The 55,539-nt window shown below is 61.4% G+C and carries 54 protein-coding genes (1 of these 54 only partly in view); 24 read left to right on the top strand and 30 right to left on the bottom strand.

Features of this window, described 5'->3' with window-relative positions:
• Both ACPYOP_RS04210 and ACPYOP_RS04205 read left to right on the top strand, forming a co-directional pair.
• Positions 1-651, top strand: the 3' portion of a protein-coding gene (locus tag ACPYOP_RS04210; RefSeq protein WP_481409142.1) for an SDR family oxidoreductase. It extends 60 nt beyond the left edge of the window; only the last 651 of its 711 coding nucleotides appear in the window; its start codon lies off the left edge, out of view; its stop codon occupies positions 649-651.
• A 14-nt stretch (positions 652-665) separates the two neighbouring features.
• Positions 666-1,703, top strand: a complete 1,038-nt coding sequence (locus ACPYOP_RS04205; protein ID WP_481409141.1) for a 4-hydroxyproline epimerase — start codon at positions 666-668, stop codon at positions 1,701-1,703.
• A gap of 237 nt (positions 1,704-1,940) precedes the next feature.
• On the opposite strand, the gene ACPYOP_RS04200 is transcribed toward ACPYOP_RS04205, so the two are convergent.
• Together ACPYOP_RS04200 and ACPYOP_RS04195 are read right to left on the bottom strand one after the other, a co-directional pair.
• Positions 1,941-2,375: an RbsD/FucU family protein gene (locus ACPYOP_RS04200; RefSeq protein ID WP_481409140.1), complete on the bottom strand. Its 435-nt coding sequence runs from the start codon at positions 2,373-2,375 to the stop codon at positions 1,941-1,943.
• Positions 2,359-3,606, bottom strand: a complete 1,248-nt coding sequence (locus ACPYOP_RS04195; protein ID WP_481409139.1) for an ROK family transcriptional regulator — start codon at positions 3,604-3,606, stop codon at positions 2,359-2,361. The genes ACPYOP_RS04200 and ACPYOP_RS04195 overlap by 17 nt, the downstream gene beginning before the upstream one ends.
• A gap of 246 nt (positions 3,607-3,852) precedes the next feature.
• Here ACPYOP_RS04195 and ACPYOP_RS04190 point away from each other — a divergent pair, with 246 nt between their 5' ends.
• The 6 genes from ACPYOP_RS04190 (at position 3,853) to ACPYOP_RS04165 (ending at position 10,068) form a co-directional block, all read left to right on the top strand.
• Positions 3,853-4,878 (top strand): substrate-binding domain-containing protein, encoded by a 1,026-nt coding sequence (locus ACPYOP_RS04190; RefSeq protein WP_481409138.1) that lies wholly within the window; start codon positions 3,853-3,855, stop codon positions 4,876-4,878.
• Positions 4,879-5,054: 176 nt separating this feature from the next.
• Positions 5,055-6,119, top strand: coding sequence for an ABC transporter permease (locus ACPYOP_RS04185; protein WP_481409137.1), 1,065 nt, complete (start codon positions 5,055-5,057; stop codon positions 6,117-6,119).
• Positions 6,095-6,904, top strand: coding sequence for an ATP-binding cassette domain-containing protein (locus ACPYOP_RS04180; protein WP_481409136.1), 810 nt, complete (start codon positions 6,095-6,097; stop codon positions 6,902-6,904). Before ACPYOP_RS04185 ends, ACPYOP_RS04180 begins: the two co-directional genes overlap by 25 nt.
• The gene (locus ACPYOP_RS04175; RefSeq protein WP_481409135.1) at positions 6,901-7,533 is read left to right on the top strand and encodes a nucleoside triphosphate hydrolase; all 633 of its coding nucleotides are present in this window, start codon (positions 6,901-6,903) and stop codon (positions 7,531-7,533) included. Before ACPYOP_RS04180 ends, ACPYOP_RS04175 begins: the two co-directional genes overlap by 4 nt.
• Before the next feature lie 143 nt (positions 7,534-7,676).
• Entirely contained in the window at positions 7,677-8,717 is a 1,041-nt protein-coding gene (pyrC, locus tag ACPYOP_RS04170; RefSeq protein ID WP_481409134.1) for a dihydroorotase, read from the top strand.
• A gap of 199 nt (positions 8,718-8,916) precedes the next feature.
• The gene (locus ACPYOP_RS04165; RefSeq protein WP_481409314.1) at positions 8,917-10,068 is read left to right on the top strand and encodes a GGDEF domain-containing protein; all 1,152 of its coding nucleotides are present in this window, start codon (positions 8,917-8,919) and stop codon (positions 10,066-10,068) included.
• A gap of 79 nt (positions 10,069-10,147) precedes the next feature.
• Here ACPYOP_RS04165 and ACPYOP_RS04160 read toward each other — a convergent pair whose 3' ends face one another.
• Together ACPYOP_RS04160 and ACPYOP_RS04155 are read right to left on the bottom strand one after the other, a co-directional pair.
• Positions 10,148-10,627 (bottom strand): anthrone oxygenase family protein, encoded by a 480-nt coding sequence (locus ACPYOP_RS04160; protein ID WP_481409133.1) that lies wholly within the window; start codon positions 10,625-10,627, stop codon positions 10,148-10,150.
• Positions 10,624-11,454, bottom strand: coding sequence for an SDR family oxidoreductase (locus ACPYOP_RS04155; protein WP_481409132.1), 831 nt, complete (start codon positions 11,452-11,454; stop codon positions 10,624-10,626). Before ACPYOP_RS04155 ends, ACPYOP_RS04160 begins: the two co-directional genes overlap by 4 nt.
• Before the next feature lie 99 nt (positions 11,455-11,553).
• Between ACPYOP_RS04155 and ACPYOP_RS04150 the strand changes: the two genes are divergently transcribed.
• From ACPYOP_RS04150 to ACPYOP_RS04140, 3 genes are all read left to right on the top strand, one after another.
• Positions 11,554-12,204, top strand: coding sequence for a TetR/AcrR family transcriptional regulator (locus ACPYOP_RS04150; protein ID WP_481409131.1), 651 nt, complete (start codon positions 11,554-11,556; stop codon positions 12,202-12,204).
• Positions 12,205-12,328: 124 nt separating this feature from the next.
• Positions 12,329-13,027 carry an orotate phosphoribosyltransferase gene (locus ACPYOP_RS04145; protein ID WP_481409130.1) on the top strand — a complete coding sequence of 233 codons (699 nt, stop codon included), beginning with the start codon at positions 12,329-12,331 and terminating at the stop codon, positions 13,025-13,027.
• Between the two features lie 77 nt (positions 13,028-13,104).
• A complete protein-coding gene (locus ACPYOP_RS04140; protein WP_481409129.1) occupies positions 13,105-14,031 on the top strand; it encodes a carbohydrate kinase family protein in 927 nt (308 codons plus the stop codon).
• A 390-nt stretch (positions 14,032-14,421) separates the two neighbouring features.
• Here ACPYOP_RS04140 and ACPYOP_RS04135 read toward each other — a convergent pair whose 3' ends face one another.
• Both ACPYOP_RS04135 and ACPYOP_RS04130 read right to left on the bottom strand, forming a co-directional pair.
• On the bottom strand, positions 14,422-15,198 hold the full coding sequence (locus ACPYOP_RS04135) for a VOC family protein (RefSeq protein WP_481409128.1): 777 nt from the start codon (positions 15,196-15,198) through the stop codon (positions 14,422-14,424).
• 210 nt (positions 15,199-15,408) lie between these two features.
• Positions 15,409-16,134 (bottom strand): DUF899 domain-containing protein, encoded by a 726-nt coding sequence (locus ACPYOP_RS04130; protein WP_481409127.1) that lies wholly within the window; start codon positions 16,132-16,134, stop codon positions 15,409-15,411.
• Positions 16,135-16,205: 71 nt separating this feature from the next.
• Between ACPYOP_RS04130 and ACPYOP_RS04125 the strand changes: the two genes are divergently transcribed.
• The gene (locus ACPYOP_RS04125; protein ID WP_481409126.1) at positions 16,206-16,652 is read left to right on the top strand and encodes a MarR family winged helix-turn-helix transcriptional regulator; all 447 of its coding nucleotides are present in this window, start codon (positions 16,206-16,208) and stop codon (positions 16,650-16,652) included.
• On the opposite strand, the gene ACPYOP_RS04120 is transcribed toward ACPYOP_RS04125, so the two are convergent.
• From ACPYOP_RS04120 to ACPYOP_RS04110, 3 genes are all read right to left on the bottom strand, one after another.
• Positions 16,639-17,409 carry an RES family NAD+ phosphorylase gene (locus ACPYOP_RS04120; protein WP_481409125.1) on the bottom strand — a complete coding sequence of 257 codons (771 nt, stop codon included), beginning with the start codon at positions 17,407-17,409 and terminating at the stop codon, positions 16,639-16,641. The two genes, ACPYOP_RS04125 and ACPYOP_RS04120, sit on opposite strands and share 14 nt — an antisense overlap.
• A complete protein-coding gene (locus ACPYOP_RS04115; protein ID WP_481409124.1) occupies positions 17,369-17,752 on the bottom strand; it encodes an antitoxin Xre-like helix-turn-helix domain-containing protein in 384 nt (127 codons plus the stop codon). Before ACPYOP_RS04115 ends, ACPYOP_RS04120 begins: the two co-directional genes overlap by 41 nt.
• A gap of 125 nt (positions 17,753-17,877) precedes the next feature.
• Positions 17,878-18,300 carry an organic hydroperoxide resistance protein gene (locus ACPYOP_RS04110; protein WP_481409123.1) on the bottom strand — a complete coding sequence of 141 codons (423 nt, stop codon included), beginning with the start codon at positions 18,298-18,300 and terminating at the stop codon, positions 17,878-17,880.
• Between the two features lie 136 nt (positions 18,301-18,436).
• On the opposite strand from ACPYOP_RS04110, the gene ACPYOP_RS04105 reads away from it, so the two are divergent.
• A complete protein-coding gene (locus tag ACPYOP_RS04105) occupies positions 18,437-18,901 on the top strand; it encodes a MarR family winged helix-turn-helix transcriptional regulator (RefSeq protein WP_481409122.1) in 465 nt (154 codons plus the stop codon).
• An 85-nt stretch (positions 18,902-18,986) separates the two neighbouring features.
• On the opposite strand, the gene ACPYOP_RS04100 is transcribed toward ACPYOP_RS04105, so the two are convergent.
• Both ACPYOP_RS04100 and ACPYOP_RS04095 read right to left on the bottom strand, forming a co-directional pair.
• Positions 18,987-19,718 carry a L,D-transpeptidase family protein gene (locus tag ACPYOP_RS04100; RefSeq protein ID WP_481409121.1) on the bottom strand — a complete coding sequence of 244 codons (732 nt, stop codon included), beginning with the start codon at positions 19,716-19,718 and terminating at the stop codon, positions 18,987-18,989.
• Positions 19,719-19,880: 162 nt separating this feature from the next.
• The gene (locus ACPYOP_RS04095; protein WP_481409120.1) at positions 19,881-20,687 is read right to left on the bottom strand and encodes a L,D-transpeptidase; all 807 of its coding nucleotides are present in this window, start codon (positions 20,685-20,687) and stop codon (positions 19,881-19,883) included.
• A gap of 152 nt (positions 20,688-20,839) precedes the next feature.
• Here ACPYOP_RS04095 and ACPYOP_RS04090 point away from each other — a divergent pair, with 152 nt between their 5' ends.
• Positions 20,840-22,186 (top strand): methylmalonyl-CoA mutase family protein, encoded by a 1,347-nt coding sequence (locus ACPYOP_RS04090; protein ID WP_481409119.1) that lies wholly within the window; start codon positions 20,840-20,842, stop codon positions 22,184-22,186.
• A gap of 253 nt (positions 22,187-22,439) precedes the next feature.
• Positions 22,440-24,572 (top strand): methylmalonyl-CoA mutase, encoded by a 2,133-nt coding sequence (scpA, locus tag ACPYOP_RS04085; protein ID WP_481409118.1) that lies wholly within the window; start codon positions 22,440-22,442, stop codon positions 24,570-24,572.
• Between the two features lie 8 nt (positions 24,573-24,580).
• On the opposite strand, the gene ACPYOP_RS04080 is transcribed toward scpA, so the two are convergent.
• The 3 genes from ACPYOP_RS04080 to ACPYOP_RS04070 all read right to left on the bottom strand — a co-directional run bounded on the left by ACPYOP_RS04080 (position 24,581) and on the right by ACPYOP_RS04070 (position 28,303).
• The gene (locus ACPYOP_RS04080) at positions 24,581-25,567 is read right to left on the bottom strand and encodes an alpha/beta hydrolase family protein (protein WP_481409117.1); all 987 of its coding nucleotides are present in this window, start codon (positions 25,565-25,567) and stop codon (positions 24,581-24,583) included.
• A gap of 88 nt (positions 25,568-25,655) precedes the next feature.
• Positions 25,656-27,293 (bottom strand): cisplatin damage response ATP-dependent DNA ligase, encoded by a 1,638-nt coding sequence (locus ACPYOP_RS04075; RefSeq protein WP_481409116.1) that lies wholly within the window; start codon positions 27,291-27,293, stop codon positions 25,656-25,658.
• A complete protein-coding gene (locus tag ACPYOP_RS04070) occupies positions 27,293-28,303 on the bottom strand; it encodes a ligase-associated DNA damage response exonuclease (protein WP_481409115.1) in 1,011 nt (336 codons plus the stop codon). Before ACPYOP_RS04070 ends, ACPYOP_RS04075 begins: the two co-directional genes overlap by 1 nt.
• 258 nt (positions 28,304-28,561) lie before the next feature.
• Here ACPYOP_RS04070 and ACPYOP_RS04065 point away from each other — a divergent pair, with 258 nt between their 5' ends.
• On the top strand, positions 28,562-29,932 hold the full coding sequence (locus ACPYOP_RS04065; protein WP_481409114.1) for a TIGR03808 family TAT-translocated repetitive protein: 1,371 nt from the start codon (positions 28,562-28,564) through the stop codon (positions 29,930-29,932).
• Positions 29,933-29,979: 47 nt separating this feature from the next.
• Here ACPYOP_RS04065 and ACPYOP_RS04060 read toward each other — a convergent pair whose 3' ends face one another.
• From ACPYOP_RS04060 to ACPYOP_RS04030, 7 genes are all read right to left on the bottom strand, one after another.
• Positions 29,980-30,768: a crotonase/enoyl-CoA hydratase family protein gene (locus ACPYOP_RS04060; RefSeq protein WP_481409113.1), complete on the bottom strand. Its 789-nt coding sequence runs from the start codon at positions 30,766-30,768 to the stop codon at positions 29,980-29,982.
• Positions 30,765-31,634, bottom strand: a complete 870-nt coding sequence (locus ACPYOP_RS04055) for a hydroxymethylglutaryl-CoA lyase (protein ID WP_481409112.1) — start codon at positions 31,632-31,634, stop codon at positions 30,765-30,767. The genes ACPYOP_RS04060 and ACPYOP_RS04055 overlap by 4 nt, the downstream gene beginning before the upstream one ends.
• A complete protein-coding gene (locus tag ACPYOP_RS04050) occupies positions 31,631-33,619 on the bottom strand; it encodes an acetyl/propionyl/methylcrotonyl-CoA carboxylase subunit alpha (RefSeq protein ID WP_481409111.1) in 1,989 nt (662 codons plus the stop codon). Before ACPYOP_RS04050 ends, ACPYOP_RS04055 begins: the two co-directional genes overlap by 4 nt.
• A gap of 9 nt (positions 33,620-33,628) precedes the next feature.
• Complete coding sequence (locus ACPYOP_RS04045) at positions 33,629-34,012, bottom strand: RidA family protein (RefSeq protein ID WP_481409110.1); 384 nt, start codon at positions 34,010-34,012, stop codon at positions 33,629-33,631.
• A 10-nt stretch (positions 34,013-34,022) separates the two neighbouring features.
• Positions 34,023-35,630 carry a carboxyl transferase domain-containing protein gene (locus ACPYOP_RS04040; RefSeq protein ID WP_481409109.1) on the bottom strand — a complete coding sequence of 536 codons (1,608 nt, stop codon included), beginning with the start codon at positions 35,628-35,630 and terminating at the stop codon, positions 34,023-34,025.
• 35 nt (positions 35,631-35,665) lie between these two features.
• Complete coding sequence (locus ACPYOP_RS04035; RefSeq protein WP_481409108.1) at positions 35,666-36,829, bottom strand: isovaleryl-CoA dehydrogenase; 1,164 nt, start codon at positions 36,827-36,829, stop codon at positions 35,666-35,668.
• Between the two features lie 86 nt (positions 36,830-36,915).
• Entirely contained in the window at positions 36,916-40,428 is a 3,513-nt protein-coding gene (locus ACPYOP_RS04030; protein ID WP_481409313.1) for an indolepyruvate ferredoxin oxidoreductase family protein, read from the bottom strand.
• Between the two features lie 429 nt (positions 40,429-40,857).
• Here ACPYOP_RS04030 and ACPYOP_RS04025 point away from each other — a divergent pair, with 429 nt between their 5' ends.
• Positions 40,858-41,517 carry a glutathione S-transferase family protein gene (locus ACPYOP_RS04025; RefSeq protein ID WP_481409107.1) on the top strand — a complete coding sequence of 220 codons (660 nt, stop codon included), beginning with the start codon at positions 40,858-40,860 and terminating at the stop codon, positions 41,515-41,517.
• Between the two features lie 6 nt (positions 41,518-41,523).
• Here ACPYOP_RS04025 and ACPYOP_RS04020 read toward each other — a convergent pair whose 3' ends face one another.
• The gene (locus ACPYOP_RS04020; RefSeq protein WP_481409106.1) at positions 41,524-42,420 is read right to left on the bottom strand and encodes a LysR substrate-binding domain-containing protein; all 897 of its coding nucleotides are present in this window, start codon (positions 42,418-42,420) and stop codon (positions 41,524-41,526) included.
• A 150-nt stretch (positions 42,421-42,570) separates the two neighbouring features.
• Here ACPYOP_RS04020 and ACPYOP_RS04015 point away from each other — a divergent pair, with 150 nt between their 5' ends.
• Entirely contained in the window at positions 42,571-42,756 is a 186-nt protein-coding gene (locus ACPYOP_RS04015; RefSeq protein WP_481409105.1) for a hypothetical protein, read from the top strand.
• Positions 42,757-42,781: 25 nt separating this feature from the next.
• Positions 42,782-43,138, top strand: coding sequence for an MmcQ/YjbR family DNA-binding protein (locus ACPYOP_RS04010; RefSeq protein ID WP_481409104.1), 357 nt, complete (start codon positions 42,782-42,784; stop codon positions 43,136-43,138).
• Positions 43,139-43,143: 5 nt separating this feature from the next.
• Here ACPYOP_RS04010 and ACPYOP_RS04005 read toward each other — a convergent pair whose 3' ends face one another.
• Together ACPYOP_RS04005 and ACPYOP_RS04000 are read right to left on the bottom strand one after the other, a co-directional pair.
• Positions 43,144-43,764: a glutathione S-transferase family protein gene (locus ACPYOP_RS04005; protein ID WP_481409103.1), complete on the bottom strand. Its 621-nt coding sequence runs from the start codon at positions 43,762-43,764 to the stop codon at positions 43,144-43,146.
• A gap of 150 nt (positions 43,765-43,914) precedes the next feature.
• Entirely contained in the window at positions 43,915-44,271 is a 357-nt protein-coding gene (locus ACPYOP_RS04000) for an ADP-ribose pyrophosphatase (RefSeq protein ID WP_015339137.1), read from the bottom strand.
• 126 nt (positions 44,272-44,397) lie between these two features.
• Here ACPYOP_RS04000 and ACPYOP_RS03995 point away from each other — a divergent pair, with 126 nt between their 5' ends.
• Positions 44,398-45,150, top strand: a complete 753-nt coding sequence (locus tag ACPYOP_RS03995; protein ID WP_481409102.1) for a DeoR/GlpR family DNA-binding transcription regulator — start codon at positions 44,398-44,400, stop codon at positions 45,148-45,150.
• 161 nt (positions 45,151-45,311) lie between these two features.
• The gene (locus tag ACPYOP_RS03990; protein ID WP_481409101.1) at positions 45,312-45,800 is read left to right on the top strand and encodes a DUF2127 domain-containing protein; all 489 of its coding nucleotides are present in this window, start codon (positions 45,312-45,314) and stop codon (positions 45,798-45,800) included.
• A gap of 5 nt (positions 45,801-45,805) precedes the next feature.
• Here the strand turns inward: ACPYOP_RS03990 and ACPYOP_RS03985 are convergent, their stop codons facing one another.
• Together ACPYOP_RS03985 and ACPYOP_RS03980 are read right to left on the bottom strand one after the other, a co-directional pair.
• On the bottom strand, positions 45,806-46,813 hold the full coding sequence (locus ACPYOP_RS03985; protein ID WP_481409100.1) for an asparaginase: 1,008 nt from the start codon (positions 46,811-46,813) through the stop codon (positions 45,806-45,808).
• Positions 46,814-46,913: 100 nt separating this feature from the next.
• Positions 46,914-47,540, bottom strand: a complete 627-nt coding sequence (locus ACPYOP_RS03980; RefSeq protein WP_481409099.1) for a helix-turn-helix transcriptional regulator — start codon at positions 47,538-47,540, stop codon at positions 46,914-46,916.
• Between the two features lie 101 nt (positions 47,541-47,641).
• Here ACPYOP_RS03980 and ACPYOP_RS03975 point away from each other — a divergent pair, with 101 nt between their 5' ends.
• A complete protein-coding gene (locus tag ACPYOP_RS03975) occupies positions 47,642-49,066 on the top strand; it encodes an MFS transporter (protein ID WP_481409098.1) in 1,425 nt (474 codons plus the stop codon).
• Here ACPYOP_RS03975 and ACPYOP_RS03970 read toward each other — a convergent pair.
• The 4 genes from ACPYOP_RS03970 to ACPYOP_RS03955 all read right to left on the bottom strand — a co-directional run bounded on the left by ACPYOP_RS03970 (position 49,047) and on the right by ACPYOP_RS03955 (position 53,269).
• On the bottom strand, positions 49,047-50,045 hold the full coding sequence (locus ACPYOP_RS03970) for an NAD(P)H-quinone oxidoreductase (RefSeq protein WP_481409097.1): 999 nt from the start codon (positions 50,043-50,045) through the stop codon (positions 49,047-49,049). The genes ACPYOP_RS03975 and ACPYOP_RS03970 overlap by 20 nt on opposite strands.
• Before the next feature lie 79 nt (positions 50,046-50,124).
• Positions 50,125-51,930 (bottom strand): GGDEF domain-containing protein, encoded by a 1,806-nt coding sequence (locus tag ACPYOP_RS03965; RefSeq protein ID WP_481409096.1) that lies wholly within the window; start codon positions 51,928-51,930, stop codon positions 50,125-50,127.
• A 309-nt stretch (positions 51,931-52,239) separates the two neighbouring features.
• Positions 52,240-52,491 (bottom strand): ribbon-helix-helix domain-containing protein, encoded by a 252-nt coding sequence (locus ACPYOP_RS03960; protein ID WP_112340273.1) that lies wholly within the window; start codon positions 52,489-52,491, stop codon positions 52,240-52,242.
• Positions 52,492-52,720: 229 nt separating this feature from the next.
• Positions 52,721-53,269: an HdeD family acid-resistance protein gene (locus ACPYOP_RS03955; RefSeq protein ID WP_481409095.1), complete on the bottom strand. Its 549-nt coding sequence runs from the start codon at positions 53,267-53,269 to the stop codon at positions 52,721-52,723.
• A gap of 152 nt (positions 53,270-53,421) precedes the next feature.
• Here ACPYOP_RS03955 and betI point away from each other — a divergent pair, with 152 nt between their 5' ends.
• Positions 53,422-54,036, top strand: coding sequence for a transcriptional regulator BetI (gene betI, locus ACPYOP_RS03950; protein WP_481409094.1), 615 nt, complete (start codon positions 53,422-53,424; stop codon positions 54,034-54,036).
• Positions 54,033-55,502 (top strand): betaine-aldehyde dehydrogenase, encoded by a 1,470-nt coding sequence (gene betB / locus ACPYOP_RS03945; RefSeq protein WP_481409093.1) that lies wholly within the window; start codon positions 54,033-54,035, stop codon positions 55,500-55,502. The genes betI and betB overlap by 4 nt, the downstream gene beginning before the upstream one ends.
• Positions 55,503-55,539 lie beyond the last annotated feature (37 nt).

The following is a 55,539-nucleotide window of genomic DNA, read 5'->3' as shown; positions in this document are numbered from 1 at the left end:
GCGATCGCCCGCGAGCTTGCCGCCAATGGCTATCGCCTGGCGCTGATGTCGCCATCGGAGAGCTGTGAGACGCTGGCGGCCGAACTCGGCGGCGTCGCCTCGCGCGGTGTGGCGGAAAAGGCCGAGGATATCCAGGCGATCTTCGATTTGACGATGAAGAGCTATGGCCGTATCGACGCCGTGGTCAACCATACCGGCCATCCGCCGAAGGGCGATCTGCTCGATATCTCGGACGAAAGCTGGACACTCGGTTCCGATATGATGATCCTGTCGCTCGTGCGCATGGCAAGGCTGGTGACGCCGGTCATGCTGAAGCAGGGCAAGGGCACTTTCGTCAACATCACCACCTTTGCCGCCTACGAGCCGTCGCTGGTCTTCCCGGTTTCCTGCACCTATCGCGCCGCGGCCGGCGCCTTCACCAAGCTCTATTCCGATCGTTACGCGGCCGACAATATCCGCATGAACTGCATCCTGCCCGGCTATATCGACAGCCTGAATCACAAGCCGGACACCGCCGACAAGGTGCCGATGAAGCGCATCGGCCTGATGAGTGAGATCGCCAAGACGGCAGCCTTCCTGCTGTCGGATGGCGCCGGCTACATCACCGGCCAGAATATCCGCGTCGACGGCGGCATTACACGACACGTCTGATTGGAGCCCATGAGATGAGATGGAAGCGCACGATCCAGCTGCTGGATGTTCATTGCGAGGGGGAAATCGGCAGGGTCGCCATCGGCGGCGTGCCGAAGATCCCGGGCAACAGCATTGCCGAGCAGCTGCATTGGCTGAATACCGATCCCAAGGGCCAGGAGCTGCGCCGCTTCCTCGTGCTGGAGCCGCGCGGCGCGCCGATCGGCTCCGTCAACCTGCTGCTACCGGCGAAGCATCCCGATGCCGATGCCGGCTTCATCATCCTGCAGCCGGATCAGGCGCATGCGAGCTCGGGTTCGAACTCCATCTGCGTGACCACGGCCCTGCTCGAATCCGGCATCGTCGAGATGAAAGAGCCGGAAACGGTCGTTACGCTCGATACGGCGGCCGGCCTCGTCCGTGCCACGGCGACCTGCCGCGACGGCCGCTGCGAGAAAGTGCGGCTGACCATGGTGCCGTCCTTCGTGCATGAGCTGGATGTCGAACTCGACACGCCGCAATGGGGCAAGATCAAGCTCGATCTCTGTTATGGCGGCATCTTCTATGGACTCGTCGATGTCGGCCAGATTGGTCTGAGGATCGAAAAGGCGAATGCCGCCGCCCTCGTCCAGGCCGGCATGATCATCAAGGATGCGATCAATCGGGCGATGACCGTCGTTCATCCGGAAATTCCGGCGATCTCGGGCGTCGCCTATGTGATGTTCCGCGACATCGACGACGATGGCGCTATCCGCACCTGCACGACCATGTGGCCCGGCCGCGCCGACCGTTCGCCCTGCGGCACCGGCAATTCCGCCAATCTGGCGACCCTGCATGCCCGCGGCAAGGCCAAGGTCGGCGATGTCTTCAAATCCCGCTCGATCATCGGTTCGGAGTTCGAAGTCGGCCTGCAGGCGGAGACAGAAGTTGCTGGCAAGCCGGCCATCATCCCGACAATCACCGGCCGCGGATTTACCTTCGGTCTCAGCCAGGTGGCGCTCGATCCCTTCGACCCCATGGCGGAAGGTTTTGCCATGACGGATGTCTGGGGGCCTTCGGCGGGGAATATCTGAGGGCGGACAGGGAATCGGTTCTGTCCGCATGGAGAGATTTGCCCCTCACCCTAACCCTCTCCCCGCACGCGGGGAGAGGGGATTATCTATCAGCTCGTCTGAGCAATTGGCCAGAAGGAAGGCTGCAGGTGCGCCCATCCCCTTCGCCCCGCGAGCGGGGAGAAGGTGGCCGCCCTTCGACAAGCTCAGGACGCCGGATGAGGGGCGATCTCTGCAACGGGTATTGCGACGACCTTACTACCCCTTCGGGTAAATCACACCCTTGCGCAGAATAATATTGCCGTAGAGCCTTGGCTCGCTGGTCTGGATCAGCGCATGCGCCTGCTTCACCCTTTCGTAGAATTCCGCCGGCAGCAGCGGCACGACCTTGATCTCGGGCACATGCCGGGCGCAGCACTCGATCATTTCGGCATGGACGGGATCGACGGCGTCGCGGTCCTGTCGGACCGTCGCGCGGAAAATCGCCTGCGGCACGAAATCGTCGATCGGCAGCACGCTCAGTACGGCGTCGAGCACGGGGATGACGCCGTGGCCGTCGAGACGGATGAGGCGGCGGCCATGCTCGAGGCCTGGATAATTGCCGTCGACAAGGGCGATTTCGTCACCATGGCCCATGGCGCGCAGCGTCGCCAGCAGCTCGGGGCTCAATAGCGGGTCAATGCCCTTCAGCATGCTCTATCTCCTTGAAAAGAACGTTTTGGTCGATCAGGTAGCGCGCGAAGATCGGCAGGCTGGCGGCGCCGATGGCGCGTGCCTGCGGCCCCACGGCCCCCTCGATGATATCAGGCATGACGACGCCCTGGAGATCGAGTTCGGCAGCTGCCCTGGTGGTCGCGCGCACGACGCGTTCCCGCACCCAATCGGGGAAGCCGCCATCGATGACGGCGGCGCTGAAATCGATGACCGAGGCGGCCGCGACGATCGCCTGCGCCAAGGCCTTGGCCGTATCCTGGATCCAGATTTCCAACGGCTCGCCGAAGTCGATCCAGTTGTCTGCCGAATACCAGAGGGGGCGCGGGTCGAAGCCATGATCGCGCAGAAGGTTCTCGAGCACGAAGATCGAGGCGATTTCGAGAAGCTGGCGGTTCTCGCCATTGCGGCCGCGCACGGGCAGCGGGCCGAGCGCACCGGCCGTGCCGGTCCGGCCGACGAAGGTCGACGAGTTAAGGACGATGCCGCCGCCGAGGAAGGAGCCGATGAAGAAATAGACGAAATCCGGATAGCGTGGGCCGACGCCGAAGACGAGTTCGGCGCCGCAGGCGCTGGTGGCGTCGTTCTGCAGCATAACGGGATAGGGCGCGCGCGAGGCGATTTCGGCCCGCAGGTCGAAGCCGCGCCATGCGTCCATAGCCCCGGGCGGCGATCCGACCTGCTCGGCCCAGTTCCACAGTTCGAACGGCGCGGCGACGCCGATCCCGGCGATCTTCCGCCGCTGGTCCTCGCTGAGGCGCCCCTCCAGCTCCCGGACGCCCGCCGTGACGAAGGCGATGATGTCCTGCGGCAGCGGGTAGGGATAGGTTTGATGAAGCTGCATCCTGATGCCGCCGACGAAGTCCATCAGCACGAGATCGGCGCTGCGCCGGCCGATCTTGACGCCGAAGGAGAGCACCGCGTCAGGGTTGAGGCGCATGGGAATCGATGGCTGTCCGACGCGCCCGCGAACGGGTGCGTCGCGAGACAATAGCCCGTCCTTCTCCAGCTCCCGCATGATGACGGAAACGGTCTGTGCCGAAAGTCCGCTGCGCCTGGCGATATCGGCCTTCGAAAGCGCGCTGTGACGACGCACGAGCGACAGGACGAGCCGTTCGTTATGGGCGCGCACGCCAAGCTGGTTCGCGCCCCCGCTGTGGTCGAGAATCGCCGGTGCTGTGGGTGTTTCCTCAGGGTCGTGCACGAGAGACATGAGCCTGCTCCTTCCATCATGGCCATGCCTTATTTTTTTCCAGAATGCCACATCGAATTAATAATTCAATCCGATTTATTTATTGACAGCTCGAAATCTTTAGGCTCAGATATGGGCGTTGAGGATGCGTATATGGCCTTGGAGGAGGTCCACCGAAAATAATCCGACAGGCATTGCGCAACTCCACGCCGGGCTCGGCTCCGTGATTGCCGGACAGTCCGGCCTTTCAAACATCGGGAGGATTGAATGAAGAAATCTGTTATTTCCGCCACGCTCGCCGCTCTGGCGATCGGCGTTGCCTTCGCCGCACCCGCAAAGGCTGCCGGCGTATCCGCCTGCCTCATCACCAAGACCGATACCAACCCCTTCTTCGTCAAGATGAAGGAAGGCGCGACGGCCAAGGCCAAGGAACTCGACGTGACGCTGAAGTCCTATGCCGGCAAGATCGACGGTGACAGCGAAAGCCAGGTCGCCGCCATCGAAAGCTGCATCGCCAGCGGCGCCAAGGGTATTCTGATCACCGCTTCCGACACGAAGGGCATCGTTTCCTCGGTCAAGAAGGCACGCGACGCCGGCCTGCTGGTCATCGCGCTCGACACGCCTCTGGAACCGGCTGACGCCGCCGACGCGACCTTCGCAACCGACAATCTTCTCGCCGGCAAGCTGATCGGCGAATGGGCCAACAAGACGCTGGGTGACAAGGCCAAGGACGCCAAGATCGGCTTTCTCGACCTGACGCCGTCGCAGCCTTCCGTCGACGTTCTGCGCGACCAGGGCTTCATGATCGGCTTCGGCATCGACCCGAAGGACCCGAACAAGATCGGCGACGAAACCGATGCGCGCATCGTCGGCCATGATGTCACCAACGGCAACGAGGAAGGCGGCCGCAAGGCCATGGAAAACCTCTTGCAGAAGGATTCCAGCATCAACGTCATCCACACGATCAACGAACCGGCTGCTGTCGGCGCCTATCAGGCCCTGAAGGCCGTCGGCTTGGAAAAGCAGGTTCTGATCGTGTCCGTTGACGGCGGTTGCCCGGGCGTCAAGTCCGTCAAGGAAGGCGTGATCGGCGCCACGTCGCAGCAGTATCCGCTGATGATGGCTGCCCTCGGCGTCGAGGCGATCAAGAAGTTCGCCGATAGCGGCGAAAAGCCGAAGCCGACTGAAGGCAAGTCCTTCTTCGACACCGGCGTCTCGCTGGTGACGGACAAGCCGGTTTCCGGCCTGAAGTCGATCGACACCAAGGAAGGCATGGCAAAGTGCTGGGGCTAAGCCCCTCACGAAATGTGATATAATCCCTTCGGGAGCCGCGTCATGCGCCTGCTGGCGCGGCTCTTCTTATAAGGGAGCAGACAATCGCAACAGTCACGTCGGCCGGGGTTCATCCCCTCGGCTGGCCCCTAACAGCCGGCGGTTTCCGCGCATGAGCGCGGTGGCGGAGGAATAATATGTCCGGAGCACAGGAATTCGAACGTGTTCTCGACGGCAGCGACAAGAACGTCGCTTCGTTCGAGCAGCACGATGCCTCTTTTCTCAAGCGCGTGCAGCATTTTCTGCATTCGACGCCGGCCGCGGTGCCGTTGATCGTATTGGTGATGGCGATCGTGATCTTCGGTATCGCGATCGGCGGGCGGTTCTTTTCCGCCTATACGCTGACGCTGATTCTGCAGCAGATCGCGATCGTCGGCATTCTCGGCGCCGCCCAGACGCTGGTCATCCTGACTGCCGGCATCGATCTGTCGATCGGCGTGATCATGGTCATTTCCTCCGTCGTCATGGGCAACGTCGCCGTTACTTACGGCCTGCCGGCGCCGGTCGCCATTATCGCGGGCATGGCCGCGGGCGGCATCTGTGGGTTGCTCAACGGTTTCCTCGTCGCCAACATGAAGCTGCCGCCGTTCATCGTGACGCTCGGTACCTGGAATATCGTCATGGCGACGAATTTCATTTATTCCGCCAATGAAACTATCCGCGACACCGATGTCGATGAAAAGGCGCCGCTCCTGCATCTCTTCGCGGTCAGCTTCCGGCTCGGCGGCGCGGTGCTGACCCTCGGCGTCATCGCCATGGTGCTGCTGGTGCTGGGCCTTTGGTATATTCTCAATCACACCGCCTGGGGCCGTCATGTCTATGCTGTCGGCGACGATCCGGAAGCAGCGAAATTGTCGGGCATCCAGACCAAGAAAGTGCTGCTTGCCGTCTATGGCGTTTCGGGACTGATCGCGGCCTTTGCCGCCTGGGTTTCGATCGGCCGCAACGGCTCCGTCTCGCCGTCTTCGGCAGTGACGGACTTCAATCTTCAGGCGATTACCGCGACCGTGATCGGCGGCATCTCGCTATTCGGCGGCCGTGGCTCGATCCTCGGCACGCTCTTCGGCGCCATGATCGTCGGCGTCGTCTCCATGGGCCTCAATATGCTCGGAGCCGATCCGCAGTGGAAGGTTCTCCTGACCGGCGTGCTGATCATCGGCGCCGTCGCGATCGATCAATGGATCAGAAAGGTATCGGCATGACCACGACTGGCGAACCCCTTCTCACCGCGCGTGGCCTCGTCAAGCGCTATGGACGCGTCACCGCACTCGACAACGCCGATTTCGATCTCTATCCCGGCGAAATCCTTGCTGTTATCGGCGACAACGGCGCCGGAAAATCCTCGCTGATCAAGGCGATTTCCGGCGCGGTGACACCCGATGAAGGCGAGATCAAGCTGGAAGGCAAACCTGTTCATTTCAGGTCGCCGATGGAAGCGCGCGAGGCTGGCATCGAAACGGTCTACCAGAACCTGGCGCTATCGCCGGCGCTCTCGATCGCGGACAACATGTTCCTCGGTCGCGAGATCCGCAAGCCCGGCGTCCTCGGCTCCGTCTTCCGCATGCTCGACCGGCCGGCCATGGAAAAGCGCGCCCGCGACAAGCTCACCGAACTCGGCCTGATGACGATCCAGAACATCAACCAGGCAGTGGAAACGCTCTCCGGCGGCCAGCGCCAGGGTGTCGCCGTGGCGCGTGCCGCCGCTTTCGGTTCCAAGGTCGTCATCATGGATGAGCCGACGGCCGCACTCGGTGTCAAGGAAAGCCGCAAGGTTCTGGAACTCATCCTCGATGTGCGCGCGCGCGGCTTGCCGATCGTGCTGATCTCGCACAACATGCCGCATGTCTTCGAGGTTGCGGACCGCATCCACATTCATCGCCTTGGACGACGCCTGACCGTCATCAATCCGAAGGAATACACCATGTCCGACGCCGTCGCCTTCATGACCGGCGCCAAGACTCCGCCGGTCGAGAATGTCGCTGCATGAGCGTCTCTCTTGACGATGTTGCCGGCGAGATCATCGCACGCGCCGGCAACGCGAAGCGCTTCCTGGTGGCGATCGCCGGCCCTCCCGGGGCCGGCAAGTCTACCTTGGCCGACAATGTCGCCAAGGCCTTGAAGGCCAGAGGCGAAAGCGCCGAAGTCCTGCCGATGGACGGCTTTCACATGGACAATGCGGTGCTGATCGAGAAGGGGCTTCTGAAGCGGAAGGGCGTGCCTGACAGTTTCGACGTCCGCGCCTTTCTCGATATCGTCAAAGCCGTGCGCGCCGCCGACGAGGAGGTGCTTGTACCGGTCTTCGACCGCTCGCGAGAGCTTGCCATCGCCTCGGCCCGCATCGTCCCGGTCGATCACCGCTTCATTGTCGTCGAAGGAAACTACCTGCTGTTCAGCCAGGGCAAATGGGCGGAGTTGGAAGGCCTGTTCGATTATTCGATCATGCTTGCCCCACCCATGGAGGTGCTGGAGGAACGGCTGTGGGCGCGCTGGAGGGGCTACGATCTCGACGAAGAGGCGGCCAGCGCCAAGGTTTACGGCAACGATCTGCCCAACGGCCGGCTGATTCTGGAAAACCGCCGCCGCGCAGACATTACCATCGATATCGTGCAGGATTGAGCTTCTCTGTCATTTAACTGCGCTCGCGGATTGTTTTGCGATGGCGGTTGATGCTATCGAAGCGCACTATCAAAAAGCACGATCCCGAAACGGCCGAGGCAGCTTTCGGGCGGGATCGCGTTCACATTCCAGAGGTCGCGCCCATGCAAAAGCTCACCATCCGCCGTCCTGACGACTGGCATCTGCATTTGCGTGACGGAGCCATGCTCGAAGGCGTGATCGGCGATACTTCCAGGCATTTCGCCCGCGCCATCATCATGCCCAATCTCGTGCCGCCCGTCGTGACAACGGCGGACGCCACTGCCTATCGCGAGCGCATCCTGAAAGCGCTGCCGGCCGGTGATCGCTTCCAGCCGCTGATGACGCTCTACCTCACCGAACATACCAGCCCCGACGATGTCGAGGAGGGCAAGAAGAGTGGCCTGGTCACGGCGGTCAAGCTCTATCCGGCGGGCGCGACGACCAATTCCCACGGCGGCGTGCGCGATCTGAACAAGGCGATGCCGGTGCTGGAGCGCATGGCGAAGATCGGCCTGCCGCTCTGCGTCCATGGCGAGGTGACGACACCGGAAGTAGATATTTTCGATCGCGAGGCCGTGTTCATCGAGACCGTGCTCGATCCGCTGCGCCAGCGCCTGCCTGACTTGAAGGTTACGATGGAACATGTGACCACGTCGGACGGCGTCAACTACATCAAATCCGCAAAGGCAAACCTCGCCGGCTCGATCACGACGCATCATCTGATCATCAACCGCAACGCCATCCTCGTCGGCGGCATTCGTCCGCACTATTACTGCCTGCCGGTCGCCAAGCGCGAAAGCCATCGCCTAGCGCTGCGCGCGGCTGCAACGAGCGGCGACACCAGGTTCTTCCTCGGCACGGATTCGGCTCCCCATGTCGATCCGTTGAAGGAATGCGCCTGCGGTTGCGCCGGAATTTATACTTCGATCAATACTATGAGCTGCCTTGCCCACGTCTTTGAGCAGGAAGGCGCGCTGGACAAGATTGAAGCCTTCGCATCGCTGAACGGACCCGCCTGGTATGGGCTGCCGGTCAACGAGGACAGTATTACCCTGGTGCGTCGCCTTGATGCCGTGACGTTCCCGGCCAAGATCGAAACGGGCGCCGGCCCGGTCACCGTCTTCGATCCCATGTTCCCCCTGCATTGGGATATCGAAGGCTGAATTTAGGTTCAGGTTATATAAGTAAAATCAAATTTACACGCAATATTGTAGTAATGCATGCGTATTTGCCGCGATATGGAGCGTATATTTTACTGATATATATTTTCTTTATTATTTGCCGTAACTAATTTGATACCCCTTGAAGCCTAGCGTGTCATCGATCCCCTGCGGTAGAAAATGCAACCGTTGAAAGAGCATGATGCTGGTCGATTATAACTCCCTACTTCTGGCCCTCGGCGTTTCCGCGTCCTGCCTCGCGGTCACATTGGTCGGAAGCTGGTTTTCCCGCCGGCCCGATACCTTTCTCCTGACGTGCTCTGCCGGCCTTGTTCCTATCGTCGCCGGTATCTTCATCTACGGCTCCTATGTCGACCAGCCGCGGCCGATTCTTGCCATCCTGACGTTCGTGCTGTTTTTCATCGGCTTTGCGACCATCTGGATGGCGGGGCATCAGTTCCGCACGAGCCGTCTCTCCAAACTTCGCTTCGCTCTCGGCTGCCTGACCGGCATCGGCGCTTCGGTGGGACCTATGCTCGCCGGCTACGACGGGCTGGCCTTTATCGGCGACAATATCGTCATCAGCGTGCTTTTGCTTCTGACGGCGCGCGAATACTGGCTGAGCCGGCGTGAAGCGCCCACGCCTCTTTACGGCATCACCGCGCTTTACACGCTAACCGCCATTTCCTTTGCGCTCTGCGCGGCTGTGTTGATCGCCGATGGCAAGCTCGTGCTTGGCCATGCGCCGGACAATTGGGCTGAAGATGTCAGCCTTGCCGTCTGCATTGCCGGGATGACCGGGATCGGCGCATTGTCGCTTGCGCTGCACCAGTGGCGCCAGGCTGCGTTCCACCGTCAGGAGGCGATCACCGATTCCCTGACCGGGCTGCTGAACCGCCGGGCCTTGTTCGATCTCTACGGTCGCCGCAGCTTCGGCCCGTCCATGGCCGTCATCATCTTCGACATCGACCGCTTCAAGACCATCAACGATCAGCACGGTCATGCCACCGGCGATCTCGTGCTCAAGCTTTTCGGCCAGGAGCTCGCCTTCGGTCTGCGGCCTTCCGACACGGTAGCGCGTCTGGGAGGCGAGGAATTTGCGCTCGTTCTCGACAATGCGCTGCCCGGTCGCGCGGAGCAGGTCGCCGAGCGGGTCCGTGAAGCTTTCGCGGCGCGGTCGATCAGCATCGACGACAAGACTTTGGTCTGCACCGTCAGCGCCGGGGTTGCCACCGGCACAGTCAAGGGCCTGGGCTTCGACGATGTCCTTCGTGCCGCCGACAAGGCGCTCTACGAGGCCAAACGCAACGGCCGCAACCGTATCGAGGTTGCGGCCTATCTGCATGCCGTCTGAAGCAATTCCAGGAAAAGTGCATAGCGGTTTTCCGTCCGGAATTGCGTAGAAATAAAAGGCTGAAGCGCGTTGCGATCTTTCAGAACAGGGCTTTCACGAAGGCGCAGGCGGCCAACAGGGAAGCCACCGTGCGGACATGGTTCCACCGGACCCAGTCGCTGAGATAGGTCGACCATAGCTGTGCCGACTCTGCGGAGTGGCCGTCGAGCTTGTCGAGCGCGTCGTTCAGCGGCACATTGAACACCATCGTCGAAAGAAAGCTCGCGACGATATAGAGCGCCGCACCCGCCAGCATCAGCATGCTGATGCTACCCCGCCAGTAGAGAATTGCCATCACCGCGATGAAGAGCGACAGAGCGGCCGTCAGCAGGAACAGCACGATGAAGGGCGAGCGCACGATCGTCGTGTTGATCGATTGCATGGCGGCGATCCCCTGGTCGACGGGAAGGCGGGCGAAGGCCTGCATGATGAAGGTCGAAAAGGCGAAGTAGACGCCCGCGAGAAGGCCGCTGCCGAGTGCCGCGACGATGAGGGCGATATTGGTGATCGGAAAGGTCATGACTGGACACTCCAGATGCCGGTTGCGGCGGTTTGACGGGCATAATCGGAAAAGCCTTTCGGCTGCCTGCCGAGGATTTGGCTGACGCCGTTCATAACAGGCGAGTTGCGGCCGTCGAGCACCTCCGTGAAAAGTTCATGCAGGAGATCGGTCGTCTCCAGCGGCAGACCGTAGGCAGTCATCTCGGCGATGAAAGCATCGATCGGAACTGTCTCGTATCCGATGGTCCTGTCGGAGGCCGCTGCGATTTCGGACACCGCCTGGCGAAAGCTTAGGGCGCGAGGTCCCGTCAGCTCGTAGGTCCGGTTGCGGTGACGGGGATCCGTGAGAGACTCGACAGCCGCGTCGGCGATGTCGTCGGCATCGACGAAAGGCTCCGGCACATCGCCTGCCGGCAACGTCAGCTTCCCCTGTAAAAGTCCGTCCATGAAGGCCCCCTCGCTGAAATTCTGGTTGAACCAGCTAGCGCGCAGCACGGTATAGTCGATACCCACGGCCTTGAGTTTCTCCTCGCTACGGACTGCACCATCCTCGCCCCGGCCGGAAAGCAGGACGATATGCCCGACACCGGCTTCAACAGCCGTCTTGGCAAGGGTCGCGATGGCCTCCGCTGCCCAGTCGACCGAAAGGTCCGGCTGGAACGTGACATAGGCGGCGGAAGCGCCTTCCAGCGCCTGGTGCCAGGTGCTGCGGTCCTGCCAATCGAAGCGGGGTGTCGTCGAGCGGGACGCGGCGCGAACCGTGATGCCTCGCTCGTTCAGGCGTTCGGCGACGCGGCCGCCGGTTTTTCCTAATCCGCCGATGATGGCGATGGTCGAGATCTGCATTTCTAACTCCTCCTGCACAAAATGTGATAAATTCTCTCATTTGCGAAATGTGATAAACTCTCTTATATAGCTTGTCAACGGTCACAGGCAGGGAATGACATGACGCAGGAACCGATCGCGAGACGCAGGCGCAGCAAGGACGAGGCAGGCACGCCGCGCCGCATACCCAGCCAGCAGCGCGGCCGCGAGCGGGTGGAGCTGATCCTTTCAGTGGCATCCGAGTTGATTGCTAGAAACGGCAGCGATGCGCTGCGCATGGGCGAGATCGTCGAGAAGGCCGGCGTATCCTTCGGCTCGCTCTACCAATATTTCCCGGACAAGACCGCGATCATCCGTGTCTTGGCGGAGCGCTTCAACGAGCAGGGGCGGCAATGCGTCGAGGACGAGCTGGTGGCGATAAAGAGTGCCGATCAGCTCCAGGCCGCCCTTGGGCGCATCGTCGATGGCTATTACGCGATGTTTCTCGACGAGCCGGTCATGCGCGACATCTGGCACGCGACCCATGCCGACAAGCTGCTGCAGCAGGTCGATGCCGAGGACATGGAATGGCATTCGCAGGCATTTCTCACTGTTCTCGAGCGCCTCTGGCCTGAGCGCGACCAAGGGGAACTCGCAAGGATCGCCCGATTGACCATGCAGCTGGTCGCCGCCGCCGTCCGTTATGCGATTTCGATCGAACGGGAAGAAGGCGACAAGGTCATCGCGCTGTTCAAGACAATGCTCCCCGCCGATCTCGGCGCGCTGCGATGATCGCTCCCGGCCGCCTTTACCCGCAGCGACCACGACATATCCGCAAAAGCTTCTATTCGTCTGGAAACTCGGGCCGCTTGCTGCTATTGCCGCTGGAACATTAGCGCTGCGAAGGAGGCCCCGCATGACCCAGATGACATTTACCGATCGCGCCATCATGGCTGAGTTGGTGGCCAGGATGCTTTGGGAGATCAAGGCGGTCCATTTCAGCGCCGACAAGCCCTATAAGCTTGCCTCCGGCATGGCGAGCCCGGTCTATATCGACTGCCGCAAGCTGATCTCCTATCCGCGCATCCGCTCGACGGTCATGGATTTCGCCGCAAGCATCATCGTGCGCAATGCCGGCTTCGAGCAATTCGACTGCGTTGCCGGCGGCGAGACAGCGGGCATTCCCTTCGCCGCCTTCCTGGCCGAGCGTCTGAACCTGCCGATGATCTATGTCCGCAAGCAGCCGAAGGGCCATGGCCGCAACGCCCAGATCGAAGGCGATATGAAGGACGGCGCCCGCGTGCTCGTCATCGAGGACCTGACCACGGCCGGCGGCAGCATGTTCACCTTCATCGATGCCATCCGCGCGGCCGGCGGCATCGTCGATCATGGCATGGCGCTGTTCTACTATGGCATCTTCCCCGAGGCGGAAGAGCGCTTCGCCAATGGAAAAGTCCGCCTGCACCACATCGCCACCTGGCGCGATGTGCTTGCCGTTGCCAAGGAGCAGAAGCTGTTCGACGACAAGACGCTCGAGGAAGTCGAGGCCTTTCTCAATGCGCCGCTCGCCTGGTCCGGACGGAACGGCGGCATTTCGCAGCTGCCCACAAACTGACGCTTTGCTTTTGCACTGAATCTATCTAATCGATTTATGTAACTGGACACGACAGACGCGCTCTTTGGGAGGCCGGAATGATATTGTGCTGTGGCGAAGCTTTGATCGACATGTTGCCGCGGGAGACGACGCAGGGCGAGAAGGGCTTTGCGCCTTACGCCGGCGGCGCGATCTTCAATACCGCGATAGCACTTGGCCGTCTCGGCGTTCCCACGGGCTTCTTCACCGGCATTGCCGACGACATGATGGGCGAAATCCTGCGCGAGACGCTGTCTGCCTCCAAGGTCGATTTCAGCTATTGTGCCATCACGCCCCGCCCGAGCACGATCGCCTTCGTCAAGCTCGTCAACGGCCAGGCGACCTATGCCTTCTACGATGAAGGCACGGCCGGCCGCATGATCACCGAGGCGGATCTCCCGACGCTCGGGGACGATTGCGAGGCGCTCCATTTCGGCGCGATCAGCCTGATCCCCGATCCCTGCGGCGCGACCTACGAGGCGCTGATGAAGCGCGAGCATCAGAACCGCGTGATCTCGCTCGATCCGAACATTCGCCCCGGTTTCATCAAGGACAAGGCCGCGCACATGGCGCGTCTCAACCGCATGGTCGCCATGTCCGATATCCTGAAGTTCTCGGATGAGGATCTGGCATGGTTCGGCATCCCCGGCGATCATGATGAACTCGCCGCGCATTGGCTGGCCAAGGGCGCAAAGCTCGTCGTCGTCACCAAGGGCGCGGAAGGCGCAACCGGCTATACCAAGTCGCTGAAGGTCTCGGTTCCGAGCGAGCGCGTCACCGTGGTCGATACGGTCGGTGCCGGCGACACTTTCGACGCCGGCATTCTGGCGTCGCTGAAGATGAACAACACACTGACCAAGGCGCAGGTGGCTTCGCTCGACGAGAAGGCCTTGCGGGATGCCCTCGGGCTCGGCGCCAAGGCTGCGGCGGTGACCGTGTCGCGCGCCGGCGCCAATCCGCCCTGGGCAAGTGAGATCGGGGTTTGATTGTTCGTCGACCTTGAGATGGGGTGGAGAGCCTGCACCCCCCTCTGTCACTGTCGTGACATCTCCCCCACAAGGGGGGAGATTGGTAGCCCGTGGCGCTCTCTTGCAACAAGCAAGCCTCGCAGCCGTTGAGAGAGCGTTTTACATTCGTAAGACGTGCGGCAAACTCCCAACGATCTCCCCCCTTGTGGGGGAGATGTCCCGACAGGGACAGAGGGGGGTATGCCCACCACATACTCAAACGATGAGATTGAGCTGTGACTTAACCCTCCCCTTGAGGGGGAGGGTCGGCACGCAGTGCCGGGGTGGGGTGATCCTTCGGGCGATGAACCATTTCACCCCCACCCGCCGCTTTGCGGCGACCTCCCCCCTCAAGGGGGAGGTGTTGTTCTACCGCACCGGCGCGACCAGCGAGAAGAACGCGCCTTGCGGGTCGGTGGCCTGGACGATCCAGCTGCCGCCGGGGACCTCCATGGGGCCATTGACGATCGCGCCGCCGCCTTCGGTGATGCGGGTGATCGCCGCATCGATCGCTGGGACATTGATGTAGAAATTCCAGGCCGGCATTGGCATTTCCGCCGGCTTGGTCATGATGCCGCCGAAGTCCCGGTCGCCGATCTTGAAGATCTTGTATTTGCCCATCGGCCCCATGTCGAAATCGGAGCTCAATTCCCAACCGAACATCTCGCTATAGAAATCGAAGGCCTTCGGGCCGTCGTTGGAATAGAGCTCGTGCCAGCCGAAATAGCCCGGGGTAGCGGGCGCCGCGGGCTCCCAATCCTGGCCCGGCAGCGGCGTGAAGAGGCAGAAGGCGGCGCCGTAGGGATCAGAGACGACCGCGAACCGGCCGACGCTTGGAATATCCGTCGGCTCGCGATAGATCTTGCCACCCTTGGCAGCGACCGTTTTTGCCGCCTCGTCGACATTGGGAACACCGATATAGCCGGTCCAGCAGGGCGGCGTGCCCATCGCCTTTGCCCCCTCCGGCAATATCATCAAGCCGGCGATAGGACCTGCACCGGCGCTGAACAGCGTATAATCCATGCCGACTTCCGGCATCCCGGCATCCGCGGCATCCCAGCCGACAACCTTGGTATAGAAAGCTTCGGCCGCTTTCATGTCCGTCGTCATCAGCTCGTACCAGACAAAATATCCCTTCTCAGCCATGATATCTCTCTCCCTATTGTGATTGTTGCGGTCATCCGTCTCGTCCTGAGCCCGATGTCGGCGCAAGCGCATCATGGCCGATGAAAATGACGGCCGAACGATGGTCAATCGATCGATCCGTCGTTCCTCGGCAGGCAGGCTCCAAATCTTAACTAGGCGCAAAGCACAAGAATTCGAGCCCTTGCGCCACATAGCATGAATTCAGCTGCCTCAATGGCAGCAGGAATCCGCCTTCGCCACATCCTGATATTCGTCGTGGCGACGCACGAAATCCATGGTGTGGCCTTCATTCCGGCCCTTCGGCGCATTGTCGAGGATCATCAGCGTACCGATCATTTCCTCGCCGCCGCGGGCATAGCTGGAATAGGTGTGGAAGATATTGCCGGCTTCATCCTTGTAGAAGGCGCTGAGACCAGGCAACTCGTCATTGCCGTCGGCGGCGTCCATATCGTTGAAATTATAGAACACCTTTTCACCGGCGAGCTGCTCTTTGGTGAAAGAGACGTGATAGTCGAAATTGAAATCGTTTGAGAAGGACGACACCCAGGGGAATTTCCAGCCCATGCGTTTCTTGTAGGCCTCCACCTTCTCCAGCGGCGCGCGGGACACCGCAACCAGCGTAACATCGTGGTTGTTGAGATGCGGAAGCGCTCCATCGAAATGATCGGCGAGGAATGAGCATCCGGGGCAGCCGGCCTCCCAATCCGGACCGAGCATGAAGTGATAGATGATCAGCTGGCTGCGGCCATCGAAGAGATCCGCAAGCGTCCTCTTGCCGACCGGCGTGTCGAAAACATAATCTTTATCGACCTTTACCCAAGGCAAGGCCAAGCGTTCCGCATTGACGCGGTCGCGAAGATGCGTTGCCTCCTTCTCATTGGCGAGCAGTTGGCGGCGGGCTTCGAGCCACACTTCCCTGGAAACGACCTGGTTCATTGTCAGCGCCCTCCTCCGGCGTTTTCATTCCCAAATCTTGACAAATATATTGATATCAATATTAATGAATCATGTCAAACTCAGTCGAAATCCCTTTTGAAACCACACTGTTAGTGCGCGATACCTGCCTCTGCCTTCATGTGCAGCGCGCCGCGCGCGCTCTTGCCCGCCGTTTTGACGAAGCCCTGAGGCCGTTTGGGCTGACCAACGGCCAGTTTTCGCTGATGATGTCGCTAAACCGGCCCGTGCCGGCATCCATGGCGTCGGTCACAGCACTCCTGGCAATAGACCAGACGACGCTGACGGCGGCCTTAAAGCCACTGGAACGGCGCGGGTGGATCAACATCGTGCCTAATCCCAAAGACCGAAGAGCCCGCCTTCTCAGCCTCACGCCATCCGGAAAGGCAGCGCTGGCCGCCGCCGTGCCGGCCTGGAAGACGACGCATGCGGCCCTCGAAGAGCGGCTGCCCGACGGCAATGGCGACCGCTTGCGCCGCGACCTTGCTACTCTGCTCTGAACGGCAGCTCCGATAGCCGGGGATCGTCATCGAAATCCTGCCTTTCGAAACCGATGCGACGCCGGGGGAATTCACAGAGCGCCTGCACGCCGACGCGCGACAGCCGGATGCGCCAGGTCTGACGCTCCACCGGCTCGCGCGCGGAAAAGGCCCTGGCCGTCAAGAGTGCGATGTTCCTGCCGCCCCGAGGATCCCGAACGGATCGATAGAGGATCGCTTCGATGCCGCCGGCCCGCGCCGCTTCGGCAAGCGACTGGCATGCCTCGTAGTTGACCGGATCGGTCCAGTGCTGCCGGTCGCGATCCAAGGGAGGCATGGTCAGCTCGATCGCTGTCTTCGAGGCGATCGCCGCGGCAAAGGCGGTATATTCGGCGGCATTGGCCGGCAGCGGCGTGTCGGGGGAATCGCGGAAAAAGAGCAATCGATAGAAGCTCATCTCCGCCAGGGCCGTCTCCACCTGCTCGGAGGCGTAGAAAACGCCGAGCGTGCGGCCGGCGCGACGGAAACGAGAGCCGTGCGGATAGATCGCACCATAGCGGAAGGGTGTCGCGAGTAGATAGTCGAAACCGGCGCATTCCGGCGGCAGGACCGGCTTGCTCTCCTCCAACAGACTTTCGAGAAGCGTCTGCTCCTCAAGCGTATCCACCAGCTTCAGCGTCGAGACCTGATGCTGCGATTCCACCAGCCGCCAATAACGGCCGGAAATGGCCCTTGCCTCAAATGAGAGCGCGGCGGGCGTCCAGATAGGCAAGGACATCGGTCAAACCAGAAATCGAGACAATCTTGTCGATGGGTGCCGCGCCGAAGGCGAGATTGCCGTTGCGCAGCCATTGGCGGGCCACAACTTCGTCGCCCCCCACGATGGCATCGAGCGAACGGAAGAGACGAACGAAAAGCACGGCCAACTCGAACGGCTTGCTGTTGCGCTCCAGCAAATGATCCTGCCGCTTCATGCGCGACACCGTCGCTTCAGAGACGCCGATGACCGCAGCCAATATGCGGGCGTTCAGCCCCAGCCGCTCGGCAGCATTGACAACCGCCTTGGTGATGACGAGCGCTTCGCCAGGTTTTGCCTGGCCTATTGCCTGTGCCATTGTCATAGCCACATCCTTTCCTAGGAAAAAATATAGCATATTTCTTGCAAAAGAAAAGGAGCGGGGACGAGATCCCTGCTCCCTCATCGGCTTTATCCGTCTTTTCCAGATGGCGTATGCGGCGATCCGCCTCAGACAACCGTAAACGGCACTTCAGTCGAGGTGCGCATGGCGTGGCTGTAGGGGCATACGATATGCGCTGCCGCGGCAAGCTTTTCAGCCTCGGCCTTGTCCATGCCGGGGATATGGACCGCCAGAGACACTTCGATGCCGAAGCCGCCGCCATCCGCGCGCGGGCCGATCCCGACGGCCGCGGTCACCTTCGCGTCTTCCGGAATCTTGACCTTCTGCTGGCCCGCGACAAATTTCAGGGCGCCCAGGAAGCAGGCGGAATAGCCGGCTGCAAACAGCTGCTCCGGATTGGTGCCCGTGGCGCCGTCGCCGCCAAGTTCCTTCGGCACGGTCAGCGTGACGTCGAGGACGCCGTTTTCGGAAACCGCATGGCCGGCGCGGCCACCCGTGGCAGAAGCTTTGGTGGTGTAGAGAATTGGCATGTCATGTCTCCTTTTCGTGTTGGATAGCGATTATATACATCACGATTTAATCGTGCACAATATGTATTTTTTGCAATTTGATTTTGCAAAGTGAATTTGTGACAATGCCGGCAACAAGAAAAATGGCGGAGCAGCAATGACGGACAAGGCAGATGGGCAGACCATGATACCCGACGAGGAAAAGCGGCTGGAAAGCCAGCTTTGTTTTGCCGTCTACAGCGCCGCGCATGCCTTTAACCGGGCCTACAAGCCGATTCTCGATCGTGTCGGCCTAACCTATCCACAATATCTCGTCATGCTGGTGCTCTGGGAAAAGGGCAGCCTGTCGGTCAAGACCATCGGCGAGAAGCTGGATCTCGATTCCGGAACACTGTCGCCATTGCTGAAGCGGCTCGAACAAGCCGGCCTGATCAGCCGCGCGCGCGATCCGAAGGATGAACGGCAAGTGATTATTTCGCTGACGGAAAAGGGCACGGGCATGAAGCGCCAGGTTGGCGCGATCATGGATGCCATCGGCCAGGCGACCGGCTGCGACATGGCCGAAATGGCCAATCTGCGCGATCAGCTACAAAAGCTGAAGATCAATCTGGCGGCAGAATGAAGCCTGAGGCGCAAGAGCCACTTCACCCTTAAGATGTCGGGAAAATCAAAAGGGCGCCGATAGGCGCCCATTCAATCATATTCGATCAGCCCGTCACGAGGATCGGCGCGCGCTCCGGCACGCGATCGTAGAGATCGATGACATCCTGGTTCAGCAAGCGGACACAGCCGGAAGATACGGCCTTGCCGATGGAGCGCCAGTCGGGATTGCCGTGCAGGCGGTAAAGCGAATCCTGCTTGTCTTCGAAAATATAGAGCGCACGCGCGCCGAGCGGATTCTTCAGACCTGGATCCATGCCGCCATTGGCGATGGAAAACTTCACAAGCTCCGGCTGACGGGCGACCATTTCGTCCGGCGGGTTCCAGCGCGGCCACTTCTTGCGCCACTGAATGACGCCGCGGCCCTGCCAGGCAAAGCCCTCGCGGCCGACGCCGATACCATAGCGCATTGCCGTGCCGCCCTGTTCGGTGACGTAGAGCATGCGCTCAGTCGTGTTGACGATCACAGTACCCGGCGCCTCCCCGGTCGGATCTACGACGCGCTGGCGATAAAACCGCCGGTCGATCTGCTGGTAGGGAACCGGCGGGATATGGAAACCGCCATCGTCCATGGCCGCATAAATTACGGCCGGATCCGGCTGCTCGCCATCATAGCTGGAGAACCAAGTGCGGAACGGCCTTGGTGAGCCGGTATATTGCACCGGGCTGACGACAGGGCCGTTATCGATGGTGGAGGCACAGCCGGCGAGCGTCGAAACGGCGCCGATACCGGCAAGGGCGAGAAAATTACGTCGGGATAGAGATGAAGGCAGACTCATGTCGACAGCATCGTTCCTGTTGAAGGGAAAGCAAGAATCCATAGCACACAAGCTGATTCGGCTCCCCGAGAGGTTCGCAGAGACAGGAGCAAAACTAAAGAGCGTAGCTGGAGCCCGCTATCGCACTTATGCAACATCACGAAAATTTGTGGTAAAATACGGCTACAGAACGACGATTTCCGTCTTATCGGGCACCCGGTTGTAGAGATCAATCACGTCCTGGTTGAGCATGCGAACGCAACCCGAGGACGCGGCCTTACCAATCGACTGCCAATCCGGCGTGCCGTGAACGCGATAAAGCGTATCCCGGCCATTCTGATAGATATAAAGCGCACGCGCTCCGAGCGGGTTGGTCGGCCCGGGGTTCATGCCACCACGCGCGGCGGCCAGCGACTTCATCTGCGGGTCGCGCGCAACCATTTCGGCGGGCGGCGTCCAGCGTGGCCACTTCTGCTTCCACTGGATCATGCCCCTGCCATGCCAGGCATATCCCGCGGCGCCGAGGCCGACGCCATAGCGCATGGCCCTGCCGCCCGGCTCGACGAAATAGAGGAAGTGGTTTCGTGTATCGACGACGATCGTGCCAGGCCGCTCGTTGGTCTGGTAATCGACCTCCTGCCGCAGGAAGCGCGGATCGATGCGCTTGTAGGGAACGGCCGGCAGCATGAAATCGTCTTCGTTTCGCTGGGCATACATGGCCTGATGCACCGGATTGAAGGTCGGCAGGCCGTAGGTCTGATGGAATTGCGTGCGGAAGAGGTCTCGCGCCTGCGGCACGGGCTGCACCGGCAGGCGCTGCACCTTCTGCGGATCGATGCCTTCGGGGCGATAGAAGATCGGCGCGGTCTCCTGCGCAAATCGGTCCGGGTCTGTCGCGCCGGTATCGGGAATGATGCTGCAGGCGGACAATGCCGCCAGGGCGGCGGAAGCGAGCAAGTGACGGGAGGCGGGCAGCAGATCGGCCATCATCGGAAACCAGTTGGGACATATCGGGTCAACCGCATGATGACTGCCGCGGCTGGAGCGAAGCTGGCGTCATCGGCGAGATATTGTCCGATTGACCAAACTTCTGTTTTCCCTCGCGGCGTCATGGGCTAGACCATTGCAGGACGGAGGATCGCATGAATATCGACAGTCTCGACCCGGCCATTTTCGAGCAGACCGACCGCAAGGGCTGGCTGAAGCTGGTGGAACGGGCGCTGAAAGGCCAGGATTTTCAGGAAACGCTGGTATCGCGAACCGATGACGGCATTGCCATCGATCCGCTTTACGAACGGCGGGCCGATGCCACCCCGCTTTCCCGCCACCAAGCTGACATGCCCTGGACGGTGACCCAGCGCCTCGATGACCCGGACGTGGAGCGGGCGCTGGCACAGCTTGATGACGATCTTGCCAATGGCGCAGCCGGCATCCACCTGATCTCCAAAACCTCCACTTCCGCCTTCGGCACCGGCATGGATGCGCAAGCGCCCGGCTTTTCAGGCGCGTTGGCAGCCGCGATGACGGGCAGAACTGTTGCTTTGCGCTTTGACGGTTTCGAACCCGGCTCTATCGACGCCCCCAAAGCCTCACTCCCGGACGGCGCCCACATTCTGCATATCGGTCTCGATGCATTTTCGGCGAACGGCGAGCAGATTATTACTGTAAACGACATCCAGCGCTTCGCCGAGCGCGGAATTCCAGGCACGATCGTCAATGCGGACGGTCGCGCGGTGCACAATGCCGGCGGCACAGAGGCACAGGAGCTGGCCGTCATGGCCGCAAGCCTCGTCGGCCATTTGCGATTGCTTGAAGAGGCCGGCCTTTCGCCGGAAGCAGCGCTTCGGGCAACCAGCCTCTGCCTTTCTGCCGACCAGAACCAGTTCACGACGATGGCAAAGACACGCGCGGCGCGGCTGATCTTCGCCCGGATCGCCGAAGCCTGCGGTGTCCCCGATCCAAAGCCGGCGCATCTCCTGGCGGAAACGAGCTATCGCATGCTGACCCAGCGCGATCCCGAGACGAATATTCTGCGCAATACGATCGCGGTCTTTGCCGCCGGCGTCGGCGGCGCCGACGAGATCTCCGTTTTGCCGCACAGCCTGTCGCACGGCATTCCCGATCCGCTGGCGCGGCGGCTGGCGCGCAACACGCAGACGATCCTCGTGGCCGAGAGCCATCTCGATCATGTCGTCGATCCGGCAGCCGGAGCCGGCGGCGTCGAGGCGCTGACCGACGCGCTGGCCGAACGGGCATGGGATATTTTCACCGGGATCGAAAGCAAGGCCGGATTGGCGAAGGTGATCGCCAGCGGCGAGCTTGCGGCGATGATTGCCGAGGCGCGAGCCAATCGCATCGCCAGGCCGATCGTGGGAACGACGCTGTTTGCAATGAAGACGGAGCGGCCGGTGGCTGTTTTGGGGGCTTTGGGGCCGATTGCTGGCGGCATGGAGCTGATGCCGGTACGGCTGGATGAGGTGGTGTCATGATGGCGATTGCTGGATTCGCGGAGAGTGCGCACCCCCCTCTGTCGCTTTCGCGACATCTCCCCCACAAGAGGGGAGATTGGAAGTTCGCGGCACCCTTCTCCCCCGAACGAATATTGAACTCGCATCGGTCAAAAGCATCGCGCTCGTTGCGTGGAGCGGCAGGCTCGGAACGATCTCCCCCCTTGTGGGGGAGATGTCACGAAGTGACAGTGGGGGGTATCGCACTTCCGGCATTCACGGAGGTATCGGCTCGATGAGCAAGATTCCGAACTTCAGCACTATCCCCTGGCTCAAACCACAAACCAATACGCCGGCGACAAGTGCCCCAGCCTGGGAGACCCCCGAAGGCATCGCCGTCAAGCGTGCCTACGATGAACGCGACCTCGCCGGCCTGAACTTCCTTGAGACCTATCCTGGCGCGGCACCCTTCGTGCGCGGCCCCTACCCGACAATGTATGTCCAGCAGCCCTGGACCATCCGGCAATATGCCGGCTTCTCGACGGCCGAGGAGTCCAATGCCTTCTATCGCCGCAATCTTGCGGCCGGGCAGAAGGGTCTTTCCGTCGCCTTCGACCTTGCCACCCATCGCGGCTATGACAGCGATCATCCGCGTGTCGCCGGTGATGTCGGCATGGCGGGCGTCGCGATCGATTCCATTCTTGACATGCGCCAGCTTTTCGATGGCATTCCGCTCGACGAGATGAGCGTCTCGATGACCATGAACGGCGCGGTGCTGCCTATCATGGCGCTCTATATCGTCGCGGCCGAGGAACAGGGCGTCTCCGAGGACAAGCTTTCCGGCACGATCCAGAATGACATCCTCAAGGAGTTCATGGTTCGCAACACCTATATCTATCCGCCGCAGCCCTCGATGCGGATCGTCTCGGACATTTTCAGCTATACCAGCCGGCGCATGCCGAAGTTCAACTCGATCTCGATCTCCGGTTACCATATGCAGGAGGCCGGTGCGACTGCGGATCTGGAGCTGGCCTATACGATCGCCGACGGCATCGAATATGCCCGCGCCGGCGTCGCGGCGGGGCTCGATATCGACAGTTTCGCCCCTCGCCTCTCCTTCTTCTGGGCCGTCGGCATGAACTTCTTCATGGAAGTCGCCAAGATGCGCGCGGGACGACTGATCTGGGCCGCGCTGATGCAGAAGAATTTCGCGCCGAAAGACCAGAAATCCCTCGCGCTCAGGACCCATAGCCAGACCTCCGGCTGGTCGCTGACCGCACAGGATCCTATGAACAACATCATCCGCACCATGGTCGAGGCGATGGCGGCAACGCAGGGGCATACGCAATCGCTCCATACCAACTCCTTCGACGAGGCGCTCGCGCTGCCGACCGACCATTCCGCCCGCATCGCCCGCAACACGCAGATCATGCTGCAGAAGGAATCGGGCACAACAGGGATCATCGACCCATGGGGCGGCTCGGCCTATGTCGAACGGCTGACTCATGATCTGGCAGCCCGCGCGATGGCCCATATCGAGGAGGTTGAGGCGCTCGGCGGCATGGCGAAGGCGATCGAGAAGGGCATTCCGAAGCTCAGGATCGAGGAAGCGGCGGCCCGCACGCAGGCGCGCATCGACAGCGGCCACCAGACCGTCGTCGGCGTCAATTTTTCGAAGCCGGAGCAGGATATCGAAGTCGATGTCCTGAAGGTCGAGAATTCCGAGGTGCGCGCGCGCCAGCTTTCCAAGCTGCAGCAACTGAAGGGCACCCGTGAGACAACTGCCGTCGAAACAGCCTTGGATGCACTGACAGAGGCCGCACGAAACGGCACAGGCAACTTGCTCGATTTTGCCGTCAAGGCAGCGAGAGCAAGAGCCACCGTCGGCGAAATCTCGCTGGCGCTCGAAAAGGCCTATGGCCGTCATGTCGCCGAGATCAGGACCATCTCCGGCGTCTACCGCAAGGAAGTCGGCTCCGAAGATCCGGTCTTCAATACGGCAGTGGCCAAAATCGAGGCGTTCCGCAGGGCGCGGGGCGAGAAGCCCCGCATCCTCATCGCCAAGATGGGCCAGGATGGGCACGATCGCGGCCAGAAAGTCATCGCCACGGCATTTGCCGATCTTGGTTTCGATGTCGTCGTCGGCGCGATGTTCCAGACGCCTGAGGAAGTCGCCGACGTCGCTGTACGCGAGGGGGTCGATATCGTCGGCGCGTCGTCGCTTGCAGCCGGCCATCTGACGCTGGTGCCGGAATTGAAGACTGCGCTTGCGCGCCGCCATGCCGGCAAGGTGCTGATCGCCGTCGGCGGCGTCATTCCGCCACAGGATTTCGCAGCGTTGGAAGCGGCGGGCGCAGACGCGATCTTTCCGCCCGGAACCGTGATCGCGGAGGCGGCATTGGCGCTGATAGAAAAGCTGATGGCGTAAGCGTCTATTTAGACGGCGACGCTCCTGAAGAACTCGATGCTCTGTTCGATCTCACCCGGCAGAGCCGAATTATGGCTGCCCGGCACGGTTGCCATCTCCATCTTCACGCCGGCGGCCGTCGCCCGCTTCGAGAGCAGCGCCAGGCGCGTGTCGAAATGGGCCTCCTCGGTGCCATGGAACAGCTTTACCGGGCTCTTGAAGCTGTGCGCATAGCAGAGCGGCGAGCGCATCTGGAATTCGCGCGTGTTCTTCGTATTGAAGCGGATATCCTGCGGATAGCGGCCGAAAAAGGCATAGGCATCCGGATTGCCTGAAATCGGCGCGACCGCGCGAAACCGCTTCGTCGACATGGCGGTCAGCATGGCCAGCGTGCCGCCGATGCTGTGGCCTGCCAGGAACAGGCGATGCGGATCGACGCCCGGCAGATGCCGCAGCCGGTTGGAGGCCGCCAGCACATCGGCAACTTCGTCGTAAAAGCCCGAAAAATTACCCCTCTGCCCGTTTTCGCCGCGCATGGACGGGATCATGACGACATAGCCGGCATCGATATAGGGCTTCATCAGCTGCCAGTGCCCCTGGCCGATGGCATTGCCGCCGTGCAGGAAAAGCACGGCGGGCTTCGGCTTCAGCGAGCGCGTATAGCGGGAGACCCAAGCGACGAGTTCCAGCTCGTCGCCAACGCCGCTGCGATAGAAAAGCCGATCGGCGGTCGAGGGCGTGATAAGCGGTTCGTAGATATCGGGAGCCGGCCCCTTGCTCAGGAGGTCGGTCCGGAACAGATGGCGCTCCTTGGCATAATCGCCCGAAAGTTGCGGCGGCGCATCCGAAGCCTTTTCATCGCTGCGGGCAATCTCGCCCTTGTTCTCGGCCGGCTTGCTTCCGGTCGTGCTGTCGTCGGCTGCTCTGACGATGGCGGGTGCGAAAAGAGTGGAAGCGATGCCGGCCAGAACACGGCGGCGATTGAGACGGAATAGGTGGTCGTCAGACATGGTCATAGCTCTGTCCAAATATCCCCGCGCAGCGCAAATCTGCACGGGTTGATAGGCAAGGCCAACTCACATTGTGGTGAGGAATCGCCCTGCCCTATTCATCGACAACGGGAGCTTTGGCGTCAATCATCGCAATCAAACTTTCCAGCCTGTCGGCCTCGTAGGGCGGTTTGTCCGGCCGCAGTCGCGCAATGCGCGGAAAGCGCATGGCAACGCCCGATTTGTGCCGGGTGGAGCGGTTGATGCCTTCAAAGGCCACCTCGAGCACGAAACCGAAATCGCGATCGGCGCGTACGGCCCGCACCGGGCCAAAACGATCGACCGTGTTGTTGCGCACGAACTTGTCGAGCACCTCCAGCTCGGCATCGGTGAAGCCGAAATAAGCCTTGCCGACCGGCACGAGCTGTTCGCCCTCCGGAGTTATGGCCCAAACGCCGAACGTGAAATCGGAATAGTAGCTGGAGCGCTTGCCGTGGCCGCGCTGCGCATACATCAGCACGGCATCGATATTGTAGGGATCACGCTTCCACTTGAACCAGGGGCCCTTGGCCCGACCGGCAAGGTAGGAACTGTCTTTGCGCTTGATCATCACGCCTTCGATCACCGGATCGGGCGGCGAGGTGCGCAGCCGATCCAGCTCCTCCCAGGAGGAGAAATCGACGAGCGGCGACAGATCGAAGCGGTCGTGCGGCGCGGCATCGATGATCTCTGTCAGCCGCTCGCGCCGATCGAGGAAGCCGCGGGCGCGCACGTCCTCCGCGCCGTCGAACAGAAGATCGTAGGCACGGATGAAAGCCGGAAATTCCTCCAGCATCTTTGCGGTGACGGTCTTGCGGTTGAGGCGCTGCTGAAGATCAGAAAAGCTGCGCGTCGGGCTATTGGAGCCCACGGTGCCGCCAACCAGCAACTCACCATCCATGACGCCCTCGAAATTGATGGCGTCTACAACGTCGGGAAAGGCGCCGGATATATCGTCGCCGGAGCGCGAATAGAGCTTGCTCGTTTCCCCGGAGCGCGAAAGCTGGACGCGAATGCCATCCCATTTCCATTCGGCGGCGAAATCCCGCGGGTCGAGGCCATCGAGATCGCCTGTTTCCACCGGATTGGCGAGCATGACGGAATGGAAGATCGCCGGCGTTGCCAATATCGGGCGCTCGCCCTTGCCTTCAAGCCAGAGGAACAGGCTTTCATAGGGCGGCTGCAGGCCATGCCACAGCGTTTCGATTTCGGTGACGTCCTTGCCGGCAAGCTCCGCCAGTGCCTGCTTGGCGAGGCGTGCCGAGACGCCGATGCGCAGCGCACCGGTCGCAAGCTTCAGGAAGGCGAAACGACCCGACGTATCCAGCCGGTCCAGCAGGTCGCGGACGAAACTGCGCACCTCGGTCCGCCCCAACGCATTCATGCGGTGGACGACGTCGCCGAGCTTCGGCTGCTCGCCAGGAGGGCGCTCGATGTCGCTTTCCTTGTCCCAGACCAGCGAGATCGTCTCGGCAAGGTCGCCGACATAATCGTAGGAATAGCGGAAGAGCACGTCGTCCATGCGCTCGAGAACAAGCTCGCGCAGCATTGCGGGCTTGACGTTGCGCACCTCGAGCGTGCCGGCGATGGCGGCCAGACCATAGCCCCGGTCGGGATCGGGAGTAGCGCGGAAATAATCGGTCAGCAGCTTCAGCTTGCCGTTGCGGCTCGGCGTCAGCACCAGGCGGTCGAGAAGGTCGGCAAAGGCTTTCATCAATCGCCCTCATCTTCATAGCCGATGAGATGCAGCGGCTTGGCGGCGATGCCCTGCAGCTCGCACCAGCGCACCAGCGCCTCTTCGCGGCCGTGGGTGACCCAGACCTCGCTCGGCTTCAAATCGGAGATCGTCTCGGTCAGTTCCGGCCAGTCGCAATGGTCCGATATGACGAGCGGCAGCTCGACGCCGAGCTGCTTGGCGCGCTGGCGTACCATCATCCAGCCGGAGGCGAAGGCCGGCAACGGATCGTGGAACCGCCTCGCCCAGCGATCCTGGAAAGCGGAGGGCGGGCCGACGACGACGGCCCCGTGAAAGATCGACTGATCCCGGCTTTCAATGGTTGCCGACTTCAGCTCGCCGAGCGCGATGCCCTGGCTGACATAATAGTCGCACAGGGTTTCCAGTGCGCCATGAATATAGACCGGCTTGTCATAGCCGGCATCGCGCAAAAGACGGATGACGCGCTGTGCCTTGCCGAGCGCATAGGCGCCGATCAGATGCGTTCGCTCGGGGAACTGGTGTAGCGAAGCCAAGAGCTTGCGTGTCTCCACCATCGGATCGGGATGGTGGAATACCGGCAGTCCGAATGTGGCCTCGGTGATGAAGACATCGCAGGCAACCGGCACATAGGCTTCACAGGTCGGGTCCGGCCGGCGCTTGTAGTCTCCTGAAACGACGATGCGCAGCCCATCCTTCTCCACGGCGATCTGCGCGGAACCGAGAACATGGCCTGCAGGATGGAACTGCACCTTGACACCGTTGATCGTCACCTCTTCGCCGAAGCCGATCGCCTGTTCGGATCCTGCAAAGCCATCGCCATAGCGGATGCGCATGATATCAAGGGTCTGGCGCGTGGCGAGCACATGGGCATGGCCGGAGCGGGCATGGTCGGAATGGCCATGGGTGACGAGTGCTCGACCAACCGGCTGCACGGGGTCGATATAGAAGCCGCCGATCGGACAGAACAAGCCCTCGGGCGCTGGATAAAGCAGTTGATCGGGTCTCATGGCTTATGAGGATAGCGCGATTTGCACGATTAGGTAGCGATGACAGCAGCTTTTTGATCGAATCCGCGTATCGGCTGCCGATCTCTAGCGCGGACCGATCATCGGCGGAGCTTCGTCTGTGCCGAACGGGTGAATGAAATGAGAAAGATCTGGGGCTTTTGGCCAGGCCAAGCGCGTTTGATGCTATCTCCGTACCGAAACGACACAGATAGCCTTGGCATGATTTCTGCTTCGTCGGTGTCGCCCTGGGAGTTCACAATGATCCAACGCCGCGCCTTCATCACTTCCATCGCCGCTTCCGCAGCGGCCGGCTTGCTTACACCCCGGGTTTTCGCCGCGCCGCTTGCCAGGATGACGGGTGCAGAACTGCGGGGGCCGATCGACGCCATCGCGCTGAAGACGACGCCGGGAGCAAGCGACATCAAGAGCGGCAAGCTTCAGGCGATGATCGACAATGCGGCGCGCACCAATATGCCGCTTTTCCTTCCGCCGGGCACCTACAATATCTCCAATCTGACATTACCGGACAACACCCGCATCACGGGCGTTCCGGGTGCGTCACGGCTCGTCTATAGCGGCGATGGCCATCTGATGAATGCGGACGGGGCCAAACGCATCGAGCTTTCCGGCCTCGTTCTTGACGGCGGCAATCGATGGCTTGCCGACTATGCCGGCGGCCTCCTGCAATTGACCGGCGTCGACGAGGTGCTGATCGACAATTGCGAAGTTACCGGCAGCCGCAAGCATGCGCTGCAGCTGGAGCGCTGCGGCGGCCGGATCGAACGCAGCAGCATCTCCGGCGCCACTGAGGCCGGCATCTATTCCGTCCAGTCAGCCGGATTGGCGGTCACCGGCAATCGCATCGAGGATTGCGGCAATGGCGGCATCCTCATCCACCGCTGGGAAAAGGCGGAGGATGGCAGCAGCGTCACCAACAACCGCATTGCCCGCATCCGCGCCAATGGCGGCGGCACTGGACAGAACGGCAACGGCATCAATGTCTTCCGCGCCGATGGCGTGACGGTTTCGGGCAACCAGATTGCCGATTGCGCCTTCACCGCCATACGCGCCAACTCGGCATCGAATATGCAGATCTCGGGCAATCAATGCCTGCGCTCGGGCGAAACCGCCATCTATTGCGAATTCGAATTCGTCGGTGCCGTGATCAGCAACAATCTGGTCGATGGCGCCGCCAACGGCATCTCGGTCACCAATTTCGACAAAGGTGGGAGGCTCGCTGCGGTGACGGGCAATGTCATCCGCAATCTCTCGCTTACGGCACCTTATGCGCAGGATGGCGGCTTTGGCATCGGCATCTCGGCCGAGGCCGATACGCTTGTTGCCGACAATGTCATCGAGAACGCACCGCTCTGGGGAATGCGGCTCGGCTGGGGCCAATATCTCCGCAACGTGGTCGCGACCGGCAACATCGTCAGACAGGCCGGCATCGGCTGCGTCGTCTCGGTGGCCGATGGCGCCGGTTCCGCCGTGATTTCGGGCAACCTTTTTCAGGAGATGGAGCAAGGCGCGATCATGGGCTTTCGCTGGGACAAGCCGGCATCGGGTGAGTTGGCCAAGGGGAACACGCAGTTCCCACAGTTGACCGTGGAAAACAACAGGCTTCTTTAAAGCGCGTCGTTATCGCAAAACCGCTGCACACCTTTGCGCGACATGCTTTAGGCCGATCGCCAGTTCGGCTGACGCTTCTCGAAGAAGGCGGTGACGCCCTCCTTCGCCTCCTCGGTTTCCCATGCATCCGCCAATTGCTCGACGACGTGATCGATCATGCCATCGGTGACCGGCCTGCCGACGGAGCGTGCCAGGGCCTTGGCGCGGGCGGCCGCCTGCGGTGACGCCGCCAGGAAATGGCGAACCTCGGCTTCGACGGCTTCATCCAGCGCCTCCTCCGCCACGACCCGCGACAGCAGGCCGGCGGCATGCGCCTGCCAGGCATCGATGATCTTGCCGGAGAGGAAGAGCGGGCGGGCATTCGTCTCGCCGATGCGGGCGATGACATAGGGACTGATGGTGGCGGGAATGATGCCGAGGCGCACCTCCGTCAGGCCGAAGCGAGCCGTCGATGCCGATATCACCATATCGCAAACGCTCAAGATGCCGATACCGCCGCCGAAGGCATTGCCATGAACGCGGGCAACCAGCGGCTTCGGCAGCTCGTTCAGCGCCTTGAACAGCATGGCAAGCCGCCGCGCCTCGACCATGCGCCCCGCGCGCGTGGCGTCGAACTGGGCGCGCATCCAGCCGAGATCGCCGCCGGCGCAGAAGCTCGCGCCCTCGCCGGCGAGCACGACGACCCTCACCGCCGTGTCATGGGCGAGATCATGCGTTGCCGCCGTCAAAGCATCGATCATCTCCGCCGACAGGGCATTGTGCTTTTCGGGGCGCGCCAGCGTGAGGTGGGCAACACCACGTCCATCGGTGTCGATGCGGATCGTCTGCGGTGTCATGAGGCACTCCTGAGGCTGCGGGCGAAGACGGCGGCGCGGGCAAGTTTTTCATCATCGAGGCCGGTCTCGAAGCCGTGCAGCGCCAAATAGTGGTGAACCGCCACGGTATCGACATTGCCCTTGGCGCCGGGAGCAAAGGGGCAACCGCCAAGGCCGCCAGCGGCGGCGTCGAACACCCGAAGACCCCGATCGAGAGCGACGCCGATATTGTCCAATGCCCGGCCTGACGTGTCGTGAAAATGGCCGGCCAGCATGGCGGCGGGCAGTTCGGCAAGAACGGCGTCCAGCATTCTATCCACCGCCTCCGGTTCGCCTCTGCCGATCGTGTCGCCAAGGCTGATCTCATAGCAGCCGAGCTCCCGCAATTGCCGGGCGACGCCGACGACATTTTGCGGCGGCACGGCACCCTCATAGGGGCATTCGACGACACAGCTGACATAGCCCCGCAACGGAATGCCGCGATCCCGGCTGGCTGCCGCGACCGGCCGGAAGCGTTCGATGCTTTCGGCGATCGAGCAATTGATGTTGCGCATGGAGAAGGTTTCGGAGGCAGACGCAAAGATCGCCACCTCATCGGCATCGGCCGCAAGTGCTGCCTCGAAACCCTGCATGTTGGGCGCCAGCACTGCATAACGGACACCGGAACGCCGCTTTATCCCGGCCATAACATCGGCGGCATCGGCAAGCTGCGGCACCCATTTCGGACTGACGAAGCTGGTGACTTCGATACGCTCGAAACCGCAATCAGACAGCAGGTCCACCAGCTCGATCTTTCGCGCGGTATCGACCGGTTGCTTCTCATTCTGCAGGCCGTCGCGCGGCGCCATCTCGACGATGGTGACGTAGTTTGGGGGTTTGTCGGTCATGCCGTGTCCTCCGGCCGAAGCGACAAAAGCACGGCACTCTCGCTGGTTTGATCGCCCTCGCCGACATGCAGGCTTTCGACGATGCCGTCGCGCGTCGCCGTCAGCGTCAGCTCCATCTTCATGGCTTCCATGACGACGAGCGCCTGGCCCTTCGCCACCGTATCGCCCTCACGCACGCGGACGATCTTGACGAGGCCCGGCATCGGCGCGACCACGCGGTCGCCGCCGCTAGCCGCCTCCTCCGCGCCATCGAGTGGGTTGAGGCGATTGAAATGGTGGGTTTGCCCGTCGAGAAACAGCGTCACATCCGCCGATGTCCGGAAGATATTGACGTGGGACTGCCTGCCGTCGATCTCCACGCGTCGAGAAAAAGTATCACCTTCGAAGAGACGGACAGGAATGGTGCGATCGTCGAAGGCAACGTTGAAAAGCGCCTGATCCCTTGCAATCACCCGGCAATTCCTGTGGCCGCCGGCAAAATGCAGCGTGACGGGACGGCTTGCTTCGCCCCAGAACTGCCAGGCGCCGAGCGAATGCCAGGGGTCGCTGCCAGCGGCGCGCATGAATCCGCCCGCCTCGACAATCGCGGCGATGGCAAGGGCTGCATCATCGGGCTGCCGTGTCGCGGTCAGCGCCTCCACATCCCGGTCGATCAGCCCCGTATCCGGATGACCGGCAGCGAAATCCGGCTGGCGGCTGAGCCGGATGAGGAAATCGAGATTGGTGGTGGTTCCCGCGACCTGCGTCTGCTCCAGACCCTGCGTGAGCTTGGTAAGGGCGGCGCCGCGATACGGAGCATGCACCGTCAACTTGGCAATCAGCGGATCGTAATGCGGCGTGATGCTGTCGCCCTCGCGCACGCCGGCATCGATGCGGACATCGCCTTCGGGAAAGCGTAAGCGCGCGAGCGTGCCGGTTGCCGGCAGGAAGCCGCGTGCCGGGTCTTCGGCGTAGATGCGGGCTTCGAAGGCCCAGCCGTTTATGGTGAGTTCGTCCTGCGTCTTCGGCAGCGGCTCGCCGCTTGCAACGCGCAATTGCCACTCCACCAGATCGACGCCGGCGATCGCCTCGGTGACAGGGTGTTCGACCTGCAGGCGCGTGTTCATTTCCATGAAGAAGAAGCGATCCGGCGACAGGCCATCGGAGACATCGGCGATGAATTCGACGGTGCCGGCGCCGCGATAATCGATGGCGCGTGCGGCGCGAACCGCCGCCTCACCCATGGCGCTGCGCATCTCCTCAGTCATGCCGGGCGCCGGCGCCTCCTCGATCACCTTCTGGTGCCGGCGCTGCAGCGAGCAATCGCGCTCGAAGAGGTGCACAGCATTGCCATTGATATCGCCGAAGACCTGGATCTCAATGTGGCGCGGCTTGACCAGGTATTTCTCGATCAGCACGGCATCGTCGCCGAAGGCGGATTTCGCCTCGCGCTTTGCCGCCTCCAACGAGGAAGCAAAATCCTCCAGCCGGTCGACGCGGCGCATGCCCTTGCCGCCGCCGCCCGCCCGTGCCTTGATGAGAACGGGAAAGCCGATGCCATCGGCCTGCTCGGCAAGAAAGCCGGGCGCTTGCTTATCGCCGTGATAGCCTGGAACAACGGGCACCCCTGCCCGCTCCATCAGCGCCTTGGCCGCATCCTTGAGGCCCATGGCCCGGATCGAGGCCGGCGATGGGCCGATGAAGACCAGACCAGCAGCCTCGACCGCTTCGGCAAAATCGGCATTTTCCGACAGAAAGCCATAGCCGGGATGGATGGCTTGCGCGCCGGTTCGCTCTGCCGCCGCGATGATCTTCTGCTTCGAAAGATAGCTTTCGCTCGCGGCCGACGGGCCGATATGAACGGCCTCGTCGGCGAGCGCCACATGCAGCGCATCCCTGTCGGCGTCGGAATAGACGGCAACTGTGCGGATGCCCAGGCGCCTTGCCGTCCGGATGACCCGGCAGGCGATTTCCCCGCGATTGGCGATCAGTATCTTCGAAAACATCGGCTGACCCTATTGCGCGGCAACGACTTCGACTTCGAGCAGCCAGGCGGTATCGAAAATGCCTGCGATCACAACAGTCATGGCCGGCGTGAGCGAGCCTAGATATTCGGCGCGGATCTCGCGGTTCTCCATCGTGTGATGCCGGTCGGCGAGAAAGACCGTGACCTTAACGATGTCGTTCTTGCTCATGCCTGCCGCCTTCAGCTGGGCATCGACATTCAGCCAGGCTTGGCGAGCCTGCGCTTTGAACCCCTCGGGAAGCGTATCGTCCGACGTCATCGGGATCTGGCCGCTGACAAAAAGCAATCGCTCGAAATTCTCGAGCTTTACGGCTTGGGCGTAACCGCCGCGGGGCTGCGGGGCATTCTTGGCATTGATGGCATCGCGTTTCATTTCCATCTCCTCACATCCTGAAAAGACCGAAGCGCGTGTCTTCGATCGGCGCGTTGAGTGCTGCTGAAAGCGACAGAGCCAGCACGTCGCGGCTCTTGCGCGGGTCAATAATGCCGTCGTCCCAGAGGCGGGCCGAGGCATAGAGCGGGTGGCTCTGGGTTTCGAACATCTTGAGCGTCGGCGCCTTGAAGGCGGCCTCTTCCTCTTTCGTCCAGGGCTTGCCGGCACGAGTGAGCGCCTCGCCGCGCACGGTGGCAAGCACGCCGGCCGCCTGCTCTCCGCCCATGACCGAGATGCGGCTATTGGGCCAGGTCCAGAGAAAGCGCGGCGAATAGGCACGGCCGGCCATGCCGTAATTGCCGGCGCCGAAGGAACCGCCGATCAGCATGGTGATCTTCGGGACCTTGGTCGTGGCGACAGCCGTCACCAGCTTGGCGCCGTTCTTGGCGATGCCCTCCGTCTCGTATTTGCGGCCGACCATGAAGCCGGTGATGTTCTGCAGGAAGACCAGCGGGATCTTGCGCTGCGAACAAAGCTCGACGAAATGCGCGCCCTTCAGCGCCGACTCCGAGAAGAGGACGCCGTTGTTGGCAATGATCCCCACGGGAATGCCGTAGATATGGGCAAAGCCGCAGACCAGCGTCGTGCCATAGCGCGCCTTGAACTCGTCGAGCCTAGAGCCATCAACCATGCGGGCGACGATCTCGCGCACGTCATAAGGCGTGCGCGGATCGGAAGGGACGATGCCTAGGATCTCTTCGGGATCGCAGAGCGGCGCCTCGGGCGTGCGAAGTTCGACGCTCTCGGGCTTGCGGCGATTGAGGTTGGCGACCGCCTGCCGCGCAAGCGCAAGCGCATGGGCATCGTCGCGCGCCAGATGATCGGCAACGCCGGAGAGGCGCGTGTGCACATCGCCGCCGCCAAGATCCTCGGCCGAGACCACCTCCCCCGTCGCCGCCTTGACGAGCGGCGGGCCGGCAAGAAAGATCGTTCCCTGCTTCTCGACGATGATGGTTTCGTCGGACATAGCGGGCACATAAGCGCCGCCTGCCGTGCAGGAGCCCATGACGACGGCGATCTGCGGGATGCCGGCGGCCGACATATTGGCCTGATTGTAGAAGATGCGGCCGAAATGATCGCGATCCGGAAAGACCTCATCCTGGTTCGGCAGGTTGGCGCCGCCGGAATCGACGAGATAGATGCAAGGGAGATTGTTTTCCGCCGCAATCTCCTGCGCGCGCAGATGCTTCTTCACCGTAATCGGATAGTAGGTGCCGCCTTTGACCGTGGCATCGTTGCAGACGATCATGCAGTCGCGGCCCGAAACACGGCCGATACCGGCGATCAGGCCGGCACCCGGCGCCTCGCCGCCATAGAGATCATGCGCGGCCGTCATCCCGATCTCGAGAAACGGCGTGGCGGGATCGATCAGTCCGGCCACGCGATCGCGCGGCAGCATCTTGCCTCGGCTGACATGACGTTCGCGCGCCTGTGCGCCACCGCCTTCCGCCGCCTGCGACGCCGCAGCCTGCGCCACACCGATCGCCTCGAGCATGGCGGCGCGGTTGTCGCGGAAGCGATCCGTATGCGTCGATATCTCTGATTTCAGGACGGTCATGCGGCCTCGCGGATTGAGAAAAATGGAATTCGAAATCAGGCCGTTTCGCCGAACAACTCGCGGCCGATCAGCATGCGCCGGATTTCGGATGTGCCGGCGCCGATCTCGTAAAGCTTGGCGTCGCGCAGCAGCCGTCCGGCGGGATAATCATTGGTATAGCCATTGCCGCCGAGCGCCTGGATGCATTCGAGCGCCAGCGCGGTTGCCTTTTCGGCCGAATAGAGAATGCAGCCCGCCGCATCCTTGCGCGCCGTCTCGCCGCGATCACAGGCAGCAGCAACGGCATAGACGTAGGCACGTGCGGCATTCATGGTGACATACATGTCGGCAAGCTTGCCCTGCATGAGCTGGAACTCGCCGATCGACTGGCCGAACTGCTTGCGCTCATGCATGTAGGGCAGCACGACATCCATGCAGGCAGCCATGATGCCGATGGGACCGCCCGAGAGCACGACGCGCTCATAGTCTAGGCCCGACATAAGCACGCTGACGCCACCATCGAGCTGACCCAGAACATTTTCCACCGGCACCTCGCAATCGAGGAAGATCAGCTCCGAGGTATTCGAGCCGCGCATGCCGAGCTTGTCGAGCTTCTGGCCGACCGAAAATCCGGGGAAACCTTTTTCGACGAGGAAGGCGGTGATGCCGCGCGGGCCGGCATCAGGCGATGTCTTGGCGTAGACGACGAGGACATCGGCATCGGGACCGTTGGTGATCCACATCTTGCTGCCGTTCAACACATAGCGGCCGCCGCGCCTTTCGGCATGCAGCTTCATGGAGACGACATCCGAGCCGGCGCCGGGCTCCGACATGGCCAATGCGCCCACATGCTCGCCTGAAATCAGCTTCGGCAGGTAGCGTTCCTTTTGCGCGGTCGTGCCGTTGCGGTGGATCTGGTTGATGCAAAGATTAGAATGGGCGCCGTAACTCAGGCCGACAGAAGCCGAAGCGCGGCTGATTTCCTCCATCGCCACCGTATGGGCGAGATAACCGAGGCCCGCACCGCCATAGGCCTCGTCGACGGTGATACCGAGCAGGCCGAGATCGCCCATCTCCCGCCACAGATGCATCGGGAAACTATTGTTGCGGTCGAGCTCGTCGGCAAACGGCGCGATGCGGTTGCTGGCAAAACGGCGCACCTGTTCGCGCAGCACCTCGATGTCCTCGCCAAGCGCGAAGTTCAATCCCCCTTCAAACATCCGGCTTCTCCTCCCGATGGTCCCGAACGTGCGATCCTTACGAACCTATATCTCTTCATGTCCGCTTCAAGTTTCCGTCGCAGCCGTTATGCCGCGTCGGCAGGCATAGGCTGCTTGCCTTGCTTCTCCTCAGGCGTCTCATAGGCCTTCAGCTTGTCGGCGATTTTCACCATGATCTTGCGGGCGGCTTCCTCCTTGACCGGTCCGAAGCCTCTTATCTCATCAAACAGCGAGAGGATGGCAAGGGCCTCGACCTCGTTGTCGTGACGCAGGCCGGCAAGCACACGCTCGGCTATGCTTTCGTAATCGGCAATCAAGCGGCGCTCCAGCCGGCGCTCTGCCATATAGCCGAAGGGATCGAGAGCGGTGCCGCGCAGCCGCTTCATCGGCGCGAGCGCCCGCAGCACCGGCAGAATCCAGGCGCCGAATTCGCGCTTCTTCGGCCGGCCATTCGGATCCTTGCCGCTAAGGATGGGCGGGGCAAGGTTGAGTGCCAGCTTGAAATCGCCTTCCATCTCCTCGTGCAGATGCGCCTCGAAGGCAGGATCGGTCAGCAGGCGGGCGACCTCGTATTCGTCCTTGTAGGCCAGAACCCGCGCATAGGTAACGGCGACGGCAAAGGGCACCTTGTCCGAAAGCTGTTCCCTCGCAGCCATCGCACTGGCGCGGGCGACGAAAACGCCATAGCGTTCGGCAAGGGCTGTATTCTGATAGGCCGTCAGATGCGCCTTGCGATGGTTGATGAGTTCATCGAGGCTCATCTCCGCCAGCGTCTTGCCGGCATCGTGCTCGGCCATCATGGCATGCACGACCTGCGGATCATGCGCCAGCAGCCGTCCCCACTGGAAGGCGGAAAGGCTCGCTTTGACCGCGACGCCGTTGAGCGCGATCGCCTTTTCGATCGCCTCCAGCGACAGCGGCAACAGGCCGCGCTGCCAGGCAAACCCGGTCAGCAGGATATTGGTCGATATGGCATCGCCGGTGACCTCGGTCGCAACGTGGTTGAAATCGAGGAAGACGGATTTGTCGCTGACGGTCTTGGCGATGGTGTGCTGTATCGAGCCGGTCTTGAAATCGAAATCGCGGTTGCGCACGAAATCGGCGACGGGCATCAGACCGGTGTTGACGATGGCGGTCGTGCGCGTCGCCGAGCAGAGCGTGATCGCATCCTTGGAGGCGCCCACCACTTCATCCGCAGCAAACAGCAGATCGGCGCCGCCATTGACGATGCGCGACGAGGTGACGTCGGCCTGGCTGTAACCCATACGCAGGTGGCTCATGACCGCGCCGCCCTTTTGGGCAAGGCCGGCCATGTCCAGGATCATTGGCACCTTGCCGTCCAGATGCGCGGCCATGCCGAGGATGGCGCCGATCGTCAGGATGCCGGTACCGCCGACGCCGGCAATGGCGATGTTCCAGGGCCGATCGCCGATGACGGGGATTTCGGGCATCGGCACGTCGACATCGGCATGATCAAGCGCCTTCCGCTTGCGGCGCTTGCCGCCATGAACAGTCACGAAGGACGGGCAGAAGCCTTTGACGCAGGAAAAATCCTTGTTGCAGCTCGATTGGTTGATCTGGCGCTTGCGGCCGAATTCCGTTTCCAGTGGCTCGACGGAGATGCAGTTGGATTGCACCGAACAATCGCCGCAGCCCTCGCAGACGGCCGGGTTGATGAAGACGCGCTTGGCCGGATCTTCCAGCAGCCCGCGGCTGCGGCGACGGCGCTTCTCGGCCGCGCAGGTCTGGACATAGACGATCGCCGAGCAGCCCTCAGTCTCGCGCAGCGTCAGCATTACCTGATCGATATGGTCGCGATGCAGCACCTTAACGCCGGGGGCCATCTCAGAGGCACGATAGGCATCCGGATTATCCGACAGCAGATAGATCGGCTTGACACCCTCGTCATGCAGCTGCTTCGTCACCAGCTCCGGCGTCAGATAGCCGTCGATCGGCTGGCCGCCGGTCATGGCAACGGCGTCGTTATAGAGCAGTTTGTAGGTGACGTTGACCTTGGAGGCGACAGACTGGCGGATGGCAAGAATGCCGGAATGGAAATAGGTGCCGTCACCGAGATTGACGAACATGTGTTTTTCGTCGGTGTAGCGGGCGATCGCCGTCCACGGCACGCCTTCGCCGCCCATCTGGGTGAAAGTCTCGGTGTTGCGGTCCATCCAGGTGACCATGTAGTGGCAGCCGATGCCGGCGATGGCGCGGCTGCCTTCGGGAACCCTGGTGGACGTATTGTGCGGACAGCCCGAGCAGAAGAACGGCGTGCGGTTCAGCGGCGCCACATGGCTGCGGCTGATCTGGCCGCGTTCGGCAAGATAGGCGAGCTTGGCGGCGATACGGTCATGCAGGCCCTGATCGAGATCGAGCTTGACAATGCGCCCGGCGATCGCTCTCGCGACCGCGCCGACGGTCAGCGCCGCCGACAGGCTGAGATAGGGTGTGTCGTGTTCGTCGAACTTGCCGACGATGCGCGGGCGGACATCGGCCCGCCAGTTGAAGAGCTGCTGCTTGATCTGGTTTTCGATGATCTCGCGCCGCTCCTCGATGACGAGAACTTCGTCCAGCCCTTCGGAGAAATGCCGCACGGCCTCCGGCTCCAGCGGCCAGGGCATCCGAACCTTGAGGATGCGCAGACCGATATCAGCCATTTCCTTCGGGCCGATCTCGAGCTCTCGCAGCGCCTGCAGGACATCCTCATAGGCTTTGCCGGACGAGATGATGCCGAGGCGGGCATTCGGCACATCGTGCGTGATTTCGTCGACGCGATTGGCACGGGCAAAGGCGATGGCGGCATAGGCCTTATAGGTCTGCAAGCGGTCGTCCTGCACCAGCGGCGGATCGGGCCAGCGCAGGTTGAGGCCGCCGGGCGGCATTTCGAAATCGGTCGGCAGCACGAATTGCCGCCGTTCGCCTGAGAGATCGACAGCGGCCGTCGTTTCGATGGTGTCGGCGATGAATTTCATGCCGACCCAGCAGCCGGAATAGCGCGACATGGCGATGCCGAGCAGGCCATATTCGAGGAATTCGTGGATGGACGAGGGGTAGATGACCGGGATGACCGCCGACATGAAATCATGGTCGGTCTGATGCGGCATCGTGGAAGATTTGGCGGAATGGTCGTCGCCGGCGAAACAGAGGACGCCGCCATGCTTGGAAGTGCCGGCGGCATTGGCGTGCTTCAAGACATCGCCGGAGCGGTCGACGCCGGGGCCTTTGCCGTACCAGATGCCGAGCACGCCATCCTTGCGGGCGCCGGGGGAAAGCCCGACCTGTTGCGAGCCCCATACGGCCGTTGCGGCCAGATCCTCGTTGATGCCTGGCTGAAAGGTGACGTCGTGGGCGTCGAGATAAGTCTTGGCCTTCAGAAGCTGCTGGTCGTAACCGCCGAGCGGCGAACCGCGATAGCCTGATATGAAGGCTGCCGTATTGAGACCGGCAGCGCGGTCACGCCGCATCTGGGTCATGGGCAGCCGCACCAGCGTCTGCAGGCCGCTCATGAAAACACGGCCTTCTTCTGTGGTATATTTGTCGTCTAGCGATACACTGGTCGCAAGCATCTGCTCTCCTCCCGAGATCGCAGTCACCATTTTCACCAGAAGCCTCCTACCGCATCCGATGAAATCACGATTCTAATCTAACATGCGCAGGCACTAATTTCCGAACGAAGGCTGGGCATCAGCAGCATGATTTGCAAAGAATTCGGGCGTTCGACTGATATTTTCGTGCTTGCTCCGTGCCTAACACCCGCCTCGCCCTTCGAGGGCCCCGCGGGCCACCTCAGGGTGAGGGCTGTCATTCACAGCAGCGGCGGTAAAGCCTTATGCATATACAACGGACTGCGTGGCCAATTCCGCCTCATCTTGAGGTGCGGAGCCCACAGGGCGAAGCCTCGAAGGACGAGGCGGCCCCGATGCACACCACTCATCACAAGCTTTCATCGAGATATCAACCGCGAGGCCTTCCGCTCTTCCCAAGCGACCAATAATGTCGCGCCGACTCGAATCTGGGGGACGTACATGCTGACGATCTACGGTGTCTATCGCTCGCGCGCTTCGCGCAACTATTGGATGGCTCACGAGCTCGGCATCGAGTTCAAATCCGTGCCGGTCATCCAGGGCGGCCGGCTGCCCAACCCGCTTGCCGCCGACGCGCCGATCAACACGATGTCGCCGGAGTTTCTGGCGGTCAATCCGATGGGCATGATCCCTTGTATCAAGGATGGCGATCTCATGATGCATGAATCGCTTGCCATCAATCTCTATCTCGCGCGCAAATATGGCGGCCCGCTTGCCGGCAAGACGGTTGAGGAAGAAGGACGGATGTCGATGTGGACCATGTGGGCGGCGACCGAAGTCGAGCCGTACAGCGTCGCGCTCGTGCGCATCTATGACAATGCCCAGGAAAACAGCGAGCCGGGCAAGGCCGGCATCGCGGTTGCCTGCCGCTCGCTGAAGAAGCCGCTCGACGTCTTGGAAAAGCATCTGCAGAAGCAGGATTATCTCGTCGGCAACCGCTTTACCGCCGCCGACCTCAACCTCGCGGAAGTAATGCGCTACGCCCAGACCGAACAGGAACTCTTCGATGCTCGCCCGAAGATGAAAGCCTGGATCGAGCGCTGCCAGTCGCGCGATGCCTACAAGGCCATGCAGGCGACCCGCGGTCAGGAGCCGGTCTGATTGATCCTAATGGAAGAGACGCATGCTCTCTTCCATTTCGTCGCGTATCCAGGCCTTGAAGGCGGAGACCTTCTTCGGCTCACGCACGCCGGGGGCGGTGACGAAATAATGGCCGAAACCCGTCTTTGCGCGGATGCCGAAGGGATCGACGAGGCATTTCTGCTGCAGAGCATAGGCGGCCAGCGTCTGCCAGGCGAGCATCACCCCCTGCCCCGCTATCGCCGCATCCAGACAGAGCGACGCGTCGTTGAAGATGTGCCGCTCTTCCATGCAATGGCCTGAAAGCCCGGCCTTGCGCAGCCATACTTCCCAACCGAACATCGCGTGTCCGTCGATGACGGCGGAGATTTTCAGGAGATCGGCAGGCTCGCGGAGCGTGGCGGCGATCTGCGGCGTGACGACCGGGAACACCTCCTGCGCTAGCAACAGCTCGGCCTTGACGCCAGGCCATTGCCCGCTGCCGACCCGAATGCCTATATCGACATCCGAGGTCGCCGGACTGATCAGTCGCGTGGTGGCATCGATACGCAGGCGGATATCCGGATGGCGGCTGGCGAAGCGATCGAGCCGATATACCAGCCAGCGCGCCGCGAAAACCGGCGCGACCGAAATGGTGAGGATATTCTCGTCCTTGTGCTGCGCCAGCGCGACAGCGGCCGTAAGCGCCTGAAAGCCCTCGCCAAGCCTTGCCAGCACCGCCAATCCCGAAGCCGTGACCGCCATGCCCTTGGGCGTGCGCTCGAAAAGCGGCCGACCGAGCTGCGCCTCGGCCTTGATAACCTGCTGGCTGACGGCACCGACCGTCACGCCGAGTTCGTCGGCCGCCGCCTGCAGCGAGCCGAGCCGCCCCACCGCTTCCAGGGCACGCAGGCCATTTAGATGAACGTTGTTGAGGTTTCTCATTATAGAATAACTATAGTAGCATCGCGTCATTCTCAATTGCTTGAAACGATAATTCACGCGATTATTGCAGCATGGAATTGAAAACCGCCGCCATTCGCCCGGCTGATGCCCTTATGGTTGCATCTACGCGGAGATCCAAGGAGGCATGCGATGTCGATCTTGAAGCTTTTCTTCAGTCATTTACTGGATGAGGATCGCGAACCCGAAGACGATCCGCTGCAGCATCCCATGCTTGCGGCGATGTCGCTGGAAGAGCTCGCCGACCTGCCGCTCATGCCGGAAAATCTCGGGCGGCCTATGGACAAGCGATGCGTTCAGCCGGAAGAATGTGCCTGAAAGAGCCTGTTTCCGTAGCGCGAGCATGACTTCGAACGTCAATATGGACACCATCGTGGAACGACTGCAGCGGCTTGTGGCCCAAGCCCGGCTGCCGGCGGTCGAACCTGGCCTGCATTACGGGCTGCCGGCCTTCAAAGTCGGCGGGAAGGCATTCGTGACGGTCAAGAATAACGAGACCATCGTGCTGTCGCTGCCGATCGACCGCAAGGAACAGCTGATGGAGATGGCGCCGGAGATCTATTTCCAGACTGGCCACTATGTCGGCTGGCCTTCCCTGCCCTTGCGCATCGGCGCGATCGGCGACGAGGAACTGGAACGGCGTTTGATGGAGGCGTGGCAACACCGCGCGCCGAAAAAGCTTTTGGCAACATTCGGCTGACGGAATCAGCCCTCTTCGATGGCAAGCGCCTTTTGAACGGCCGGGCGATCGAGCATGCGCGCATAGTGAGCGCTCACCTTCGGAAACTGATCGCGATCGACATTGTCTCCCGGCAGCCACTTTGCGGTGGTGAAGAGATAACCGTCAGCGACGGTGTACTGATCGCCCATCACCCAGGGTCCTTTCAGCATCTTGTCCTCGAGCAGAGCAAAACTTTCGGCCATGGTCTGCGGCACCTTTGCCTTCATCGTCTCGATGGCGGCGGCATCGTCGGTCCAGCGATAGCCACGTCCCTTGTGCGAGTGGTTCACATGGACGGTCGAAGAGAGATAGCTGTTGAATGCCTGCATCTGCGCGAATGCGAAGGGATCGTCGAGGGGCGCCAGATTCGCGGCGGGCACGATCTGGGCAATGTAAGCCAGGATCGCGATATTCTCCGTAATGACGCCCTTGTCGGTCACCAGCGCCGGCACCCGGCCCTTGGGGTTGATGGCCAGATAGTCCGGCTGGCGCTGATCGCCATTGGCGAGGTTGAGGCGGCGATGTTCGTAGGCAAGACCCGATTCTTCCAGGGCGATGAGACTGGCGAGCGCGCAGCTTCCGGACGAAAAATAGAATGTCAGCATGTTCCGTTCCTCGATTGGATTTCACAGGAAGCTAATGGCAACCCGGCAAATACGGAAGTGGCTGATGCTGATGGCCGCCACAAAAGGTTTTGATCGATCGGATCGAAGCCCATCCCCACGACATCGAGCCGCAGGGATGGGCGGCGATGCTTATGCGCAGCCGGGCACGTCTTCCAGCCTGTACCAGACGGGAATGCCACGCTCGCGTGCGATGCGGACATCATTGTCCGCGCCCTTGGAGTCGCCGGGCAATCTGAGCACACCCTCGCAAAGCTGCAGCAGGCGGCCCGCCGTCGGGTGGAAGATCTCCTCGTAGAGATCGTCGCCAATGCTCTTGCCGCCGGCCGCGTGCCAGACCGGCAGCGCAACCCATTCGCCGATCATGGGCAAATGCCCGGCCTTGAACAGGGCATAGGACGGCTCCTCAAGGCGTTTGAGGTTTTCGGCCATCTTCTTCGGATCATCGCCGGTGCCGGATCGATAAGGCCCTGCAATCAAGATCAACATGTCATGTCTCCGTTTCTAACTCCCGCTTCCTGCAGGAATTTGCACGAATATGCGTATATTTTCTTGAATGTCGAATCGATTCTGATAAATTCAGGATTATTCGTGAAATAACATGCAGAGACCGACATGCTGACCAGCCAACGCAAAGCCCTCATCCTCGATCGATTGCGCCGGGACGGCCAGGTGATCGCCAAGGTTCTGGCCGACGATCTCGGCCTCTCCGAAGACACGATCCGCAGGGATCTCAGGGAAATGGCGGCGGAGAAACTGCTGAAGCGGGTGCATGGCGGCGCGCTGCCGCTTTCGCCTGATCTGCCGGATTTTACGGCCAGGCAGGCGGTCTCATCGGATGCGAAGCGGCGGCTGGGCGCCTATGCGGCGAGCATGATCCAGCCGGGCCAGACCGTATTCCTCGATGGCGGCACCACCAATGCCGAGCTCGCCCGACAGCTTCCAAAAGATCTTACTGTCACCATCGTCACCCACAGCCCGACGATCGCAAGCGAGCTGGAGCATCATGCCGCCGAGGTGATTCTGATCGGCGGCAAGCTCTATAAGCATTCGATGGTGGCGACCGGGGCTGCCGCCATGGCGACGATCGCATCCATTCGGGCGGATATCTTCTTTCTCGGCGTCACCGCCATCCATCCCGCCCGCGGCTTTTCGACCGGCGATTTCGATGAAGCGGCTATCAAGCGGCATATCGCCCAATGCTCGGCCGAAACCTATGTACTGGCGACGAGCGATAAGCTCGATGCGGCCTCTCCATGCCAGATCCTGCCGATGAAGGATGTGTCCGGCCTGATCGTGCCATCGGATGTTCCTGAGGAAAGCCTGGCGCCCTACCGGGACAGCGAGGTTCCGATCTTGCTGGCCTGACGCCGGTTGCGCAGCTGCTCCACGGAATTGAGATACCACGCGGGGATTTGTGTCATCGTCATCATGATGCGGTCGAAGATTGATCCTATGCCGCTCACACATCGGCTTGTCTTGCCGTTGTCGCCGGTCAAGACTGCATCACCATGCCCAAGGGATCGCCCGTGAACGAACGCCGCATTCATCAGCTCTTCGAAATCAGCGTCTTGTTGAAGGGCGTTCATGCCCTGATCGAATGCATCGGCGGTATTGTGCTGGCGCTCGTCAGCACCAAGTCCGTCCTTCGCCTGGCAAACAGGATCACGCAGCCCGAGCTACTCAACGATCCCCATGATTTCATCGCGACACACCTGTTGACCAGGGCGCAGGATTTCTCCGTCGGCACCAAGGACTTCTATGCCTGGTACCTGCTGAGCCACGGGCTCGTGAAGGTGTTGCTTGTCATCGGGCTGCTCAGGGGCAAGATGTGGGCCTATCCGGCTTCGTTGGTCGCCCTTGGGCTTTTCATCGTCTACCAGCTCTACCGCTTCACCAACACGCACGGGATCGGGCTCATCATCCTCACCGTCTTCGACCTCATCGTGATGATCCTGATCTGGAAGGAATACAGGATAGTCCGGCAGCATGTGCCGGCCCGGCAGACGATCGGCTGAACCGGCTAGGCAGTCAGTATAGCTGCCGGCATGATATCGCCGACATGGATGCCGTTCCAGTTCCTGAACGACCTGTCGGCCATCGCCATGAGGCCGGCATGGACCGCGCTCTCCTTCTCGAAGAAACGGGCCAGCACTGCCGCCACCATGACCTCCGCCGCGCGAGCGGTGCCATCGTCGCATTTGAGCGCGATGGCGATGCCCTGTTCGGGGATCGCGGCGCAGAACACACCTTCAGCGCCGGTCTTGGCGAAGATGCGGCCGGGAGCGATCTGCATGAGTTTGGTGCAGGCGCGATCAGTGCCGGCAACGTAAAACGGCTCGGCCATGCAGGCCTCGAACAGCCGACGCGACGCCTTGGCGCGCAGCGGCTCGAGGCCGGCGCCGGTCGCCATCCTGGCAAAGCCACGGGCCAGTCCCTTCAGCGGCACCGCATAGGTCGGGATCGAGCAGCCGTCCGTGCCGCAATTATCGTGGCCGAGAATGGCGCCGGTCAGGCTCTGCATGGTGTCGCGGATCTGCTGTTGCAGTGGGTGATCGTAGCCGACATAGCCTTTCGGATCGATATCCTGATGACAGCAGGCGCAGACGAAGCCCGCATGCTTGCCGGAGCAATTATTATGCAGTGCGGTCGGCTTCTCAATGGTGCGTGCCTGATGGATGAGGGTCTTCTGATCGAAGGACCAATGCGCGCCGCATTCGAGCGTGCCGGCATCGCGCCCGGCGCGCGCCAGCATCGAGGCGGCGAGTGCTACATGCTCATCCTCGCCATTGTGGGAGGAGCAGGCGAGCGCCAATTCCTTGTCGCCGAAGCCATAGGCATCCGCGGCACCGCTTTCGACCAATGGCAGGGCCTGCATCGCCTTGCAGGCGGAGCGCGGAAAGACGCCGCTTTCGATATCGCCGAGCGAAAAGACCACCTTACCATCGCCGTCGACCGCAACGACGGAGCCGCGATGAAGGCTTTCGACCTGGTTGCCACGGGTGACTTCGACGCAGACGGGGTTGGACATGATGGGATGCAGCCTTTGATTTGCTAGATGCCAGTGATAGCCGCTGCGCCATGGATTGCCAATCGCCGATGACACCTGCCGGTGTCGAAAAGCTCACTACTCAGACGGTCGGCCGAATCCTATAAGCGCAGCGTCTGGCGCCGAGCACGATGTGTTCCTCGCGCTCGACCTGTGCGCCGAGCACTGTGCGGAAGGTCTCGAGCTCGGAACGGCAGAAGCCGGAGCAGGCACATGCGGCCGCACAGATGGGACAATGATTTTCCACCAGCATCAGCGAACCATCCTCATCCTGCCAGTGATCGGCCATATAGCCTTCCTGCGTGCGGACGGCGGCGAGGCTTGCGACGCGTGACGGTAGATCGGCGGCGAGGTCGATTTCGCTGCGGTAGCGGCGAAGCGTTTCCGTCTCACGGGCGGAGATGACGGTATCGACGGCACCCTGTCCCAACTGGCTGACCATGGTCGCAAGCAAAGTGGCGGTCAGATCCGCATGGCCGTCGGGAAATTGCTTGTTGCCGTCAGACGTCAGATGCCAGAGCTGGCGCGGTCTGCCCCTGCCCGCTGCGGCCTCCGCCACCGGCTCGACCAATCCCTCCTCCGCCATCTTCGTCAGCTGCTGACGCGCTGCCTCCGACGATATGCCGAGCGCGTCGCCGACCGCCGCTGCCAGTTGCGGCCCCTCGGTTTTCAACAGGATCAGGATTCGATTGACGGGCGATTGACGCATTTTTCCAAGTTATCTCTTGTTTTAATCCAGCTGCCATGTAATTTTCCAAAGTATAACTTGGAAAATAATCAACCGCTAGGGAAAACACCGAGGATCGTCCGATGTCCAGCATCGAAAACACCGCTTCCGTTCCATCCTCCTCCATCTTCGCCTTGTTCTCGCCGAAACTCCTGCCCGCGACGCTGATGCTTGGCGGCGGCGTGACGCTCTATGCCGTCGAGTCCTATATTACCGCCACCATCGCGCCCTCGATCGTCCGGGACATCGGCGGCCTCGAACTATTCTCATGGATGACGACGCTGTTCGTCGCTGCCGGCGTGCTCGGTTCGATCACGGTTGCAACCCGGCCGAAGGGCATGGGCCTGCGTGCCGTCTATGTTGCAGCGGCGATCACATTCGGTCTCGGGAGCCTCTTCTGCGCCATCGCGCCGGCCATGCCCGTATTGCTCGCCGGCCGTGCCGTTCAGGGCTACGGCTCGGGCATGCTGTCCGGCCTTGCCTATGCTTTCATCCGCTTCATCTATCCCCAGCCCCTGTGGCGCCGGGCGTCCACACTCTACGCCGCCATATGGGGGGTGGCGACGGTGCTTGGACCAACGATCGGCGGGCTCTTCGCCGCCGGAGGCGCCTGGCGTGAGGCCTTCGTCATTCTGGTGCCGCTGGCCGTTATCATGGCGTTCTCGGCACGCCGGTTGCTCCCCGATGTCGCGGATGACCGGATCGATACCAGGACTCCGCTGGTCCAGATTATATTACTGCTCGTCGCAGTCCTGCTCGTCAGCGTTGCCGGCACGATCGAACATGGTCCCTATAAGGCCATACTGATCGCAGTTTCGATCGCGCTCGTCGCAACGATGGTCCTGATCGAGCGCAAGAGCGAGGTGCGCCTCCTTCCCTATGGGGCCGTCATGCTCGGCAACCCGATCGCGCGGCTCTACCTGACGATATTCACGATGATGCTGGTGCTGACGAGCGACATCTACATTCCCTACTTCCTGCAAACACTCCACGGCGTAACGCCACTCATCTCGGGCTATCTCGTCGCGCTTGTCGCCCTCGGTTGGACCATTGCGGCCTTCTTCAGCGCTTCGTTCTCGGGCCGGCAGGCAACTATCGCCATCAGAACCGGCTGCATTCTTGAAACCGCAGCCACCGCATCGCTGATCCCGCTCCTGGCGACCACGACGTCCTTCACCGCACTCACGGAATATGCACCGGCTGTTGTCGCCATGTTCCTGATGGGCTTCGGCGTCGGCTTGGGATGGGCTCACCTCGTGACCAGGATCATCGGCATCGCCAGGAAAGCCGATGAGGACAAGGCTTCCGCTGCAATCTCGATGACGCAATCGCTGGGCGGCGCGTTCGGCGCGGCCCTTGCCGGCGTCATTGCCAACAGCGCGGGCCTGACCCATCCGGGCGGCATTGCCGGCAGCCTTTCCGCGGCAACCTGGCTTTATGCCCTGATGGCAATACCCGGCCTGATCGCCATCGCGCTGTCCTTCACGATCAAGCCAGCTTCAGCATGATCTTGCCGATGTGGTCGCTGGTCTCCATCAGCCGATGCGCCTCGACTACATCGTCAAAGGAGAAGGTCTTGTAAATGACAGGGGCTATCGTGCCTTCGTCCAGCAGCGGCCAGACCTGGGAGAGAAGGTCGTCGCGAATGGCGCGTTTCTCCTCGGCGCTGCGCGGGCGCATGGTCGAACCGGTCACGGTCAGTCGCTTCACCATTACCGGCGCCAGATTGACCTTGTCGGCAACGGCACCGCCGAGAAATGCGATGATCGAGAGGCAGCCGTCGCGGGCGAGAGAGGCGAGATTCTTTTCCAGATAGGACGCGCCGATCATGTCGAGGATGACATCGACGCCATGGCCCGTCTCCGCCGCGATGACCGCGGCGAAATCCTCTTCTCTATAATTAATCGCCCGCTTTGCGCCGAGCTTCTCGCAGGCCTCGCATTTTTCCTTCGAACCGGCCGTGGTGTAGACCGTCGCGCCGAAAGCGCGGGCGAGCTGGATTGCCGTCGTGCCGATGCCGCTGGAACCGCCATGGATCAGCACGCTTTCGCCTTCAGTGAGGCCGGCCATCTGGAAGAGATTGGCCCAGACGGTGAAGAACGTTTCGGGCAAAGCCGCCGCGCGCACCGCGTCATAGCCATTCGGAAAGCGGAGCGCCTGGCCGGCGGGAAGCACGCAATATTCGGCATAGGCACCGCCATTGGCGAGACCGCAAACCTTGTTGCCGATGGCAAACTCCGTCACGCCGGGCGCGACATCGACGACTTCGCCGGCGATTTCGAGACCCAGTATGGGGCTCGCATCCTTCGGCGGCGGATAGGTGCCCTGCCGTTGCGCCACATCCGGGCGGTTGACGCCGGCCGCCTCGACACGGACGAGAATCTCGCCCGGCTTCAGAACCGGCAAAGGCCGGCGGGCGATGGTCATGACCTCCGGCCCGCCAAAGGACGGCAAATCCACGAAACGCATTTCAGATGGCAAGGGCATGGCGCTATCTCCTCTCCCAGCAAAGTAGTGGAGATAGTTTAGCGCAGACCGCTTGAAAAGGAGCTGTTATGGGAGGGCGTCAATTCGTCTCGGTCAGGCCGAGAAATGCGACGCCGATATCGCTTTCCTTTGCCTTCGTCTTGATGCCGGCAATGGAGGTGCTCACGCGGTTGATATTGTCGATCACCAGTCCCTCAGGCAGTTGCAGAATGCCGATGGAGCAACGCATCAGCGGGAATTCCGCCTCGGCGCCGCTGCGGTCATGGCCGCGAATGCGGCCGGCGGCACGATCCTCGGCCGAGTAAAAATCGAGGACGTCGGCATGAAAATCAGCAAGAAGCCGGTCCAGAACCTCGCGCAGCTCCAGCATGTTCCAGCCGGTGACGCCGATGAAGAAATCGTCGCCGCCGACATGGCCGAGGAAATGGCGCTCGGCGAAGAAATAGCGGCGCATCAGTGCCGCGAACGAGGAAATGGCGTGATCGCCGAGATGGAAGCCATAGGCATCGTTGAACGGCTTGAAATTGTCGAAGTCGCAATAGCAGAAATGCCTGATCTCATCGCCGTCCCGGCCGGCATGCTGCATGAAATCGTGGATCGCCCTGTTGCCCGGCAGGCCGGTCAGCGGGTTCTGATCCTGGGCGATCTTCAGCTGCTTCTCGTTGATGACCTTAATGAGCGATGCGGCAGAAACGATGCCGGCATAATGTGTACCCTCGGTGACGATCAGGCAATCGCTGCTTTCCATATTGGCGAAGATCGCCATCAGCGTATCGGCATCTGAATCGAGGCCGACGATCGGTGCCATTTCGACGAAATGCGAGATCGAACGCTCGTAGACCTTGTTCTTCAAGAGATCGCGGCCGAAGGGCTGATAGATATATTCCTTGAGCTGGTATTCGTGGATGATGCCGCGCGGCTCGTCATTGGCGTTGACGACGGGGAAATAGGCGCGGCGCGGATTGCGGCGAAAGAGTTCGAAGACGCTGTCGATACTGTCGCTCTCGCGAATGGTCGGTAGCACTTCGATCTGCTTGCGGATGAGAATTTCATCCAGCGACTGGCTGTTGCGCGTCGTCTTGCCCAGATCCTGCAAATGCGGAAAGCCCGGCTTCAGCTCGTTGACGAGCACTGTCGGGCGGGCAATGAACCAGCCCTGGACGAGGTCGACGCCGAATTCGCGGCAGGTCAGGAATTCCGCCTCGGTCTCGATACCCTCGGCGATGACGCGCGTGCCGAGGACATGGGCGATATTGACGAGATTCCTAAGGATATGGCGCTTGCGGGCACTGCGGTCGATGTCGACGATGAAGTGCCGATCGATCTTCAGATAGTCGACCGGGTAATCGGAGAGAAGCTTCATTTCGCCGTGACCGACGCCGAAATCGTCGATCGCCAGCTTGAAGCCGGCATTTCGCATCCTGGCGACCAGATCGCGAAAGCCGGGCACGATGGTATTGTCGAAGCGCTCGGAGAATTCGAAGCAGACGGACGACGGCGCGATCCCCGCCTTCCGCATGTGCTGCAGCAGGCTATCCAGCAATGCCGCGCCTTGCGGGATTAACCGGACATCCAGATTGAGAAAAAGGGTAGCGGCGGCGATATTCGGCAGCGTCGCGAACTTCGCCAGTGCCCGGCTGGTGACCATCTGCTCCAAGCCGAGAAGCTGGCCGGTGCGCTCGGCCTCGTCGAGGATATCGACCGGGCTGCTGAAACCGATACGTTCCTGGCCGCGCATGAGGGACTCGTAGCCGAAGATGGCGCCGGTGCCGGCCTCGACGATCGGCTGAAATGCATTCTCGATAACGAGTTTGGCGAGGGTGACAATCTGGTCGCTGGCATATCGGCGCAATACGCCCGGCTCGACCGCGGCAGTCAGTGACATGCCCATCTCCACTTTGCGGATTCTGTTCTAATTTAGTTAAGTAAAACTTTGGATTTACCGCGTTTTCGCCCCAAGATGCGCCATAAGCGTCAACGAAACCTTTCCTGTATGTGAAAGTTTCATGAATGGTAAAGCAATGTTAACCATTCGTCAGGACGGAAATGCGACCGCGCCGGCATGCGCCGCTGTTGGCGCCGGTAGCTTGTGAGCTGGAGCATTCCAGGAAAAGTGCGCAGCGGTTTTCCGTCCGGAATGCGTAAAAACAAGAAAATAGAGCGCTTTCGCGATTCGAAGAGACGCGAAAGCGCCCTAATTATGCGTGTGCCGTTCAGCGTCGTAATCGGCAAACATGTCGGCGACGCAACGGCTGCCCTTTGCCGTGTCTCCGCCATCGTTGGCCGCATGCGGCACATCGCAAATGTCATCGCGTTTGCGGGCCGCGTCCCACATGCGCAGGGCCTCCCGTACGACTTCACTGCTTGAGGCATAGGTGCCGGTATCGACCGCTGCACGAATGCCAGCAGCCTGAAGCGGGGAGATGGAAACCGTTACCATTGGCATGATATTCCTCCCTTGACGTTGTTATGCGGAAACTTGGCAGGAAGCATGTTCTGCGGCCTCGACCAGTGCCTTCAGGACATGTCCTCGGACATGCATGCTTCCAGATGAAGGTACCGTCGTCACAACAACTCAACGCCGCTCCGCCCATTCGGCAGAGAGAGATAAAGAGTAGCGCCGCTCACGCTCCTTGTCAAAAAGTAGCAGTTCGTTACCCCTTTTGAGAGATCGCCTACCGCCTGAGCACCAGACCGAAGGCCACCAACGTCCAGCCCTGGAAGATCAGATCGAGGGCCAGGAAAAGGCCGAGGATCCAGAGGCTGTTGACCGGCCAGCCGACCGCGATGGCGATGCCGGCAGCGGCGGTTGCAAGGCCGCTGATGACGATCCAGACCCAGCCGCGCTCCGGCTTCAGCTTGCGGCCGACCCAGACACGAAACGTGCCGGCAATAAGCAGCGCGATGGCGAGGAACAGGGTCAATGCCTCCGAGGCCAGCAGCGGGTTGGCGAAGGCAAGCACGCCGGCAATCGTATAGAGTAGGCCGCTGAGGACCCAGAACAGGATGTGCTCCCAGCCCCTCACCTGAAAGGCATGGGCCAGATGCACGATACCGCCGATCAGCATCAGCATGCCGACATAATAGACCGAAGCGACGGTGGCGATGAACAGATTGCCGAGGGCGATGCCGCCGCAGATCAGCAACAATACGCCGAGCCCGACAAACCAGCCCCATTTGTCGCGCATTGCGGATGGCGGGACTTCATCAAGAATATCGACCATGACTGCACCTCCTCCTCTTACCAAGTATGGCACAGAAACGCGCCTCGGAAAGGGGTTACGGATTTTTTGGCATGGATAGCCGGCTGCGTGATTTTTTTATTGATTGATCAGTCAATCAAAAATACACTTGGCCCGTTCTTGGGGATTGATGCATGCCGAAAGTCGGAATGGAACCGGTGCGCCGCAAGGCGCTGGTGGATGCTGCGATGCGCGTGATCGGCGATCACGGTTCGCTGACCGTCACCATGTCCGAAATCGCCAAACAGGCCGGCGTCTCCCCCGCGCTTGCCCATCACTATTTCGGCAGCAAGGAACAGTTGCTGATCGAAACCGTGCGCGTGCATCTACAACGGCTGCGCGACAGCGTCGTGACGGCGCTTCGCGAGGCAAAAACGCCGCGCGAAAAGCTCTCGGCTGTCATCCGCGTCAGTTTCCAGGCTGATCAGTTCGCGCCGGAGACGATCGCTGCCTGGCTCGCCTTCTACGCCGAGGCGCAGCGCTCGGAAGAGACGCGGCGCTTTCTCGTCATCTATGCGCGCAGGCTGCGCTCCAACCTGCTTGCCAATCTCAAGGTGCTATGTCCGCACGAAGACGCAGAACGCATTGCCGAGGGCGCTGCCGCGATGATCGACGGGCTTTATATCCGTCAAAGTCTGAGATCAGCGCCGATCAGCATCGAGGCTTCGATCGCACTTACGGAAGATTACATCAATTCACTGCTTGCGCCGCTTTCCAGAGAGGCCGCCGTTCAAAGGACTGAAACATGACGCTCAAAGCCCAGCCCACCGCCTCGCATTTCATCGACGGCGAATATGTCGAGGACACCGACGGCACCCTTATCGAAAGCATCTATCCCGCCACCGGTGAGGTGATCGCCCGCCTGCATGCGGCAACGCCCGCCATCGTCGAAAAGGCGATCGCCAGCGCGAAGCGGGCACAGCCGGAGTGGGCGGCCATGAGCCCGACCGCGCGCGGCCGCATCCTGAAGCGGGCAGCCGAGATCATGCGCGAACGTAACCGCGAGCTTTCCGAACTGGAGACGCTCGACACCGGCAAGCCGATCCAGGAAACCATCGTCGCCGACCCAACCTCGGGCGCCGACAGCTTCGAATTCTTCGGCGGCATTGCGGCAGCCGGTCTTAACGGCTCCTACATCCCGCTCGGCGGCGATTTCGCCTATACCAAGCGCGTGCCGCTCGGCGTCTGCGTCGGCATCGGCGCCTGGAATTATCCGCAGCAGATCGCCTGCTGGAAGGGAGCGCCGGCGCTGGTCGCCGGCAATGCCATGGTGTTCAAGCCTTCGGAAAACACGCCGCTGGGCGCGCTGAAGATCGCCGAAATCCTCATCGAAGCCGGTCTGCCGAAAGGCCTCTATAACGTCATCCAGGGCGACCGTGAAACCGGGCCGCTGCTCATCAATCATCCCGACGTGTCGAAGGTGTCGCTGACCGGCTCGGTGCCGACGGGCCGCAAGGTGGCGGCTTCGGCCGCCGGCAGCCTCAAGCACGTCACCATGGAACTCGGCGGCAAGTCGCCGCTGATCGTCTTTGACGATGCCGATATCGACAGCGCCATCGGCGGAGCGATGCTCGGCAATTTCTATTCGACGGGCCAGGTCTGCTCGAACGGGACGCGCGTCTTCGTCAACCGCAAGATCAAGTCCGAATTCCTGAAGCGCCTTAAGACCCGCACCGATGCCATGCTTATCGGCGATCCGATGGACGAGGCAACGCAGATCGGTCCGATGGTCTCCTGGGCGCAGCGCGAGAAGGTGCTTTCCTACATCGAGAAAGGCAAGGCCGAAGGCGCGACGTTGCTGACCGGCGGCGGCATTCCGAACAATGTCTCCGGCGAAGGCTATTACATCCAGCCGACCGTGTTCGCCGATGTTACCGACGAGATGACGATCGCCCGCGAAGAGATTTTCGGGCCGGTCATGTGCGTCCTCGATTTCGATGATGAGGCCGAGGTAATCGCCCGCGCCAATGCCACCGAATTCGGCCTTTCCGGCGGCGTCTTCACCGCCGATCTCACCCGCGCCCACCGCGTCGTCGACCAGCTCGAGGCCGGTACGCTCTGGATCAACACCTACAATCTCTGCCCGGTCGAAATCCCCTTCGGCGGCTCCAAGCAATCCGGCTTCGGCCGCGAGAATTCGCTGGCGGCACTGGAGCACTATTCGGAATTGAAGACTGTTTATGTCGGCATGGGGCCGGTGCAGGCGCCTTATTGATCTACCTCCCCCTTGAGGCTGTCTCTTATACACATCT

The organism is Rhizobium sp. KNZ2-6A (assembly GCF_056755475.1).
The sequence above is the reverse complement of the archived record's forward strand: the minus strand, read 5'-3'. Positions and strand labels throughout refer to the sequence as shown.

Coding starts and splice junctions, on each gene's coding strand:
- ACPYOP_RS04205 (WP_481409141.1), top strand. CDS start 666: ATGAGATGGAAGCGCACGATCCAGCTGCTGGATGTTCATTGCGAGGGG.
- ACPYOP_RS04200 (WP_481409140.1), bottom strand. CDS start 2,375: ATGCTGAAGGGCATTGACCCGCTATTGAGCCCCGAGCTGCTGGCGACG.
- ACPYOP_RS04195 (WP_481409139.1), bottom strand. CDS start 3,606: ATGTCTCTCGTGCACGACCCTGAGGAAACACCCACAGCACCGGCGATT.
- ACPYOP_RS04190 (WP_481409138.1), top strand. CDS start 3,853: ATGAAGAAATCTGTTATTTCCGCCACGCTCGCCGCTCTGGCGATCGGC.
- ACPYOP_RS04185 (WP_481409137.1), top strand. CDS start 5,055: ATGTCCGGAGCACAGGAATTCGAACGTGTTCTCGACGGCAGCGACAAG.
- ACPYOP_RS04180 (WP_481409136.1), top strand. CDS start 6,095: ATGGATCAGAAAGGTATCGGCATGACCACGACTGGCGAACCCCTTCTC.
- ACPYOP_RS04175 (WP_481409135.1), top strand. CDS start 6,901: ATGAGCGTCTCTCTTGACGATGTTGCCGGCGAGATCATCGCACGCGCC.
- pyrC (WP_481409134.1), top strand. CDS start 7,677: ATGCAAAAGCTCACCATCCGCCGTCCTGACGACTGGCATCTGCATTTG.
- ACPYOP_RS04165 (WP_481409314.1), top strand. CDS start 8,917: ATGCTGGTCGATTATAACTCCCTACTTCTGGCCCTCGGCGTTTCCGCG.
- ACPYOP_RS04160 (WP_481409133.1), bottom strand. CDS start 10,627: ATGACCTTTCCGATCACCAATATCGCCCTCATCGTCGCGGCACTCGGC.
- ACPYOP_RS04155 (WP_481409132.1), bottom strand. CDS start 11,454: ATGCAGATCTCGACCATCGCCATCATCGGCGGATTAGGAAAAACCGGC.
- ACPYOP_RS04150 (WP_481409131.1), top strand. CDS start 11,554: ATGACGCAGGAACCGATCGCGAGACGCAGGCGCAGCAAGGACGAGGCA.
- ACPYOP_RS04145 (WP_481409130.1), top strand. CDS start 12,329: ATGACCCAGATGACATTTACCGATCGCGCCATCATGGCTGAGTTGGTG.
- ACPYOP_RS04140 (WP_481409129.1), top strand. CDS start 13,105: ATGATATTGTGCTGTGGCGAAGCTTTGATCGACATGTTGCCGCGGGAG.
- ACPYOP_RS04135 (WP_481409128.1), bottom strand. CDS start 15,198: ATGGCTGAGAAGGGATATTTTGTCTGGTACGAGCTGATGACGACGGAC.
- ACPYOP_RS04130 (WP_481409127.1), bottom strand. CDS start 16,134: ATGAACCAGGTCGTTTCCAGGGAAGTGTGGCTCGAAGCCCGCCGCCAA.
- ACPYOP_RS04125 (WP_481409126.1), top strand. CDS start 16,206: ATGTCAAACTCAGTCGAAATCCCTTTTGAAACCACACTGTTAGTGCGC.
- ACPYOP_RS04120 (WP_481409125.1), bottom strand. CDS start 17,409: ATGTCCTTGCCTATCTGGACGCCCGCCGCGCTCTCATTTGAGGCAAGG.
- ACPYOP_RS04115 (WP_481409124.1), bottom strand. CDS start 17,752: ATGACAATGGCACAGGCAATAGGCCAGGCAAAACCTGGCGAAGCGCTC.
- ACPYOP_RS04110 (WP_481409123.1), bottom strand. CDS start 18,300: ATGCCAATTCTCTACACCACCAAAGCTTCTGCCACGGGTGGCCGCGCC.
- ACPYOP_RS04105 (WP_481409122.1), top strand. CDS start 18,437: ATGACGGACAAGGCAGATGGGCAGACCATGATACCCGACGAGGAAAAG.
- ACPYOP_RS04100 (WP_481409121.1), bottom strand. CDS start 19,718: ATGAGTCTGCCTTCATCTCTATCCCGACGTAATTTTCTCGCCCTTGCC.
- ACPYOP_RS04095 (WP_481409120.1), bottom strand. CDS start 20,687: ATGATGGCCGATCTGCTGCCCGCCTCCCGTCACTTGCTCGCTTCCGCC.
- ACPYOP_RS04090 (WP_481409119.1), top strand. CDS start 20,840: ATGAATATCGACAGTCTCGACCCGGCCATTTTCGAGCAGACCGACCGC.
- scpA (WP_481409118.1), top strand. CDS start 22,440: ATGAGCAAGATTCCGAACTTCAGCACTATCCCCTGGCTCAAACCACAA.
- ACPYOP_RS04080 (WP_481409117.1), bottom strand. CDS start 25,567: ATGACCATGTCTGACGACCACCTATTCCGTCTCAATCGCCGCCGTGTT.
- ACPYOP_RS04075 (WP_481409116.1), bottom strand. CDS start 27,293: ATGAAAGCCTTTGCCGACCTTCTCGACCGCCTGGTGCTGACGCCGAGC.
- ACPYOP_RS04070 (WP_481409115.1), bottom strand. CDS start 28,303: ATGAGACCCGATCAACTGCTTTATCCAGCGCCCGAGGGCTTGTTCTGT.
- ACPYOP_RS04065 (WP_481409114.1), top strand. CDS start 28,562: ATGATCCAACGCCGCGCCTTCATCACTTCCATCGCCGCTTCCGCAGCG.
- ACPYOP_RS04060 (WP_481409113.1), bottom strand. CDS start 30,768: ATGACACCGCAGACGATCCGCATCGACACCGATGGACGTGGTGTTGCC.
- ACPYOP_RS04055 (WP_481409112.1), bottom strand. CDS start 31,634: ATGACCGACAAACCCCCAAACTACGTCACCATCGTCGAGATGGCGCCG.
- ACPYOP_RS04050 (WP_481409111.1), bottom strand. CDS start 33,619: ATGTTTTCGAAGATACTGATCGCCAATCGCGGGGAAATCGCCTGCCGG.
- ACPYOP_RS04045 (WP_481409110.1), bottom strand. CDS start 34,012: ATGAAACGCGATGCCATCAATGCCAAGAATGCCCCGCAGCCCCGCGGC.
- ACPYOP_RS04040 (WP_481409109.1), bottom strand. CDS start 35,630: ATGACCGTCCTGAAATCAGAGATATCGACGCATACGGATCGCTTCCGC.
- ACPYOP_RS04035 (WP_481409108.1), bottom strand. CDS start 36,829: ATGTTTGAAGGGGGATTGAACTTCGCGCTTGGCGAGGACATCGAGGTG.
- ACPYOP_RS04030 (WP_481409313.1), bottom strand. CDS start 40,428: ATGGTGACTGCGATCTCGGGAGGAGAGCAGATGCTTGCGACCAGTGTA.
- ACPYOP_RS04025 (WP_481409107.1), top strand. CDS start 40,858: ATGCTGACGATCTACGGTGTCTATCGCTCGCGCGCTTCGCGCAACTAT.
- ACPYOP_RS04020 (WP_481409106.1), bottom strand. CDS start 42,420: ATGAGAAACCTCAACAACGTTCATCTAAATGGCCTGCGTGCCCTGGAA.
- ACPYOP_RS04015 (WP_481409105.1), top strand. CDS start 42,571: ATGTCGATCTTGAAGCTTTTCTTCAGTCATTTACTGGATGAGGATCGC.
- ACPYOP_RS04010 (WP_481409104.1), top strand. CDS start 42,782: ATGACTTCGAACGTCAATATGGACACCATCGTGGAACGACTGCAGCGG.
- ACPYOP_RS04005 (WP_481409103.1), bottom strand. CDS start 43,764: ATGCTGACATTCTATTTTTCGTCCGGAAGCTGCGCGCTCGCCAGTCTC.
- ACPYOP_RS04000 (WP_015339137.1), bottom strand. CDS start 44,271: ATGTTGATCTTGATTGCAGGGCCTTATCGATCCGGCACCGGCGATGAT.
- ACPYOP_RS03995 (WP_481409102.1), top strand. CDS start 44,398: ATGCTGACCAGCCAACGCAAAGCCCTCATCCTCGATCGATTGCGCCGG.
- ACPYOP_RS03985 (WP_481409100.1), bottom strand. CDS start 46,813: ATGTCCAACCCCGTCTGCGTCGAAGTCACCCGTGGCAACCAGGTCGAA.
- ACPYOP_RS03980 (WP_481409099.1), bottom strand. CDS start 47,540: ATGCGTCAATCGCCCGTCAATCGAATCCTGATCCTGTTGAAAACCGAG.
- ACPYOP_RS03975 (WP_481409098.1), top strand. CDS start 47,642: ATGTCCAGCATCGAAAACACCGCTTCCGTTCCATCCTCCTCCATCTTC.
- ACPYOP_RS03970 (WP_481409097.1), bottom strand. CDS start 50,045: ATGCCCTTGCCATCTGAAATGCGTTTCGTGGATTTGCCGTCCTTTGGC.
- ACPYOP_RS03965 (WP_481409096.1), bottom strand. CDS start 51,930: ATGTCACTGACTGCCGCGGTCGAGCCGGGCGTATTGCGCCGATATGCC.
- ACPYOP_RS03960 (WP_112340273.1), bottom strand. CDS start 52,491: ATGCCAATGGTAACGGTTTCCATCTCCCCGCTTCAGGCTGCTGGCATT.
- ACPYOP_RS03955 (WP_481409095.1), bottom strand. CDS start 53,269: ATGGTCGATATTCTTGATGAAGTCCCGCCATCCGCAATGCGCGACAAA.
- betI (WP_481409094.1), top strand. CDS start 53,422: ATGCCGAAAGTCGGAATGGAACCGGTGCGCCGCAAGGCGCTGGTGGAT.
- betB (WP_481409093.1), top strand. CDS start 54,033: ATGACGCTCAAAGCCCAGCCCACCGCCTCGCATTTCATCGACGGCGAA.